General features: G+C 59.1%; 32 protein-coding genes and 2 tRNA genes. 6 read left to right on the forward strand and 28 right to left on the reverse strand.

Annotation, left to right across the window (positions count from 1 at the left end):
• Positions 1-322: 322 nt before the first annotated feature.
• The 3 genes from ABHT90_RS04085 to ABHT90_RS04095 form a co-directional block, all read right to left on the reverse strand.
• Positions 323-1,786 carry an amino acid permease gene (locus ABHT90_RS04085; protein ID WP_346981713.1) on the reverse strand — a complete coding sequence of 488 codons (1,464 nt, stop codon included), beginning with the start codon at positions 1,784-1,786 and terminating at the stop codon, positions 323-325.
• A 153-nt stretch (positions 1,787-1,939) separates the two neighbouring features.
• Entirely contained in the window at positions 1,940-2,395 is a 456-nt protein-coding gene (locus tag ABHT90_RS04090; protein ID WP_346981714.1) for a NanQ anomerase/TabA/YiaL family protein, read from the reverse strand.
• Between the two features lie 3 nt (positions 2,396-2,398).
• Positions 2,399-5,407: a glycoside hydrolase family 2 TIM barrel-domain containing protein gene (locus ABHT90_RS04095; RefSeq protein ID WP_346981715.1), complete on the reverse strand. Its 3,009-nt coding sequence runs from the start codon at positions 5,405-5,407 to the stop codon at positions 2,399-2,401.
• 376 nt (positions 5,408-5,783) lie between these two features.
• Between ABHT90_RS04095 and ABHT90_RS04100 the strand changes: the two genes are divergently transcribed.
• Positions 5,784-6,800, forward strand: a complete 1,017-nt coding sequence (locus ABHT90_RS04100) for a LacI family DNA-binding transcriptional regulator (protein WP_195234166.1) — start codon at positions 5,784-5,786, stop codon at positions 6,798-6,800.
• Positions 6,801-7,104: 304 nt separating this feature from the next.
• Here ABHT90_RS04100 and aspS read toward each other — a convergent pair whose 3' ends face one another.
• The gene (gene aspS, locus ABHT90_RS04105; protein WP_346981716.1) at positions 7,105-8,892 is read right to left on the reverse strand and encodes an aspartate--tRNA ligase; all 1,788 of its coding nucleotides are present in this window, start codon (positions 8,890-8,892) and stop codon (positions 7,105-7,107) included.
• Between the two features lie 256 nt (positions 8,893-9,148).
• Between aspS and serB the strand changes: the two genes are divergently transcribed.
• The 4 genes from serB (at position 9,149) to ABHT90_RS04125 (ending at position 12,139) form a co-directional block, all read left to right on the forward strand.
• Positions 9,149-9,784, forward strand: coding sequence for a phosphoserine phosphatase SerB (serB, locus tag ABHT90_RS04110; protein WP_346981717.1), 636 nt, complete (start codon positions 9,149-9,151; stop codon positions 9,782-9,784).
• Between the two features lie 114 nt (positions 9,785-9,898).
• On the forward strand, positions 9,899-10,681 hold the full coding sequence (larB, locus tag ABHT90_RS04115; RefSeq protein ID WP_161115466.1) for a nickel pincer cofactor biosynthesis protein LarB: 783 nt from the start codon (positions 9,899-9,901) through the stop codon (positions 10,679-10,681).
• A gap of 10 nt (positions 10,682-10,691) precedes the next feature.
• A complete protein-coding gene (gene larC / locus ABHT90_RS04120) occupies positions 10,692-11,597 on the forward strand; it encodes a nickel pincer cofactor biosynthesis protein LarC (protein WP_346981718.1) in 906 nt (301 codons plus the stop codon).
• 2 nt (positions 11,598-11,599) lie between these two features.
• The gene (locus tag ABHT90_RS04125) at positions 11,600-12,139 is read left to right on the forward strand and encodes a TetR/AcrR family transcriptional regulator (RefSeq protein ID WP_346981719.1); all 540 of its coding nucleotides are present in this window, start codon (positions 11,600-11,602) and stop codon (positions 12,137-12,139) included.
• Between the two features lie 301 nt (positions 12,140-12,440).
• Here ABHT90_RS04125 and larD read toward each other — a convergent pair whose 3' ends face one another.
• The 19 genes from larD to ABHT90_RS04220 all read right to left on the reverse strand — a co-directional run bounded on the left by larD (position 12,441) and on the right by ABHT90_RS04220 (position 39,059).
• Positions 12,441-13,172: a D/L-lactic acid transporter LarD gene (gene larD / locus ABHT90_RS04130; protein ID WP_006234784.1), complete on the reverse strand. Its 732-nt coding sequence runs from the start codon at positions 13,170-13,172 to the stop codon at positions 12,441-12,443.
• 49 nt (positions 13,173-13,221) lie between these two features.
• Entirely contained in the window at positions 13,222-14,499 is a 1,278-nt protein-coding gene (gene larA / locus ABHT90_RS04135; RefSeq protein WP_346981720.1) for a nickel-dependent lactate racemase, read from the reverse strand.
• A gap of 375 nt (positions 14,500-14,874) precedes the next feature.
• Positions 14,875-17,688, reverse strand: coding sequence for a phosphoenolpyruvate carboxylase (locus tag ABHT90_RS04140; RefSeq protein ID WP_430393363.1), 2,814 nt, complete (start codon positions 17,686-17,688; stop codon positions 14,875-14,877).
• Positions 17,689-17,945: 257 nt separating this feature from the next.
• The gene (hisS, locus tag ABHT90_RS04145; RefSeq protein WP_346981721.1) at positions 17,946-19,259 is read right to left on the reverse strand and encodes a histidine--tRNA ligase; all 1,314 of its coding nucleotides are present in this window, start codon (positions 19,257-19,259) and stop codon (positions 17,946-17,948) included.
• A gap of 303 nt (positions 19,260-19,562) precedes the next feature.
• Complete coding sequence (locus tag ABHT90_RS04150; protein WP_346981722.1) at positions 19,563-20,867, reverse strand: MFS transporter; 1,305 nt, start codon at positions 20,865-20,867, stop codon at positions 19,563-19,565.
• A 123-nt stretch (positions 20,868-20,990) separates the two neighbouring features.
• A complete protein-coding gene (locus ABHT90_RS04155) occupies positions 20,991-22,289 on the reverse strand; it encodes a M20 family metallopeptidase (RefSeq protein WP_346981723.1) in 1,299 nt (432 codons plus the stop codon).
• 115 nt (positions 22,290-22,404) lie between these two features.
• Positions 22,405-23,388, reverse strand: coding sequence for a DMT family transporter (locus ABHT90_RS04160; protein ID WP_346981724.1), 984 nt, complete (start codon positions 23,386-23,388; stop codon positions 22,405-22,407).
• Between the two features lie 200 nt (positions 23,389-23,588).
• On the reverse strand, positions 23,589-25,778 hold the full coding sequence (locus ABHT90_RS04165; protein WP_346981725.1) for a YhgE/Pip family protein: 2,190 nt from the start codon (positions 25,776-25,778) through the stop codon (positions 23,589-23,591).
• Positions 25,779-28,544 (reverse strand): YhgE/Pip family protein, encoded by a 2,766-nt coding sequence (locus tag ABHT90_RS04170; protein ID WP_346981726.1) that lies wholly within the window; start codon positions 28,542-28,544, stop codon positions 25,779-25,781.
• A gap of 327 nt (positions 28,545-28,871) precedes the next feature.
• Entirely contained in the window at positions 28,872-30,896 is a 2,025-nt protein-coding gene (htpG, locus tag ABHT90_RS04175; protein WP_346981727.1) for a molecular chaperone HtpG, read from the reverse strand.
• A 202-nt stretch (positions 30,897-31,098) separates the two neighbouring features.
• Positions 31,099-31,599, reverse strand: a complete 501-nt coding sequence (locus tag ABHT90_RS04180; protein WP_346981728.1) for a GNAT family N-acetyltransferase — start codon at positions 31,597-31,599, stop codon at positions 31,099-31,101.
• 39 nt (positions 31,600-31,638) lie between these two features.
• Entirely contained in the window at positions 31,639-32,289 is a 651-nt protein-coding gene (locus ABHT90_RS04185) for a tyrosine-protein phosphatase (protein ID WP_346981729.1), read from the reverse strand.
• A 17-nt stretch (positions 32,290-32,306) separates the two neighbouring features.
• Positions 32,307-33,044 carry a CpsD/CapB family tyrosine-protein kinase gene (locus ABHT90_RS04190; protein WP_346981730.1) on the reverse strand — a complete coding sequence of 246 codons (738 nt, stop codon included), beginning with the start codon at positions 33,042-33,044 and terminating at the stop codon, positions 32,307-32,309.
• A gap of 2 nt (positions 33,045-33,046) precedes the next feature.
• Positions 33,047-33,703, reverse strand: a complete 657-nt coding sequence (locus ABHT90_RS04195) for a YveK family protein (protein WP_055250503.1) — start codon at positions 33,701-33,703, stop codon at positions 33,047-33,049.
• 195 nt (positions 33,704-33,898) lie between these two features.
• Entirely contained in the window at positions 33,899-35,323 is a 1,425-nt protein-coding gene (locus ABHT90_RS04200) for a sensor histidine kinase (RefSeq protein WP_346981731.1), read from the reverse strand.
• 3 nt (positions 35,324-35,326) lie between these two features.
• Positions 35,327-36,055, reverse strand: coding sequence for a response regulator transcription factor (locus ABHT90_RS04205; RefSeq protein ID WP_346981732.1), 729 nt, complete (start codon positions 36,053-36,055; stop codon positions 35,327-35,329).
• A gap of 64 nt (positions 36,056-36,119) precedes the next feature.
• Positions 36,120-36,995: a phosphate ABC transporter ATP-binding protein PstB gene (pstB, locus tag ABHT90_RS04210; RefSeq protein ID WP_346981733.1), complete on the reverse strand. Its 876-nt coding sequence runs from the start codon at positions 36,993-36,995 to the stop codon at positions 36,120-36,122.
• A gap of 103 nt (positions 36,996-37,098) precedes the next feature.
• Entirely contained in the window at positions 37,099-38,337 is a 1,239-nt protein-coding gene (locus ABHT90_RS04215) for a sensor histidine kinase (protein ID WP_346981734.1), read from the reverse strand.
• 26 nt (positions 38,338-38,363) lie between these two features.
• Positions 38,364-39,059 (reverse strand): response regulator transcription factor, encoded by a 696-nt coding sequence (locus tag ABHT90_RS04220; protein WP_006234805.1) that lies wholly within the window; start codon positions 39,057-39,059, stop codon positions 38,364-38,366.
• Between the two features lie 197 nt (positions 39,060-39,256).
• Between ABHT90_RS04220 and ABHT90_RS04225 the strand changes: the two genes are divergently transcribed.
• On the forward strand, positions 39,257-40,597 hold the full coding sequence (locus ABHT90_RS04225) for a D-alanyl-D-alanine carboxypeptidase family protein (protein WP_346981735.1): 1,341 nt from the start codon (positions 39,257-39,259) through the stop codon (positions 40,595-40,597).
• A gap of 384 nt (positions 40,598-40,981) precedes the next feature.
• Here ABHT90_RS04225 and ABHT90_RS04230 read toward each other — a convergent pair whose 3' ends face one another.
• From ABHT90_RS04230 to ABHT90_RS04250, 5 genes are all read right to left on the reverse strand, one after another.
• On the reverse strand, positions 40,982-41,629 hold the full coding sequence (locus ABHT90_RS04230) for a TM2 domain-containing protein (protein WP_346981736.1): 648 nt from the start codon (positions 41,627-41,629) through the stop codon (positions 40,982-40,984).
• Between the two features lie 455 nt (positions 41,630-42,084).
• Positions 42,085-42,175, reverse strand: a tRNA-Ser gene (locus tag ABHT90_RS04235).
• Positions 42,176-42,384: 209 nt separating this feature from the next.
• Entirely contained in the window at positions 42,385-43,467 is a 1,083-nt protein-coding gene (locus ABHT90_RS04240; RefSeq protein ID WP_055285935.1) for an AAA family ATPase, read from the reverse strand.
• A 162-nt stretch (positions 43,468-43,629) separates the two neighbouring features.
• Positions 43,630-46,071 carry a tetratricopeptide repeat protein gene (locus ABHT90_RS04245; protein WP_346981737.1) on the reverse strand — a complete coding sequence of 814 codons (2,442 nt, stop codon included), beginning with the start codon at positions 46,069-46,071 and terminating at the stop codon, positions 43,630-43,632.
• A 353-nt stretch (positions 46,072-46,424) separates the two neighbouring features.
• Positions 46,425-46,501, reverse strand: a tRNA-Arg gene (locus ABHT90_RS04250).
• Positions 46,502-46,763 lie beyond the last annotated feature (262 nt).

A 46,763-nucleotide genomic window follows, 5' to 3' on the forward strand; every position in this document is an offset into this window, starting at 1 on the left:
GCCTCAAGAAGGAGTAACATCGGGACTTGCAGCGACGGACCTCAGGACACTCTTACACCACGTCTGCGCGCGCGACCGATTCGAAGAGGTTGAAAGCCGTCAAACGCCCTTTAAAGGGAGTTAGATAAATCGATTTTGAGCCCATTTTCGCTCAGAGCAGGCCGAAAAATATGGCACTTCTTTTGCAACAGTACTCATATTTGGCATTTTTTGACCACGGGGGCCAAGACCATGCCCCAAAACACAAAAGGAGGGGCCTCGTAAGGCCCCTCCTTAGGAAAGGGAATCGATTTATTCCACAGCCGTAGATTAATCCTAGCCGCTACTCCATCATATCGAGGACGGAAGGGCGAAGCTCGTTCTCGGCGGCCTCGGGATCGGTCTCGCGCAGGCGGTTGATGTAGCGGTTGTACCACATCACGGCAAGGCCCAAGAAGACAACCACGCCGCCAACGTTGTAGACCAGCGTCAGCCACAGCGGCTGATCGAGCGGAATGGTGCCGCAGATAAGCACGAAGCAGAAGACCACAAGCAGGAATGCGGCAACGACCAGGCCAAAGCTGCGCGAACCCATGCGGAAGCCACGGGGAGCGGCGTCAAAGTTCTTGCGCAGCATAAAGTAGGCAAGCAAAATCAGCAGCGGTGGGAGCAGAGCGGTGGGAGCCGTCATGTTGGTGACGATCATGAGCAGGTCGTCGAGGTTACCGGAGCCCAGGGCCGGAATGATCAGGATGGGGACGACGATGGCGAACTGCAGCCAAGCAGCGCGGGCAGGAATGCCATGCTCGTTGAGCTCGACGATCTTGCTACCAAAGACGCCCTTGGGGATCTCGGTGAAGAAGACCTTGATGGGAGCGGAGGTCCACATCATGAGGGAGCCAAGCGTGGCGGCGAGAAGGATCAAGCCGATGGCGCGCGTAGACACTTCCATGGGAATGCCAAAGTGGGCAAAGACAGCGCCGAATACGTCGAAGATACCGGTGGAGATGGCAACGCCGCCCTCGGGGATGAACAGGTTAACCAGCAGCGAAGCGCCTGCATACAGAAGGCCGATGGTCAGGCCGGCGATAACGACGGTGCGCACGAAGGCCTTGACGCCACCCTTAAGGTCGTTAAGGAACACGCCGACAGACTCAGCGCCGCCAACGCCCTGGATGATCCAGGCAAGCGTACCGAAGAAGCCCCACGCAGTTGCGAAGTTGCTCATGTCGGGAGCCATGTTAGCGGGAGTAGGAGCCGTAGCGAACTCAACGCCGCCAAAGGCAGCAGCCAGGGACAGCAGGATGAACACGGCGGTCAGGCCGAGAGCCGCGGTCGAACCGAAGGAGGAAATGGAGCCGATCCACTTAGCGCCCTTGGTCGAAACCCACGTGGCGATAGCAAAGACGACGATCTCGATAATGGTGATCCACAGCTGCGGAAGCTCGGCGTTGGCACCAAAGAACACGTAGCTCGCGTAGATGATGACGTTGGGCAGGACGGACGCAAAGAAGAACAGGTTAACAAACCAGTAGCTAAATGCCGTCAGGAACGCCCAGCGACCACCCATCGAGGTCTTAACCCATGCGTACACGCCAGACTCGGAGTCCTTGTTGAGGCCGACGAACTCGGCGGTAACCAGGGTATAGGGGACAAAGTACAAAAGCGTGGCGAAGAAGAACGACGGCGCAGCTGCCAAGCCGATGGCCGCGTTGTTGTTGATGATGTTCTTGATACCGAACACGGCGGCGACCGTCATGCCCAGCAGAGCGAACGAACCAATCGTTCCTCGTTTTTCAGAGCTCATAAGCCCTCCCAATCATCTGTTAAATGTCATCTAAAACCGTCCGAGCTGCAAGTGCAAACACGGACGGCGCACCTGCTAAGGGGAATGGGGAAAAGGGAGTCAACAAAGCCATCCCCCTTAACGGCGCGAAGCAAACGTCCAGGCGGACGAATACTACTTGTTGGGGAAGGAATAACCTTCGACTGTCACGTGCAGTACCACGACGCGGGGATCCGCGGCATCGGCCACGACACGGTAGGCCTCGTCAATTTCGACGACGGCAACGCCGCCGGCGGGAATCGTCACGGTCTCCCCCGTACCCTCAAAGCGCTCGCGATCATCGATATCGCTGTAGGCGCGGGTGCAGGTGAGGCCTGCCTTGGGGGCAACCTCGACAGTCAGGTCGCCGTCGAGCGGGGCGAGCACGGCATGATAGCGACGGTGACCGACCAGATCGGCGGTAGCCGCCTCGTGGGCGTTCACCCACCAATACACCAGCGAGTCGCCGATGGAGTACGCCACATCGTGCTGCAGTTCAGAAACGCCGTCGAGCGCCTGTCCGGTACGCATCCACTTCTTGACGGACTTCATCTGAGCGTCGAAATCGGCGCGCGAGTTAAAGACATGCATGACTTATGCCTCCTTAATGGGTGCCAGTGCCTGAGCCAGATCGGCAGACGTCAGCGGTCGCAGGGACACCTCAAAGCTGAAGCTCTCAAAACGGGTGCGATAGGAATCGAGCACCTCGGAACCCCAAGAGTTCGAACCAAGGCCGAGCAGCTGGTCGTTGATGTTGACCGTAACCGTGTCGCCCTTGACAAGGTCGTAGACGTGCTTGGCGTTATCGATGGCCTCGCAGCTATAGGGCCATGCCGAGAACGAGAACGGATTGGAGGCAGCGTCAGCCGGACGCGTCACCAGCACGCCGTCACCGTGGCTAGAGCGCAGGGCAACCCAGCGGGTACCCTCGCGGTTGGCACAATCCTGGGGCATGACATACGGCGTGAACATGTCGTCGACCGTAGTGCGGTAATGACCGACCGGGTTGGCGCGCAGCGAGTCCGGATAGTTCTCGCCCGGGCCGTGGCCATACCACTCGACGGCACGATCGCAACCGGGGACCTCAAAGGAGATGCCGATGCGCGGGATGATATCCGAGTAATCGCCGTAGGGCTCGCCGGAAACCTTGAGGTCGACGCGACCGCTCGGAAGCACGGTGTAGACAAGCTCGACGCGCATGCCGAACGCACGGACGGGAGGAGCAATGCGTTGGCTCACGGTAACGGCGACCGCATTGCCGTCCTGCTTCCAAGAAACCTTGCGGGTGGACGTCTGCATTACATCGATGAAGTTGTCCTTCCACAGGGAGTCGTACTCCTGGGCGTGGTTGTCGACGAGCGGATGCCAAAAACCAACCTGGGGGCCAGAGGCCATGACGTCGCGGCCGGATGCCTTCCACTCGCTCACGGTGCCGTTTACCTTGCTGAAGGTCAGCTCGCCGTTGAGGGAGTGAATGCGAATCTCCTGCTCGGTCTCCTCGACCGTAAGCTCAGGACGAGTGGGGGCCGCAATGGCCGGCGCCGGATGGTTTGCGATGGCAAACTGGTTTGCGCCCAGTTGGAACATCGGCTCGCACCAGACGTGAGCGGCCATGGTGTAGGCGCGCACAGTCAGCAGGGTCTCGCCTACCGCGGCCTCGCGAATCACCAGCGGAAGCTGGACGGACTCGCCGGGGGCAACCGCACCGGGCATGAGCGTCTTGCGGCAGACCACGTCGCCGTCCACCAGAGTCTCCGCCGACAGGCAGACATCCTCGAGGGTGGTAAACCAACGCTTGTTGGTGACGGCCAGCTCGCCCGCCTCGGCATCGTAGGCCATGCGAACCGGGCAGATGACCTGGCCGTACTCGGTAAGGCCCGGGCTCGGCTGCTGCCAGGGGAACACCATGCCGTCGATGCAGAAGTTGCTGTTGTTGGGGTAATCGCCGTTGTCGCCGCCATACATGTCGTAGGCAACGCCGTCCTCGGTCACAGCAGCCAAACCGTGGTCGCACCATTCCCAAATAAACTGGCCTTGGATGCAATCCCAGCGATCGAAGACCTCCTGGTACTCGGACAGGCCTCCGGGACCATTACCCATGGAGTGGCCGTACTCGCAGTTGATGCGCGGCTTGGGGAACGGATGCTCGCCAAAGTCGTTCATCTGCGACACGCGGGAGTACATGGTGGAAATGACGTCGACGGTATCGGCGTTGCGATCCTCCTCGTAGTGGACCGGACGACCGTCGAGCTCGTGAGCTTTGGCGTACATCGCGCGGATGTTGCAGCCATAGCCGCTCTCGTTGCCCATCGACCACATGATGATGCACGCGTGGTTGCGTTCCTGCATCACCAGGCGCTCAACACGGTCAACGTAAGCCGGCTCCCAGGCAGGGTCGTCGGTGACCAGGGCGATATTGCCGATATTCTCGAAGCCGTGGCTCTCCATATCGGTCTCGGCGACCAGCATGATGCCGTACTCGTCGCACAGCTCGTAGAAGCGCGGATCGTTGGCGTAGTGGGACGTGCGCACCGCGTTGATGTTGTGTTGCTTCATGAGCTCCAGGTCGCGGCGCATGCGCTCGAGGCCCACGGCGCGGCCCTTGTGATCGTCGTGGTCGTGGCGGTTGACGCCATGCATCTTAAAGTAGGTGCCGTTGAGGTAGATATGATTGCCCTCGACCGTCACCTCGGCAAGGCCTTGGCGATGCGGAACGTACTCGCTGACCTCGTCGCCGTCGTAGACCTCAAGCGTAAGGTCATAGAGGAAGGGGTCCTCGGGGTTCCAGAAGTGGGCATCGGCAACGCTGCACTCGGCATGGCCGTCGACGCACTCGCCCGTAGCGACCACATTCTGGCCATCGCTGAGCGTATACACGACGCGACTTGCGCCCTCGGCAACCGTATCGAGCGTGATCAGAGCGGCATCGCCCTCGCGGTGCGTGCGGAACCTAAAGTCGACCAGATGCGCGGCGGGACGCTGCATGAGGTACACATCGCGGAAGATGCCCGATGCCCACCACATGTCCTGGTCCTCGATGTAGCTACCATCGCTGTACTGCAGAACCTTGACCGCAAACAGGTTGTCGCCCTCGACGAGCGCGTCGGTCACGTCAAACTCGGCAGACAGGCGCGAACCCTTGGTCATGCCGATATACTGACCGTTGACGTACAGCTCGCCATAGCTCTCGATGCCGTCGAAGCGAATGATCTCGCGAGCGCCGGCAGGAACGGCGGGAAGGTTGACGATGCGCTGGTAGACGCCCGTGGGGTCGTCGGAGGGAACGAACGGCTGATCAACCGGGAACGGGAAACCCTCGTCGGTGTAGGCAAGGTTGCCATAGCCGTCCACCTGCCACAGGTGCGGAACCTCCACGTGATCCCACTCGGGCTTGTACGTGGAGAGTTCCTCGTTGGAGACGGCAGCGGGGCCCTCAAAGAGGCGGAACTGCCACGAGCCGGACAGCTGGACAAACCCGCGCGACAGCTCGCGGCTGTACGTTGCAGCGAGATCGGCGGTCTCGTAACCCATAAAGTACGCATGGGGTGCCAGGCGGTTCCTGTGGGTGAGCGCTTGGTTTTCCCAATCGTTAATGGCGTCCATGGTGATGCTCCTTCATCATCGTAGTGATTCTTGTGCAACCGGTTGTCCTTATCTTACGGGCGATGTAAAAAACTGTGCAACCGGTTGTCCGCTGAACGGTCGATTTGGCAGGGTTAACGGTGCAACCGGTTGTACAATCGCAACACTTATGTCACCCTGAATATCGAAACTCAGCACAAGACATCGTTCTTAAGCTCGTAGGCAACCTCCACGCCCGCTGATATCTCACCCACACGAGACGTATTCGATTTCGGCTTGGTTGCAAAACGACACCGGTCACCGGATATCATGAACGCTGTTCAGGCGCACTATAGTAAGCTGTATCCGCACTAGCCCGTATCAGTGACAACATCGACCGCATTTTCCAGGAGACGCCATGACACAACCAGTTCGCACCGCACCTACGCTTGCCGAGGTTGCCGCAGCTGCCGGCGTGTCGCGCTCCACGGCATCGCGCGCCCTCAACGATTCGCCCCGCATTAGCGAGGAAACCAAAAAGCGCGTCCGCGCGGCGGCCAAGGAAGTCAATTTTGTCCCCAACGCTCGTGGCCGAGCGCTCGCTGTCGGGCGCACGGAAATCATCGCCGTGCTCGTGACCGAGCCTCTGAGTGAACTCTTCAGCGACCCCACCTATAGCGAGTTTTTGAGCGGCATTACCGAGGAACTGTCGGAGTCGTCCTATCTGCCCGTTATCTTGCAGGCGTCTTCTACGCATGAGCGCAACCGCGCACGCGAGCACTTTGAGCGCCGCTCGTTCGACGCCGTGATCGACGTCTCTCCCTACAAAGGCAGCGAGCTGCTCGAGGTGCTGCGCGAGCTGGGCGTACCCACCGTGTTGTGCGGCCAGCTCGAGGGCCACCCCTATCGCGATGTGTTCTCGACGGTCTACTCTGACGACGAAGAGGGCGGACATTTTGCGGCACTCGCCATGAAGGATCGCGGGCGCAAAGATATCGTCGCCGTGTTGGGACCGCAAGACAACCCCGCTGTTGTCGACCGCCTGCGCGGCTACCGCGCCGTCTTGGGCGAAGACCTCCCAGACGCAAACGTTATCTATACCGGCTGGAACAGCGGAGACGGCTATCAGGCCATGCACCAGATCCTCGCGCGCGAGATTGCTTTCGATGGCGTGCTCTGCGGATCGGACCGTATCGCGGCTGGCGTCATCACCGCACTCAACGAGGCAGGCCTATCCGTTCCTGCGGACGTTTCTGTCGTCGGCTTCGACGATCACGAGATTGCGGCGCGCTGCGTCCCCGCGCTCACGACCGTCCGCCAGCCCCTGCGCGAAGAAGGACACATGGCCGCCAACATTGCGCTCGACATGATCAAGGGTGCCGAGCCCACCACCACCGTCATGCACATGCAGCTCGTTCAGAGAGACTCGCTATAAGAAACTGGGGCAGGCTTTCCGCCAAACAGTTGTTGCGGAAAGCCTGTCCCGTTTGAGCGCTCATTCTGGGGCACAGTTTCCGTTAGACAGCTCGACCGGAAAGCGCGTCCCGTTATTTGGCTGGATTCTGGGTCGCAGTTTCCAAAAGGACCCTGTTTGGGAAACTGCGACCCGTTTTGGACGCAAATTCTGGGACGCAGTTTCCGCGACGCCCAGTCAACCTATGCCCTCGCAACGCCCGCGCATAAAAAACGAGGGAAGGCACGCGTCCTTCCCTCGTTACAGGCAATATGTAGCCGTTTGCCTACATCAGGCGCAGGCTGACGTCCTTGAGCTGGGCGCCGGAAACGGCACTCGGAGCGCCCGACATAAGGTCGGAGCCGCTGGCCGTCTTAGGGAACGCCATGACGTCGCGGATGGAGTCGGAACCGGTGAGCAGCATGCACACGCGGTCCAGGCCCAGAGCGAAACCGCCCATCGGGGGCGCACCAAACTTGAGGGCCTCCATGAGGAAGCCAAACTGAGACTCGGCGCGCTCCTCGGTAAAGCCCAGGAGCTTGAGCATGGACATCTGCATCTCGGCGTTGTGGATACGCATACCGCCACCGCCGGCCTCAAAGCCGTCCATGACAAAGTCGTAGGTGCACGAACCGGCCGCCAGCGGATCGGCCTCGATCTTGGCGATGTCGGTCTCGGTCGGCAGGGTAAAGGGCTGATGCTCGGCAGCATAGGCCTTGCGGTCCTCGTCCCAATGGAACAGCGGGAAATTGACGACCCACAGGAAGTCGTGGCCCTCGCGCTTGATCTCGAGTGCGTTGGCCATGTGCGAACGCATGCCGCCCAGGATCTCGTCGGAGAGCAGGCGCGGGCCGGCGGCGAACATCACAAGGTCGCCGGGCTCGACGTCCATGCGCTCGCGCAGAGCGGCCATCTCCTCGTCCGAGAAGAACTTGACGATGGGGCTGTTGATGGAGCCGTCCTCGCGGAAGGCGATCCATGCCAGGCCCTTGGCGCCAAACGTGGAGGCCACGCCGGCGAGCTTATCGATCTTGGCACGTGCCCAGGCACCGGCGCCCTTGGCGTTGATGGCCTTGACGACGGAGCCCTCCTCGTTTGCGGCAGTCGCAAAGACCTTGAACTTGGAGTTGGCAAAGATGTCGGTCAGGTCGACCAGGTGCATGCCATAGCGGGTATCGGGCTTGTCGGAGCCATAGGTGTCCATGGCCTCCCAGTAGTCCATACGACGCAGCGGCGTGGGCATCTCGACACCCATGCGGCCGAAGGCATCGGCAAGAACCTCTTCGAGCGCGCTCATGACATCGTTCTGGTCCACGAAGGACATCTCGATATCGACCTGGGTGAACTCGGGCTGACGGTCGGCACGCAGGTCCTCGTCGCGGAAGCACTTGGCAACCTGGTAGTAGCGCTCAACGCCACCAACCATGAGCAGCTGCTTCAGAAGCTGCGGGGACTGCGGCAGGGCGTAGAAGTTGCCCGGCTGGATGCGGCTGGGAACGATGAAGTCGCGGGCGCCCTCGGGCGTGGACTTGAACAGGGAGGGCGTCTCGACCTCCATGAACTCACGGTTGTGCAGTGCCTCGCGAATGGCAAAGGTAAAGTCGGAGCGCAGCTTGAGGTTGGCCATCATCTCGGGACGGCGGAGGTCCAGATAGCGATAGCGCAGGCGGGTGTCCTCGCTGGTCTCGATGCCGTCCTCGATCTGGAACGGCGGGGTGACGGACGTGTTGAGAACCTCGGCGTGGTCGGTCAGGACCTCGATCTCGCCGGTCGCGAGCTTGGTGTTGGTGGTCTCCTCGCCACGGGAGCGCACGACGCCGTGGATCTTGATGGGCCACTCGGGACGCATGGTCTCGGCGATCTTAAAGGCGTCGCCGTCGGAGTGCTCGGGGTCGAAGGTGAGCTGCGTGATGCCCTCGCGGTCGCGAAGATCGCAGAAGATAAGGCCGCCGTGGTCGCGGCGACGGCTCACCCAACCGGTGAGGGTGACCTCTTCGCCCACGTTCTCGCGGCGAAGCTCGCCGCAGGTACGGGTGTGCATGGAATGCTCGTCGATGGGACGGGTCTGGCTCATACCAGTGATCCTCCTTTATGGATCTGTGCCGCCCCGTGTCGTTCCGGGCGGCGTCGTACAGATTTGCCCAGCCTGCGTAAACCGCGCAGCCAGACATGGCGTTCTATCTTATCGCACCTGTGTCGATGTGCCGCGGAAAAGTAGCTCCTGCCCAAAGACTTGACGGAGACGAAACAATTGACGCACCGCGGCACCCGCCCGCGCTCGTCACGTGCGACAATGTGCCCCAATACAACTGCACTCGGAAAGGCCCGCCATGACTGCACGCCTCATCGTTATGGATATCGACTCCACGCTCATCAACCAGGAGGTCATCGACCTGTTGGGCGAGGAGGCCGGCGTAGGCGAGCAAGTTGCGCAAATCACCGAGCGCGCTATGCGCGGCGAGCTGGACTTTAAGCAAGCGCTCGAGAAGCGCGTGGGGCTGCTCGCCGGCCTGGACGAGAGCGTGTTCGAGCGCACGTTTGAGCGCGTGACGTTTACCCCCGGCGCGCTGGAGCTTGTGCGCTCGGCGCACAGCAAGGGCTGGAGGGTCGGCGTGGTAAGCGGCGGCTTCCACGAGGTCGCTGACAAGATCGTGGCTGCCGCGGGTATCGACTTTTGCCTCGCTAACCGCCTGGAGGTCGTGGACGGCAAGCTCACCGGTAAGTTGGCTGCCGACATTGTGACCAAGGAGTCCAAGCTCATCCAGCTGCTGGACTGGGCAGTTGAGTGCGGTGTCGACATGACCCATACCGTGGCAATCGGCGACGGCGCCAACGACATCCCCATGATCCAGGCCGCGGGCACTGGCATCGCGTTTTGCGCCAAGCCCAAGACGCGCGAGGCAGCCCCGTTTGCCATCGACGAGCGCAACCTGATGCTCGCCATGGACATCATCCTGCGCGACTAGCCGATCTGTCTAACAATTGAATCAGTCTGTCCTATAGTTTCCGAACAATTTTGTCTTAGTGTTCGGAAAAACACCCTTTGAGTGCTAGACTTTGCGCCGTCGAAGGGAACATATATGGATAAGCGAGATCTAGAGCAGCTACTGAGCGATGTTGCCGGCGGATCAGTCACCCCTGCCGACGCCCTCACACGCATCCAGACGGCTCCGACCGCCGATTTAGGCTTTGCGCAGCTCGATCTTTCGCGCGGAGTGCGCCAGGGAGCCGGCGAGGTTGTCTACGGTGCCGGTAAAACCGCCGAGCAAATTGCCGCCATTATCGAAGCGCTGCGCGATGCCGGCCAGGAGCGCATCCTGGTCACGCGCCTGGATGCCGAAAAGGCAGCCCGCACCTCGGAGCTCCTCGGCAACGGCATCGACCTGGGATATGTCCCGGACGCGCAGCTCGCCCTCGTGGGCGGCAAGCCCTCCCCTACCGGCAACGGACGCATCGTCGTCGCCTGCGCCGGCACGAGCGACCTGCCCGTCGCCGAGGAAGCCGCGTTGACGGCCGAGTTCTATGGCAACGAGGTCGACCGCCTCTACGACGTAGGCGTCGCCGGCCTGCACCGCCTACTCGCGCATGCCGAGGAACTTGCCCAGGCACAGGTGGTCATCGCCATCGCCGGCATGGAGGGCGCGTTGGCGAGCGTTATCGGCGGCCTGGTGAGCTGTCCGGTCATCGCCGTTCCCACCAGCGTGGGCTACGGCGCAAGTTTTGGTGGCGTAGCCGCACTGCTCGCCATGCTCAACTCCTGTGCCAGCGGCGTATCGGTCGTCAATATCGACAACGGCTTTGGCGCCGCTTACCAGGCAAGTCTTATCAATCATCTGAGCGCCGGCACACCCCGCGCCCGCTAAGGAGCATTCCATGTCCAATCATCAGCACACGCTTATCATCGACGGCACCTCGGGCATCAGCGGCGATATGACCGTCGCGGCCCTGCTCGACCTGGGCGCCAGCGAGGAGCACCTGCGCGAACAGCTCGCCACACTGCCGGTCGACGGCTTTACAATCGCCGTCACGCGCGTAAACAAGCATGGCATCGACGCCTGCGACTTTGACGTTCAGCTGGCAGAGGAGCTCGAGAACCACGATCACGATATGGCCTGGCTCTACGGCAACGAAGCAGCTGCCGAGCACGAGCACGAGCACCACCATCATGACCATGGTGAGCACGAACACTGCCATGAGCATGATCATGAGACCCACGGCCATGGCCACGAGGGCCATCATCACGCCCACCACCATCACCATCGTTCTTTGGCGGACGTCACCGCCATCATCGACGGCTCGCAGCTAAGCGATGGCGCTAAGCGTCGTGCGCTCGCCATCTTTACCGCGCTCGCCGCCGCCGAGGCCAAGGCCCACGGCAAAACGCCCGAGACCGTCATGTTCCACGAGGTAGGCGCCATCGACTCCATCGTCGACATCTGCTCGGTCGCCATCTGTCTCGATGACCTGGGTATCGAGGACATTGTCGTCGAGTCGCTCTCCGAGGGTCACGGCACCATCCACTGTGCCCACGGCCTTATGCCCATCCCGGTGCCCGCCGTCGTCAACCTATGCCAAGCAGGCAATATCGCCCTCACGCCCGCACCGGTCGCCGGCGAGCTCGTGACGCCCACGGGCGCCGCCATCGTCGCCGCACTGCGCACGTCCGAGCACCTACCGGCCCGCTACCGCATCGAGGCCGTCGGCTACGGCGCCGGTAAGCGCCCCTACGAGGGTTGCTCCGGCACGCTCCGTTGTCTGCTCGTTCACGTGGATGCATAGCCATGGATGCCCGCAAAGAAAAAAGCCGCGCTGCCATCGTTGCGGCGTTCTCCGAGCTGCTACGCGAAGAGGACTACGGCAAGATTACCGTCGGCGACATCATCGCTCGTGCCCATGTTGGTCGGGCCACGTTCTACGGCCTCTTCAAGAGCAAAGACGACCTACTGTCCGAGCTCGTGAACGACATCTGCACCCACGCCCTCGACGACGATGGTACGCCGCTCGACGACCCACTCGTGCAAGTCGAGCATATCCTCAACAACCTCTGGGAACGCCGTCAGGGCGTTCGAGCCCTCGTAGCCGGAGCCGGCTCGCGCGTCTTCGCCGACTGTCTCCGCAAGACCATCATGTCACGAGCAGCCGAAACCGTCCCCGCCGACCCCACAGGCCCCGCCGGCACCATGGACCGCAGCTTCTTACTACACCACATAGCCTCAAGCTTCGTAGCCACCGTCCAATGGTGGGCCTGGCACAACTTCCAAGCAGACAAAGCCGACGTAGCCAAAGACTACCTCTCAGCCATAAAACCCCTCTTCGGCTAAGTAAGAAGCTCACCCCAAAGCATCGCCCCAACCCAGGGCGCCACGCATCCCAAAGTATCACTCGCGCTTCAATGCCCCCCAACAGCAACAAGCCCCTCCCATCCAAATTCAGATATATGTTGGGTTGCTTATACGAACGCAACAAAGACCCCGCAGCTGGCCGCATGGGGTAACTTCCCAGCGCATTCCGCAGGACGCAATAAGGCTCGCCGCACAAAGTGCGCAGCGAGCCTTTTTGCATGTCCGAGGACGCGCTGGGAAGTTACCCCATGCGGCCAGCGGACAACTATGTAGCCTCAGACTAGAACATGCCCAAGAAACCGTGCACAAACAGCGCGGCCAGAGCGGCACCGACAAACGGAGCGATGCCAGGAACAAGCAGGCCGTACTTCCAGTTGTTGTCAGCCTTGTTCTTAATCGGCAGCACCTGATAGGCCATGCGAGGACCAAGGTCACGGGCCTGGTTCATGGCGAAGCCAGTGATACCTCCCATGCCCATGCCAACAGCCCAAACGATCAGACCGACGCAGATAGCGAGCATCAGGACGTTCTCGCCAGCACGGTTAGCAGCAGCAAGGATGGCGCTGATGAACACAAAGGTGCAGATAGCCTCGCAGAAGAAATTACGGGCATAGTTCGTACCCTCGGTGGTGGGGTTGGTCGAGAAGATGTTGCGCTGAGCAATGGGATCGATGACACCATCGGAAGCCTTGAACTCATCGGCATACATCAACCATGCGATCACGGCACCCGCAAAGCCGCCGAGCATATCGGCAATCATGAAGGGGATGCAGCTGCTCCACGGCACCAGACCGACGATGCACTGGGCAAGCACCATAGCCGGGTTCATGCACACGGCGCCACCAAAGACAAACAGGCAGACCGAGATGCCAAAAGACCAAGTGGTGATGGCAAACATATGGCCGGAGCCCTGATACTTGGTACCCTTAAGCACGGTATCGCAGTGCACGCCCACGCCAAAGATGATCATGAGGGCCGTTGCGCCGAATTCGCAGAGGAGTTTGGTAAGCATAAAACCTTATCTTTCTTGTCGGTTATAAACGATTCGTTTAGGCCGCGTACTAGTGCTGTGCGACGACAACGCCCAGGCCATCGGGAATGACGGCCACCTTGGCATCGGCACCCTTCATCTCAAAGGCGAGCTTGAGCGCCTCATCGAGGGTGTTGACCGGCGTCATGTGCATATCCTTGATCATCTGGTGATCGCACAGGTCGGTGACCATGATCACAGGGTGATGCGCCAGGATGCGGGCAAAGATCTGGCTCGTCCACTGGTCGGGCAGGGTCTCGTCCTTAGGACGGTCGATGCAGGCACGCTCAAACTCCGCCGGATCGTTGTCGGCGATGTTGTGATAGAAGCCCTCGCCACCGTGACCGTCGGCACAGCCGGCGACGTCGATGATCACGCCGCCCTCGGGAAGCGTAGCCTCGGCAGAGCACATGCCCTTCACGGCCTGATAGATGTTCTGGTCGAGCGGGTAGCCGCCGTTGGTGGTAATGGCAATCTCGCACTCGACGGGCTCAACGGCGGCAAGGCTCTTCACGAACTCGCAGCCAGCCTCGTGCGCCTTGTGGATGTCGCCGGCAAAGGAGCCGATGACCTCGTGCTTGCCGTTGAGCACCACGTTGAGCACAAAGGCAAGGTGAGCCATCTCGGCAGCGGCAAACATGTCCTCGCTCACGTGGTTGTGGCACAGGTTGCCGGCACGCGAATGGGAATCGTTCACAAACTGACCGTTGTGGTTGTACATGATGGTCTTGTAGCTGGCGATACCAGGCAGGACGGACTTGCGGCTGCCAGAGAAACCGGCAAAGAAGTGCGGCTCAATAAAGCCCTCGGCAAGCAGCAGATCGCAATCGGCAGCAATCTTGTTGATGATGCACTCGCTGCCAGAAGGCAGGGTGCCGATCTTTTTCATCATGCTGTCATCGGTCGCGACGTGCATAACGATTTCCTCGTTGGCAACGATCTCCTCGCCGTACTTGTTGACGAGCTCCTCGTGCGTCGACGGACGATGCATACCCGTAGCAACCAGAATACGCACGCGAGCCTCGGGCGCAGCAGAATGGATGTGATGCAGCAGAATAGGCATCGTCACACGCGAGGGAACGGGACGCGTATGATCGGAGCTAATGATGACAATATCCTTCTTGCCAGCACAAAGCTCCTCGAGCGAAGGCGAGCCATAAGGGTTGGCAAGCGACTCCTCCACCAGCTCTTCCTGCGATTTTGTAGTCTTAAACTCGTTTTGATGACCTTCCATCACACCCGCAAAGTTCTTATCCTCGAGCTCCAGATGCAACGTCTTGTGGTCAAACGGCAGTTCACATTCAAACAATGACGAGCGCCCTCTTCCTTTTCAACTGACACACTAGATAAACCGTTGGAAGGATACGCCGCTCACCGAAAAACACCACCGTCCACCGACTCATTAACACAACGTTCATATTTGACCCACAACAAAACGGCCGCGATCCCAAACGGAACCGCAGCCGCTACAGTCGTAAGGCGAGAAGCGCGCCATTCTTCTCCTCAGCTTTAATCCCTGAAGACCGAGGACGAAGGGACCCGACGGGTTTCCCTCTGAATGCATTCCGCAGCACGAAGCCCCCTTATCCGCAGCTCCGAAGGAGCAGGATAAGGGGGCTTCAAGTGCGAGGACGCATTCAGAGGGAAACCCGTCGGGTCCCGGTGAGAGCCACAGGGCTATCGATTACCCCGTGTTCTGCAAACCTGCCGAGACGCCGGTCACAGTCGAAAGAATCAGGCTCATGTACTCGGCCTTCTTCTCCTCGGCCATCTCGTCCTGATTCATGCGCACCTCGCGAAGGGCGCGGACCTGGGCGATGGACAGAGCGTCGACGTAGGGGTTACGCACGCGAACGGCGCAGCCGAGCACGCGACGACGCTGCAGCGGCCACTCATCACCGACGATGGCAAGGACCCACTTACGCGTGAGCTGCATCTCGGTGGAGACCTTCTCGGACAAATCATCGCGGTCGCCCAGGTGCAGATACATCTTGGCGATGCGCTGGTCGGTCTTGGCGATCGACATCTCAATGTTGTCGATAAAGGTGCGGAAGAACGGCCACTCCTGGTAGGCAGCCTTGAGCTGGTCAAGATCGCCAAGCTGCTCGCAGGCGGTGCCCAGACCGTACCAAGCGGCCAGGTTAATGCGCGCCTGGCTCCAGCTGAAGATCCACGGGATGGTACGCAGGTCGTCGAGCGACTTGGCACCCAAGCCGCGCTTGGCGGGACGCGAGCCGATCGGCAGCAAGCCGACCTCGGTCAGCGGCGTCACGGTCGAGAACCACGGTGTAAAGTCCTCGGTGTTCAGCAGGTCCAGATAGCGTTCGTGGCTTGCAGTGTTGAGCTTCTCGGCCATATCCCAGAACTTCTGCGTGGTCTCGGTGTTGGTCTTCTCGACACTCGGGGCCGACTGCAAAAGCGTTGCGGCGGCAACGGACTCAACATGGCGCTGAGCCAGCGTGCGGTTGCCGTAACGGGCAAAGATGACTTCGCCCTGCTCGGTAAGCTTAAAGAAGCAGTTGACCGAACCCTTGGGCTGCGCCAGCACGGCCTTGTTGGCCGGGCCGCCGCCACGGCCCACGGCACCGCCGCGACCGTGCATGAGCACCAGGTCGATATCGTTCTTCTCTGCCCACTTGGCGATGCGCTCCTGCGCGGAGTGCAGCGCGAGCATGGCCGTGGTAGGACCGGCATCCTTGGAAGAGTCGGAATAGCCCAGCATGACCTCCATGCGGCGGTTGGTCTGGGCAAGGCGCTTTTGCACCACGGGCAGCGTAAGCATCTGATCGAGCACGTCGACGCAGCCCTCGAGGTCCTCGAGCTGCTCGAACAACGGGATCACGTCGAGCTCGGGGACATCCTCCTCGTGTGCAAAGGACAGGTGCGCCAGCTCAAAGACGTCGGCCACATGCTGAGCGCTCTTGGTAAACGAGATGATGTAGCGGTGCGCCATCTTCTTGCCGTAGCGCTTTTGGATGGAGCCGATAGCGCGGAAGGTATCGATGACCTCGCGCGTCATGGGCTGCAGGTCGCCATGGATACCGTTCTCGTGGATATCCTTAAGGGCGCGGGCATGCACCACGGAGTGCTGACGGAACTCCATCTCGACCATATGGAAGCCGAAGGACTCGACCTGCCAGATGATGGTTTGGACCGGGCCGTAGGCAGCACGGACGGCACCGCAGGCGGCCAGCGAACGCTGGACGACGCGCAGGTCATCCAGGAACTCGTCGGCGCTGTGGTACATGGTGTCGGTGATACGACGGACGGTGGCGTTCAGGCGGTCGGCCATGACGAGCATGACGGCGCGATGCGGCTCGTGCTCGGAGATCAGCTCGGCGCGGGCCGTGTAACGAGGGCTCATCTCGACCTGATGGTTCCACAGGTTAATGAGCTCGGCCGACGGCTTGCTGTAGGTAGCCTCGAGCGTGAGGTTGCGGCCGATGTGGCGGCACTTGTCCTCGAGCTTGAGCACCATGTGCGTAAAGTACTTGGCGGCGACCTCACGGCTCACCTTGGCGGTGACGTTGGGGTTACCGTCGCGGTCGGAACCGATCCAGCTGCCGGGATGGAAGAACGCCGGGCACAGCGGCGGCACAGTACCGGCCTTGTCGCCCAGCACCCAATCGTCAAAACGACGATAGATAACGGGGATAACGTCGAACAGCGTGTTATCGAAGATGTCGATGATGGTATCGGCTTCCTCGACCGGCGTGGGCTTCTTGAGCGCGATGGGACTCGTACGCACCAGGGCGTCGATCTCCTGCAGCATATGGCGCTCGTTCTCCACCAGGTCGGAGCCGCCCAAACGCGGACGCTCCTCCAGCAGGTTGGAGATACGGCGGATCTTGCCCTCGACGGCCTTGCGACGGGCCTCGGTGGGATGTGCGGTAAAGACAGGGTGGAACTCGAGCTTGTCGAGCAGCTCGTTGGCACCCTCGACACCCAGCTCATTCACCAGCTGGTGATAGGCAACGGTAAGCTCGTTGGCAGGATCGACCTCGGTATCGGTCGACGCACCGGCCTCGCGCTCGCGCAGCTGCGCCACACGGTAGTTCTCCTCCGACAGGTTTGCCAGATGGAAAAAGCTCGTAAAGGCGCGAACGATGACCTGCTGCTTATCGAGCGGCAGGCTGTCGATCAAATCGACGACCTCACGAAATGCCACGGCAGTGGGCTCGTCGGCGGTGGGCACGCCCTGCTCGTCGACGGCTTCGTCGGCAGCGCAGGTACCGGGGTTGCCGGCATTGACCACAATCTCGGCTGTCAAAATCTTGTCGAACAGGTCCGCGATCTCGGGATCATACTCGCTAAGCACACGGCGCTCCAGGCGCAAGAACAGCGCCAGATTGTCGCGCAGCTCCTCGGGGATCTCGATCTCGGCGAGACGCTCCCTGGACTCGGCATTCGAGCCGATTCGGTTAACGAGGCGGTTGACCACGGCAGCGACGCGCGCCGCGGCTTCGGGTACAGACTGGTTGCTTAGGTTCTCAGCCACGTTTCCTCCCATTCCTCCTTCTATGCACGTAACATGCGGTATTCATTATAGGCGCTTGAGAAATACTTTCGACACTGATTGCGCTTTACCACACAAAAGTATTTTCTGCATTGCAAAGGTTTTTGCCCTAAATGGTCGTATTTCTCGGTGGGCGGCATACGTAAACGGGGGCATTCCGCATAAAAGCGAAACACCCCCGTAACAATCGCTCTCCATGAGCAGGGCACGTTAGCAGGCCCGAAGCTCAAAAAGATGCGCTACAGGCGCTCGCGAACCGCCTCGACGACGTTGTCCAGATCGGCGAGCACCTCGTCATGGCTCTGCATGTCGCGCACTTTGACCTTGTCGGCGGCAAGCTCGTCGCCACCCAGGACCAAGATGAGCTTGGCGCCTACCTTATCGGCTTGCTTAAACTGGGCCTTGAGCGAACGACCCTGATAGTCGGCCTCGGTCACGATACCTGCGGCGCGAAGCTCCTGCGTAATGGCAAAGACGTTCTGACGCAGCTCCTTGCCGGCGTTGGCGACATAGACGCACGGGGCCTCATCGGCACCCAAATCGCTGCCAAAGGCCTGCAGGGCCAGCAGGGCGCGCTCAAAACCGACAGCAAAGCCGACGCCCGCCGTGGGCTTGCCACCCTCGAGCTCGACCAGGCCATCGTAGCGGCCGCCGCCGCCGATGGAGCCGACGCCGGCGCCAGGGGCCTCGACCTCAAAGACAGTACGGGTGTAGTAGTCCAGGCCGCGCACCAAGGTGGGATCCTCGACATACTCGATACCGGCGGCATCCAGATAGCGCTTGACCTGCTCGTAGTGCTCGCGGCACTCATCGCACAGGTTGTCACCCATCAGCGGAGCCTCGGCCATGATCTCGCGGCAGTGGTCGTTCTTGCAGTCGAAGGCACGCAGCGGGTTGAGCTCGGCGCGCTCGCGGCACTCATCGCACATCTCGTCGGCGTGATCGAGGATGAACTGCTTAACCTGCTCGCGATAAGCCGGACGGCACTGGGCGTCACCCATCGAGTTGATGAGCAGACGAAGCTTGGAAAGATCGAAGCCCAGGCGCTTGTAGAACTCCATGAGCATGATGATGCACTCGGCGTCTGCCGCCGGATCGGGAGCGCCGAGCCACTCGATGCCCACCTGGTGGAACTGGCGCAGGCGGCCCTTCTGGGGACGCTCGCCGCGGAACATGGCCTCGGCGTAGTAAGCCTTAAACGGCGTGGAGCCCTGGGGCACCAGATTGTTCTCGACGACGGCGCGCACCACGCCGGCCGTGCCCTCGGGGCGAAGTGCCAGGCGCTGCTTGGGCTTGAGTTTGGTGTCGGTGCCCTCGGTAAAGACGCGCTCCAGGTTGGCACCGCTGAACACGCGGAACATTTCCTTGCGCACGACGTCGGTCGACTGGCCGATACCGTGGACAAACACGTCAACCTGCTCGATCGCGGGCGTCTCGATGGGTTTAAAACCAAACGGCTCGAACACGCCGGCCGCAATCTGCTGCATCTTTTGCCAGGCGCGCATCTCGGCGCCGATAAGGTCGCGGGTTCCCTCCGCCTTCTGTGCCTGCATGGGCAAACACCTTTCTTTTGTATCGCGTCATAGGTAGTGGACATTATACGGCACAAAGCAGCAACGCGGCGGCGCGCCTGACCGAACGAGGGTATGGGGACTCGTTCGGCCAGACGCGCCGCCGCGGTTTGTGATCCCTTTTCCTCCGTCCCCTTCGGATCACGTGATCCCTTGGGGACGGAGGAAAAGGGATCATTTCGTAGGCCCGTGGCTGCCTTGGAAACCGAATGATGGTACGAGCATCGATTCGGTTTCCAAGGCAGCCACGGGCAGAACAGGCAAACAGGAATAGGCGGCGACCCGCTACTCCCCCGCCACGCTTGCGCGCAGCTTGGCGGCGATGGGCTCCGAGGCCAGCAGGAATACGAGCATGACCACAGAACACACCAGGCACACGATCCAGGTGCTCGCAAAGGAGCCCGTGGCATCGAACAGCACGCCCGAGACGATAGCGCCCACGGTGCCGCCGACCATCTCGAGCGAGGTAATGGTGCCCGTGACCTTGCCGAGGTCGGCCATGCCAAACTGCTTGGACGCGGCGATGGTAGGCGTGATGGTGCCCATGCACGTTCCGATACCAAAGCTCACCGCGGCCACGATGGGACCGAGGTCCGTCGTCGGGAAGCACAGCGCCACGCAGGCGATAATGCACGCAACGGAGCCAAGGATATTGCCAAAGCGCAGGCCAAAGCGGTCATAGATCGCACCGAGCGAAATCTTGGCGATAACGACGGTGACCATGTAGGCCGAAAGTACGGTACCCGCCCACATGGGATCGTGGCCGCCCGTGACAATCTTGGCACCGTTGACGGTAACACTCGTCATGTTGGTAACCTGGTTGGGCAGGATGGCGCCGTTGACCAAGCCCATAAAGAGGAAGGCAACGACGAGCAGCCAAAACGCCGGGCTCTTCTTGATGCGAGACCAGCCGACGCTAACCTCGGGGGCTGCCTTCTCGTTCTTATCACCCGTGGCAGAAGCAGACGGATCGCCCGGGTTCTCGCCGAGCGGTTTAAGGCCGATCTCGGAAGGCTTGGTGCGGAAGGAATAGGCCGTGATGGGCAACGCCGCCACCATGCAGATAGCCGCGAGCACCAGGAAGGCGGAACGCCAGCCAACGCTCACGATGAGCGAGCTTACGATGGGAGACAGAATAGCGCCGCCAAAGCCCGAGCCCGAAAGTGCGATGGAGATGGCAAGGCCTCGCTTGGCCGTAAACCAGTTGGCGGTCACCAGGCTGATGAGCAGGCGGGTCGAGGCGACGGCAAAGCAGCCCGAGACGGCAAAGAGCACGTAGACCTGCCACAGCTCACCGACAAAGCTCATGCCGACAAGAACGGCAGAGGTGGCGATAACGGTGAGGGAGCCCAAAACGCGGCCGCTCACCTTATCGGCGACATGGCCGATCACAAGCGAACCCACAACGCTCACCACGGTGGAGATAGCGTTGGAGATGTTGTACTGGGCAAGCGTAATCCCGAGGTCGCTGACGATGAGCGGCTGGAACAGGCTCATGCAGTTGACGAAAATCGTGTAGCACGTGGCCATGATCACGAAGCCGGAGGCCACCACGAGCCAGCCGGGGAAGAACTTACGCTGCTGGGACATACTGCTCCTTATTTAACAAACGAATAGCCGGCGCCGGGCGCCGGTAGTGCCCAAGATTGCCTTGAAAGACAAGGGCATAGGCCTTACGGCCATGCCCGCAGGCTTGAAAGGCAAGGTTGGGTGCTACCGGTGGTCGGCGATATAGCCCAAAGCGACGGCGGTATAGGCCGCGGCGCCGAGGGGAAGCTCGGCATCGTTAAAGCGCGCCCTGGGATGGTGCTGGGCAAAGTGCTCGTCCGTATCGGTCACGGCCGCGCCCACCGTAAAGTACGCACTTGGGATCTCGCTCGAGATAAGTGCGAAATCCTCGCTCGCCATGGCGTGGAATAGCGGCAGGAAGGCAGCCTTGGGCAGCACCGCGCCCACGTAACCAAGCGAGGCCTGGGTCATATCGCTGTCGAGCACGAGCGGCGGAACGTCCGAAAGCGTCTCGATGGTTGCCGGCGTACGATATGTTGCGGCAACGCCGTTGACGACCTCTGCGATACGCTCCTTGAGATGAGTCATGAGCTCGACATCGAAGCCGCGCAGCGTTCCCTCGAGCACGCAGGTGTCGGGGATGACGTTGGCCGCCAAGCCGCCAGCGAACTTACCCACGGTGAGCGCGACCTCCTTGGCCGCCGGCACCTCGCGGGAGATAAGCTCCTGAAGCGCCAGGTGCACATGCACGCCGGCCGTGATGGGGTCGATGCAAATCTCGGGGCTGGAACCGTGGCCACCCTTGCCCTGCAGCGTGATGCGGAAACCGTACACGCCCGAGAGCGCCGGACTCCCATAGAGCACTAGGCCGAGTGGCGACTGGCTGTTGACGTGCATGGCAAAAGCCGCCTGAGGACGCGGGTTCTCGAGCAAGCCGTCGGCGATGGCGGCGCGTGCCCCCTCAAAGGTCTCCTCACCCGGCTGGAACAGCAGTTTGACGGTGGCATTGGCGTCGACAAGCTCAGCCTCGCGGGCCTTGAGCAAACGGGCCGCGCCGAGCAGCGCCGTCGCATGCATATCGTGGCCACAAGCGTGCATGCAGCCGTTGGTGGAAGCGAAAGGCTCGCCCGATTCCTCGACAACGGGCAGGGCATCCATGTCGCCGCGAAGCATGATAACCGTACCGGCCTGCTCGTCCTTGCACGTGCCATTGCCCTGAGCGGCCGCGGCCGCACCGGCACCGATCAGGCCAACGACGCAGGAACCGTCGACGAGCGTGGTATGGGGGATGTCCATCTCGTCCAGACGTGCCTGGATATAGGCAGACGTCTGCGGAAGATTGTTACCCAGCTCGGGCATCTGGTGTAGATCGTGTCGCCACGCAGCGAGCTCGTCTGCAAAAGCCTGAGCTTCTGCGACAAGACCGTCACCGATAGCGGTCTGCGCCGTTGTGGTAGCCTGAGGCGCTGGTTGCGGTTGAAAATTGGACAGAGCTGGTGCCATAGATGCCCTCCAGTAACGTTTTTGCAGCACGCACTTTGATAGCGTAAAGTGCAAGGTACAACTGTAAGGGCATGACATAAAAATGCCGCCCTGGGAGGGCGGCGCAACAAGTTGTTTACAATTGCGGGTGTGATTTTCGGCGCAAGAAATCGAAATGCGTCTCGCTCAAGATAATCGACAGGAAGATGAGCGCAAAGCCGGCAAGCAGGCGCGAGGTGAGCGCTTCCCCCATCAACAACACCGAGAACAGCACACCCGAGGGCGACTCCATCGAAAGAAGCAGCGAGCCCGTCGAGGCCGGGACGTGCGCCAGACCGACGTTTTGGACGAGCAGTGCCACGCACGTGCAGCCCACCGAGAGGAAAACAGCCACACCGATAAACTCCGGCGTCCATGCAGAGAGGGGCGCCTGAGTCTCGAATAGCAGCGACGTGATTAAACTCAAAACGCCATTGCCCACAAACATCCAAAACGTGATGACGTTGATGTCCATCTTGCGACCGTACTTGGCAGTCACCGCCATCTGGATGGCGAAGAAGATCGCGCCGCCCAAGGTAATAACATCGCCGGCATTGAACTCGACGCTATCGAGCGCTACCAGGCCAATACCCGCCAGGCACAACAACGCTGCACCCAGGTTATACCGGGTAAGCTTTTCACCGCTCAGGACATAGCTTGCAAACGGCACAAGGATGCAATACGTGCCGGTCAAAAAAGCGCTCTTGCCCGCCGTGGTCTGTGCCAGGCCGATCGTCTGCAAACCGTAGGCACCCCACATGAGCGCACCCATGCCAAGCCCGACGATCAGGTTGCGGGCATTGAAATGAGCGATGATGCGCTTATGGAAAATTGCAAACATAACCAGTGATGCCGGGAGAAAGCGAACATAGACCAGCTCGAACACCGGAATGGTGTCGAGTGCGTCCTTCATAGTGGTAAAGGAGTAGCCCCAGATGACCGCCACCGAAAGCAGCAAGACCTTCCAGAAGAACGGAGAACGCGCGCCGGCGCCGCGGGAGGTGCCGCCGGCACCCAGGTCTTCGCGCGCTACAGGGCTATCGGGCATGTTTTCGATTTCGTCAACGGCATTCTGGGCCATAGGGCATCCTCGCGCTCAGTCTGGGCGTGGTGTCCGCACGTGCATGGCCGCGTGCCGCCTCATGGTCAAATAAAACGGGGCGCACCGGACCCCCGGTACGCCCCGCTACTGTAGCAACAACCGGTGTTGCATCGCAATCCAGCATAATAAAGTATCAAACTGGAAGATCTCGATGTTCCGACGGCGTTTACCTGGCTGAACTAGATCAACTTAGTCGACTCCAGCTTTTCGATGATCCAGTCGTTGGCTTTGATGACCGGGCGGCGGAAGACGACACCCAGTGCCAGCGACGGAATCAGATAGCTCGCCTGAATGCCTAGTTCAATCCAGTACTCCATATGGTAGGCGCCAGCCATGGCGGCGTGCATGGCGTTGATACCATGGGTGAACGGCAGGAACGGATAGATCGCCTGGAACACAGGGCCGGTCATCTCGATGGGGAACGTACCGCCCGAACCGCCGACCTGCATGACCAGCAACACGACGGCGAGCGCCTTGCCGATATCGCCAAACGACACCGTAAGCGTGTAGACGATATTGGAGAACACGAGACTCGCGACCCAGCCCGCCAGCACAAACTGCAATGGGTTATCGCACTGGATGCCAAAGAACAGGATGTCGCCCGCGCATACGAGCGTCGCCTGCAGCAGAGCCAAACCGCCAAAGAACAGGTAGCGACCCAGGTAGATCTCGTGCAGGCGCACGGGGATGAGCTCGTTGATGAGTTCATCGTCAACCGAGACCTTCATCATGGCCGCCAGCACGATCGAGCCCACCCACAGCGACAGAATCGTGTAGAACGGTGCCATGGCCGAACCGTAGTTACGAATCGGATAGACCGGCTTGCGATCGAGCGCGACGGGGCCGGAAAGCGACACGGCCAAACCCTCGGGATCGTTGCCAATCATCGTCTTGATCGTGGCAAGGTCGTCCGACATCAGGGCGCTGTCGAGCTCGTCCTTAAACGCACTGATCTTGTCCGACGCCTCGCCCAGCTGATCAGAAGCCTTGTTGACCAGCTTTGCAGCCTTGGAGAGGCCCTTTGCCAGCGAACCGGATGCGTCGGTCAGGCCGGCAACAGCACTATCCAGATCGTTCGAAATACCGTTCAGCGAATCCAAAACGCCCGAGATGGTCTTCTTGAGCTCCTTTGCCTTGGCCGAGAACGTGGAGTCGTAATCGATTTTGGCACCCGAGACACCCGCCTTGGCGTCGGCGATCGCCTGGTCGGTTTCGGCGCGGACATCGTTAACCTTTGCCATGCTGTCCGAGAGCGACGTCGCGATGCTCGTCAGCTCCTTGGCATTGTTGCGGTACTCTTCCGCAGTTCCGCCAAGAGACGTCGCAACAGACTCGAGACCTTCCTTGAGCTTGTCGTTACCCACCTGGCCGGCAAGGCTGCGGAGCTTATCGGCAGCAGCGTCAATCTCATCGGCACGCGCGTTGAGCGACGCTGCGCCGCCGTTGAGCTGAGACACCGTAAGATCGACATGCTGGTTCGCGGCGTCAAAGGCCTTTGCGAGCTCGGTAGAAACGTTATCGAACGACCCGGCACTTCCATCAATCGCCGCATCGATGGCATCGCTGGCAGCCTTGAGTGCTTGCTCCGAATCACCGATACCGCTCTCGGCATGCTCCATCAGCTGTTTCACCGACTGCTCGGTAGTTCCGGTCTGCTTGAGCAGGCCGCCCGCCGACGTCAGCGAATCGGATGTCGAGCTCAAAATGCCCGCAAGCGAAGTAGCGTTGGCCTTAATGTCCTGCAGGTCCTGAACCGAGTCGCCAAGCGTCGAGGACAGGTTGGCAATGAAGTTGCTGACCTGTTCGGTGCTCATGTAATCGAGCAAGCTGGACACCGTCTTAAGACCGATCGTCGTGATGGTCTCGGTAAAGGTCTCGTTGACCTGGTTCTGAACAGCACTCGAGCCCTTTTCGGTCACGATCTGGGCGATGGCGTTGGCCTTCTGGTTCTCGTAGAACTCGATATCGGCATGCTTCACGTCGGTCGAAAAGAGCGTCATCATGTCGGAGCTAAAGCTCTTGGGGATTAAGACGGCCGCATAGTAAGCGCCCGACTTAACACCGTCGATAGCCTTATCGCGATCGTTGAGCACAACCCAGTCAAAGTTCTCGTTACCACGCAGAGCGGCGGTAACGTTTTCGCCCACGTTGATCTCGACGGGGATCAGGTCGCTCTCGTAACCCTCGTCGGTATTGACCACGGCAATCTTAAGGTTTCCGGTATTGCCGTACGGGTCCCAGCTGCCGGCGATGTTAAACCATGCATACAAGCACGGCACGATAATGAGGCCCATCACGACAACCATGCCGATCACGGAGTGAGACACGTTTTGGACGTCGCGCTTAAACAGATGCAGGATGTTCTTCATTTATGCCTCACCTCCTTTTGAGTGCTTGCCAAGCGGGGCGCCATCCTCATTCATCACAAATGTGTCGTCCCCGTTCGCGGGCACATGGTGCATATCGTGGTGAATGGACTGGTCGGCAGCCTGATCCTTGGATTTAGAGCCTCGCTCGCTGGCATTCAGGCCAAACATGCGACGGGCGGCAGGGATCGCCGCTGTGTGCTCGCGCATCTCGCGGCGCAGGTCCTCGTCCGAAAGCGCCGAGATACGCATCTGGGTGTTGAGGCTTGCGCGGATGTACTCGATATTGATCAGCCAGCCGCAAATGACAATGACCGAGATAATCCAGATAACCAGCAGAATGATCTTGCCATTGTTGTCGATATCGAGAACCGTCGACAGAACGAAGAGCAGCACCTGCACGCCGACTACAGCAGCGAAACCGCCCTTGATGTAGTACGGGTAGCGATGCTCAAAGGCGACCGCATGATCGAGCACCTCGCGACGGTACGAATCCGAATCGAGCACGACGCGCATGGCCGTGCGCAGCGAATAGCGCTGACGCGGCAGGTCATTGGACTCGCAGATCATCAGACCCGTCGTGGAAAGCTGTTTATCAAAGAGCAGGTTGAGGTTGAGCAGCAGCGGACGCAGCTGCAGACCGATAAAGAGTGCGATGGCAAGGAACACGCCCAAGATGCACAGGTTGAACAGGTAGTTGAACGAGTACATGCCGCCGACGGTCTCGCGCAGCAGATTGATGCCGTAGGTAAAGGGCAGCAGCGGATGCAGCCATTGGAAGAAGCCGGGCATCATCTCGATGGGATACATGCCCGACGAACCCGGAATCTGCACGATGACGAGGATGACGCCGATTGCCTTGCCGATATGCTTAAACGTGGTGGACAGCGCATAGATGATGTTGACGTACGTAAACGAGATGGCGATACCGCCCAGCACGAACAGCAGCGGGTTGACGCATTGCACGCCAATCACCAAATCGCCCACCGTAACGATGATGGCCTGGAACGCGCCCAGGATCATCAGAAGCAACCAGCGGCCAAAGTAGCCCTGACGCGCGGTAAAGCTGCCGATGCCTTCGCGGTCGACCTCGAGCTTGTAGATAGCGATGAGCACGTAGCCGCCCACCCAAAGTGCCAGGTTGGTATAGAACGGGGCAATGCCCGAACCAAAGCTCTTAACCGGATAAATCGACTTGGACGTCAGCTCAACGGGGGACGCCATAAAGTCCGCCACGTCGTCCACGTCGACGCCCATCAGGTCGGCCAGCTCGCCCATAGACTCAGAGGTCTGCAGCGCCGCGATGTCGTTAGCGGCGGTTGCAAGCCTGTCCTGGACCTTGGCAAGCGAGGCATCGGTCTGGGACAGCGTGGTCTTGGCCTGCTTGAGCGTGGCATCGAGCTGCGATAGCGTACCGCGCGCATTGGCGATTGTAGGCGTGAGTCCCGACACGATACCGGTTAGGTCGCCCGATACAACCGAGAAAGAGTCAAGCGCGCTGGAAGCCTTCGGCAGCGCATTTTGACCAAGATCCGTCTGAGCCTGGCTAATGTTGGTCGTGCCGGTCTGAATTGCAGTATTGATAGCGTCGCTGGCGCTCGAAACGGCCGAAGCGTCATTCGCAATAGCACTCGACTGCGCCGAGAGATTGTCCTTGACGGCCTGGAGGCTTTCGTTTTGTCCTCGAAGCGTATCGATCATCGACGCGATGAGCGCGTTGATTTCCTCCGAACCCGTCGGCGCGCTGTCCGCCAAGTTCTGCAGGCGGTCGATCAGCGCGTTGTTGTGGTCAATTGTCGTTTGAAGCGATTCGAGCGAGTTGTCGATGCGAGTGGTCGTAGACGTCAAGGCGCCCGTCATCTTTCCGACCGCAGCGTTCGCCGAAGCCGACGTCTTGGACAGTGCAACACTTCCCTCCGAAAGCGCCTTAGAGAGCGAGGTGATCGATTTGCCCGCGGTGGTGCGTGCTTCGCCCAACAGGTCGTTGCCTTGGGAGATCGCTTGAGTCAGCGAAGGCGTCTGACCCTGCAAACCGGCCAGCGCCCCATCCGCCGAGGCGATAGCACCGCTCGTTTTGTCGATAGCGGTGTTCATGTCGTTGATCGAATCGCGGACCTCGCTCAAGGTACTGGATGCCTCGGACACCGAACTCGTCAGCGAATCCTGAACCTGGGCGGTCTTATCCTTAAAATCGATGCCGGCATCCTTGGCGATGCCCGCTACGGTCTCGCCCACCGTGGAGACAAACTCCGAGTTGATCTGCTCCTCGATGGTGTTGGCACCGGTATCGGTGACCTTGGGCGCAATGGCGCTCTTCTTCTCATTGACGTAATAGGTGAGCTTCGGCTGATGGTAATTGCCATCGAGCATCGAAACGAGGTTGTCGGAGAAATTCTTGGGGATTACGATGGCCGCATAGTACTCACCGCTCTCGACGCCCTCTTTGGCATCGGCCGCCGAGTCGACGAAGGTCCAGCCCAGCTGATCGTTTTCCTTGAGCTGATCGACAACCTTGTCACCCGCATTGAGCTCGCCCACCATGTCGTTTTGGGTTCCCTGGTCGTTGTTGGCGATAGCGATTTTAATGCCCTGGGTGTTTCCATACGGATCCCAGTTAGCCACGATGTTGTACCAAGCGTACAGTGAGGGGATAACGCACACGCCCAAAGTAACCACCAGGGCGACGGGGTTCACGAGCAATCGCTTGATGTCACGTTTAAAGATCGCAAAGGATACCTTTGCGTCGGATAGTTTGCTGCCGAGACTCACGCTTGGACCATCCATCCTGTCGTTGAATCAAATCGTACTATCAACAACCATTGTACGTAGGCGCTTTAGCGTCTCGAAGCACAATGGTATTGAGTTTTGCGGGTAGCAATATACTACGAAGATTAGTTAACGTACAGTTGTACAGTATCTCAAATTTCAGCAGGTCACAAAACCACAACCCGCACAAATAAATGATCCCTTGGGGACGAAGGGATCATTCAAAAGGAAACGAGAGTGGAAAATCTCCCACTTCAAGCCCGCATTCGAGCCAAAAGTGGGAGATTATCCACTCTCGTTCTAATCTAGTTACGGTGCCGTATCCCCGAACTACATCAAGTTGCAAACAGCCGCCGCGAAGGCAACGGGGTCCTCGGGGAGGATGCCCTCGACCAGCAGAGCCTGGTCATAGAGCAGGCCGGAGTACTGCTTGATCTTGTCGGCGTCGCCTGCCTTCTGGGCAGCGACAAGCTTGTCAAAGACCGGGTGCTTGGCGTTGAGCTCGAGCACGCGCTGGCTCTTGGGCATGCCGTCGGGCGCGCCCTCGGGTCCCTTCTGGAGCACCTTCTCCATCTCGAGCGAAAGCGGGCCCTCGGTGGTGATGCACGCGGGAGCATCGGTCAGGCGCGCAGAGACGGCGACCTTCTCGACCTTGTCACCGAGCGCCTCCTTCATAGCGCTAAAGAGGTCCTCGTTTTCCTTGGTGGCGTCCTCGGCCTCCTTCTTCTCGTCCTCGGTCGCCAGATCAAGATCGCCAGTCGCAACGTTCTTGAGCTCCAGATGACGATCCTCGACCTCGGGCTCGGCACCGTCGGCCACGGCCTTTTCGGCAGCCTCGCGGGCGGCGTCGTCCTCGTAGATCTTAGGCATATCGGCGGCAACGTACTCACGCATAGCCTGGAACGTGAACTCATCCACATCCTGCGTCAGAAGCAGCACGTCATAGCCGCGGTCGAGCACGCCCTTTACCACGGGCATCTTGGCCAAGCGCTCACGCGAATCGCCGGCGGCGTAGTAGATGGCCTTCTGGTCCTCGGGCATACCCTTGGCATACTCGGCCAGGGTAATCATCTTCTGCTCCTTGGCAGACCAGAACAGCAGCAGGTCGGCGAGTTCATCGGCCTTCATGCCATAGCTCGAGTAGATGCCATACTTAAGGCCGCGGCCAAAGTTCTCAAAGAACTTCTCGTAGGCCTCGCGGTCGTTGTCACGCATATCCTCAAGGTCGGCGGTAATCTTCTTTTCCACACGCTTGGCGATGGCCTTGAGCTGACGGTTCTGCTGCAGCGTCTCGCGCGAGATGTTGAGCGACACGTCGGCAGAATCCACGACGCCGCGGACAAAGTTGTAGTAGTCGGGCAGCAGGTCGTCGCACTTCTCCTTAATCAGAACGTTGGAGCTGTAGAGCGCCAGGCCCTTCTCGTAGTCCTTGCTGTACAGATCGAACGGGGCGCGACCCGGCACAAACAGCAGGGCGTCATACTCGAGCGTACCCTCGGCATGGAAGCTGATGGTGCGTGCAGGATCGTCAAAGTCGTGGAACGTGGACTTGTAGAACTCGTTGTAATCCTTCTGTTCAACGTCGGAGCTGCGCTTTTTCCAGATCGGCGTCATGGAGTTGATGGTCTCGAGCTCCTGGTAGTCCTCGTACTCGGGCTTGTAATCGTCGCCGGCGTCCTCGGGCTTGGGTTTCTGGCGGCTCTTGGACACCATCATCTGGATCGGGTAACGCACATAGTTGCTGTACTGCTGAATCAGGCTCTTGAGGCCCCACTCGGTCAGGAAACGATCGTAGGTCTCGGCCTCGCCGTCGGCGTCGAGCTTCTCGTTCTCGCGCAGCGTCAGGATGACATCGGTGCCGTGCTCGGCGCGCTCGCCGTCTTCGATGGTGTAACCCTCAAGACCATCAGACTCCCACACGTGAGCGGTGTCCTCGCCATAGGCGCGGCTGACAACCTTTACGTGGCTGGCAACCATAAAGGCAGAGTAGAAGCCCACGCCAAACTGGCCGATGATGTCGACATCGGAGCCCTGTTGCTCGGCGTTCTCGGTCTTAAACTCCTCGGAGCCGGAATGGGCGATGGTGCCCAGATTGCGCTCGAGCTCCTCGGCGGTCATGCCGATGCCGTTATCCGAAATCGTGATGGTGCGGGCATCCTTATCGAAGGAGACGCGAATGGCCAGGTCGCCCTGATCGATCTTGACGCTCGGGTCCTGCAGGCTCTTAAAGTTGAGCTTGTCGACGGCATCGCTCGCGTTGGAGATAAGCTCGCGCAGGAAGATTTCCTTATTGGTATAGATGGAGTTGATCATGAGGTCGAGCAATTTTTTGCTCTCGGTCTTAAATTGACGCATGTGCAGTCCTTTCGCGCTACCCCCGTCCGCAAAAACGGCCCGGTTGCCCGAGCCGCATCGCAGACCTGCTATGTTCATACTTAGATTTTATAACCCATTAGCGCGCATATATACACACGGTATCGAAAAACTGTATGTCCAAACGCTCTGATGCGCCGATTGCCAAGGAGTGTCCCCGACTGCCGGCAGAAAAGGAACGTCCCTATCTGCCATCTACGCGCTTGGCCATCCAAGCATGGGGCTGGCCCTCGTCTTCGTAGTCCACCGGGGCAATCTGCGTGTAGCCCGCCTTGACATAGAGCGGCAGCACGTATTCCTGAGCATGCAGCTTAATGAGCTTGGCGCCGGCATCACGCGCGCACGTATCACTGGCCTCGACAATCTTGCTCGCCAGACCGCGACGGCGCATGCTCGGCAACACGGCCACGCGCCCCATAATGTAGGTCTCCCCCGCCGCGACGCCTTCGTCTAAGTCGCACGCCGACAACACCGGAGCCTCTGCGTCAGTCGCGCACTCAAGCTCTTCGGGAAACACGCGCGAGCAACCGGCAAGCTCGCCGTCTACATAGAGCGTCACATGAATGCAGTTCGGGTCCTCGTCGATAGCGTCGAACTCATTCTCGTAGCCCTGCTCGTCCATAAAAACGACGCGGCGCACCAACGCCGCGTCATCAAAGCATCCCGTCTTAAGTTGGATATCCATGGCTGCCCTTTCATTCAATGCGAACGTTAGGGACAGATTTTAGCGAAAGTGAGCTCCGCGCACGCTAAACTTCGCGCGAGCCTTCGCCAGGCAGTCGTAATGACCCACGTTATGGGCATCGCTCGCGATGAAGCTGTACAGGTTCTGATCGAACAGGCGCAGTGCCGGCTTTTTCTCGCGACCAAAGCGACCGCCGGCAATAAAGTCCGCCGAAGCCTGCAGCTTGCAGCCCATATCGACCAGGCGCTCCGCCACGCTTACATCCTTTTGAACCGCACGATAGCGCTCAGGATGAGCGATGATCACCTGGTAGCCACGGCACTGCAAATCGTAAATCGTGTTCTCGTACTCTCTAAACGCATACGCATCGGCATGCGTCGAAAGCTCGAGCAGAAACTCGTTGGTCCCATCGAAATGCAAGTGATCCGCGGCATCGATACCAAGCTCAACGAGCTTTCGATGGTTGACCTCGAAGCCCATCTGGAGCGGAAAACCGTCAGCGTTATCGCGCAGCAGCTCAAAGGCATCCCACATCTTGTCGTAATCAAAATAGGGATCACGGCAGTGAGGAGTGCAAACGATTCTGGTTACACCGGCCCGCTTGGCAGCCTCGAGCATCGCCAAGCTCTCTTCGAGATCGGCTGCGCCGTCGTCTACACCCGGCAAGATATGGCAATGAATGTCACGCATAGGTCAGCCTTAATCAACTAAACGTTTGCTCGGTTGGTGAAGATGCCCTTTTTGGAAGTGCCCTGATCGTCGGAGCCCTTCTTAACCTTCTTACCGTCCTTGGTGTAGTAAGAATAGTAGTACTCGCTGGTCTCGGTCTCACAGTAATTCATGACGGTACCGATGAGCTTGACCTTCTCGGACTTCTTAAGCTGGGCGATAGCGTTGAGCGCCTCTTCGCGCTTGGTAAAGTCCTCGCGCACCACGAACAGCGCGCCGTCGGTCAAGCTGGCAATCTCGACAGCATCGATGAAGGTGCCGACCGGAGGAGCATCGAAGATGACGTACTGGAACTTGGCGGACAGTGCCTTTACCAGCTTGGCAAAGCGATGGGAGACGATGATGTCGGCAGGATTGGGAATGTGCGGCTCGGCATCGAGGAAGTAGAAGTTCTTCTGACCCGTCTCGACAATTGCCTGGTCAATGGAGATCTGCTCGGAAAGGACCGCATAGAGTCCGCCGCGCGAACGAACGCCGAGCATATCGGAAAGGGACCTGCGGCGCATATCGGCCTCGACCAGGAGCACGGACTTGCCGCTCGTGGCGATTGCCTGAGCAAGGTTAATGGAAACCGTAGACTTGCCCTCGTTGGGAATCGAGGAGGTAACGGTGATGGTGCGAATGGGGTCGTCCACGCTCGCAAAGCGGATGTTGGCCAGAAGGGTCTTGGCGGCATTCTGTACAACGAGCTTATCGGTGTTCTTTGCCTTAGCCATGCCTATTTACCACCTTTCATAGCCGGAATTCGGCCAACAACGGGAATACCCAGGAGCTCTTCTGCCTCTTCGGCACCGCGGATGCGGGTATTGAGCATGTCTGCCAAAACGACATAGGCAACTGCGATAAAGATACCGGCGAGGAACGCGACGGCAATATACAGCGTGCGCTTGGGGCCGCTGGGGGCTTCGGGGGTCTTAGCCTCGTCGATAACGTTGATGCTCTGGGCAGCGCCGACGTTCTGAGCGACCGTACTCACCGAGCTGGCAATGGCCTTTGCGACCTCAGCCGTCTCCTTGGCATCGGTGCCGGTAACCGAAAGCGTAATGACACGCGTGGTGGTCTCGGAGGAAACAGACACCTTGTAGTCATCCAAATCGGTGAGGCCCAGTTCTTTGGCGGCGCCGCTCTTAACGCTATCGCTATCCAGCAGCGTGGCGATATCGTTGGAAAGCATCTGGCTCGCCGAGAGATCGTTGTAGCTCATCTGACCGCTATCGTCGGTCTTGGCGAGAATGTACATGCTCGTCGTCGCGGTATAGGTGTTGTCCATCGCAACGAAGGACACGATGCCCATGGCGATCGCGCAGACCACCGGAAGGGTGATGACCAGCTTGAGGTGCTTCTTCAGCAGCTGGAACAGTTCGAGAAGGGTCATGCAGCTTGCCTTTCATTTCCCCAGTTCGGATTGACAAAACTGTCCGTATGTTATCGCATCTTTTTACCGAGACCAAACTCTATACATAAGAAACAGGCTCTCCTGTAAAAATGTCGGAAGCAATCGTAAAATTGCACAACAACGCCGCACCCGAAAGTCAAATGCGGCGTCTACATCAATATCTATGTTGTATCGCTATGCGAATGGCTCGTCCTGCTGTATGGGAAACGTCACCGTAATGGTGGTTCCCACGCCCAACTCGCTCGACAGATCGAGCGTGGCGTGATGATACAGGGCCGCATGCTTGACAATGGCAAGCCCCAGGCCGGTTCCGCCGCGTGCCTTGGACCTACTCTTGTCCACGCGATAGAACCGCTCAAATACCTTGCCCTGTTCTTCAGGCGCGATACCGATTCCCGTGTCGGCGACAGCGAGGAACGGATGGCCTTCGTCGTTGGTGCCGCACTGCAGCGTAACCGTACCGCCGGGCCGATTGTAGCGGATGGCGTTGCTTGCCAGATTATAGATGAGCTCGTCGACCAAGCGCGACACGCCTTCGATGACCACAGGCTTGGTCTCATGACTTATCGTCACATTCGCCTGACGGGCGACCTGTTCAAGACGCTGCTCAACCGCGTAGATCGCACGCGAGAGCTCAATAGGCTCCGTGGACCCAATGGGCACTGCCTCGCCTTCAGTTGCACGTTCGGCCTCGTCCAAGTTAGACAGCGTAAGGATGTCGTTGACAAGCGCTGCCAAGCGGCCCGCCTCACGGTAGATGCGGCCGCCAAAGGTGCGCAGGTCGTCCTCACCCTCGACCATGCCGTTCGCAATGAGCTCGGCATAGCCCGAGATTGCCGTAAGCGGGGTCTTGAGCTCATGGGTGATATTGGCCGTGAACTCGCGGCGCATGCGGTCGTTGTCCGCCAGCACCGCCATCTGGCGCTTGAGCTCCTGGCGTTGCGACTCAATGCGCTCGAGCATGGGAACCATCTCGGCATAAGCATGCTCGTAGCTGCGGCGAGGATGGTCCAGATCGACCTCCTGCAACGGCTCAATGATGGCGCGGGACTCACGACGCGCCAAGAAAAACGAGAGCACCGCACCTGCCGCCGCAATGAGCAGCATCGGCGCCACGAGAGACATCAGAATCGCCGCAACGCCAGGTTGGGCCTGCGCCAAGCGAACAACCTGGCCGTTGTTAAGTCGGACGGCTCGGTACAGCATAATCTCGTCGAGCGTGGAGCTTGCGCGCTCCGCAGAACCCGAGCCGCTCTCGAAAGCCTTGACGACCTCGGGACGATCGCCGTGATTGGGCAGCATAGAAGGCGACGCCTCGTTGTCGTAGGCAACCGACCCGTCTTTGTTGATCAGCGTGATGCGCAAGTCCTCGCGATCGAAACTGCGCAGAAAGGCAATGGGCTCCTGCTGCTCGTTGAGGGCAGCGGCAATAAGCTCGGTTTCCTGCGAAAGGTTGGCGCTCGTGGCATCTGCCAGGGTATTTTGCACAAAGAACGCGCCCAGCACCGTAAACGCCACGATAACCGCCATAGCGCACAGAAAAATCGTCGCGAACACGCGATGTGACAGGGTGCGTTTTCCCTGGGGGGCTAAGACCACGAGTTACTCCTCCGATGCGCTAGCCGCGCTGTCGGCTCCTTCGGCATCGTCATCGGCCGTAGGCTCGGCCAGACGATAGCCCACGCCGCGCACGGTCTCTATGGCGCTCGCACGCTCGCCGAGCTTTTGGCGAAGCGTCTGCACATGCACGTCGACGGTGCGTGAACCGCCGTCGAAGTCCCAGCCCCATACGCTCTGCAGCAGCGACTCGCGGGTAAAGACCACGCCAGGTTTGCGCATGAGGTACTCGAGCAGGTCGAATTCGCGCAGCGTGAGCTTGAGCGATTCACCGGCAACAGTCACTTCGCGGTGGCTGGGCGAAAGTACGATATCGCCCACGCTGAGCACATCGCTCGCCTGCTTGACCATGCCGCCGCGGCGCAGCAGCGCACGGCAACGGCTAGCGAGTTCCATAAGCGAGAACGGCTTGGTCAGGTAATCGTCGGCACCGCCATCGAGCGCCATGACCTTGTCGAGCTCGGTGTCCTTGGCGGTGAGCATCATAATGGGCACCGTCGCCGTCAGGCGATCGGCACGCAGGCGACGCATAATCGCCAAGCCGTCGGTATCGGGCAGCATGATGTCGAGCAGCACAGCATCGGGCACCCGTCGCGCCACGGCGGCCTTAAACTCGCCATCGCACGAAAAGCCCTCGGCCTCGATTCCCTGCTTGCGCAGTGCGTAGACCGTCAAATCCCTGATGTTGTCATCGTCCTCGACGTAATAGATCATGTTGAACCCCTCTGCGGCCGGCATGACCGCATCTTAACCCTAAAGGCGCCTGCACTAGATGGTATCAGCCAAAACGGCCCGTCAAATAATCCGCCGTGCGCGGATCGGTCGGGTTTTTGAAGAGCTGAGCGGTGGGCGCATGCTCCACCAGCTCGCCCAGCAAAAAGAACGCAACCGAGTCGGAAATGCGCGCAGCCTGCTGCATGTTGTGCGTAACGACCACCAACGTGCAGGTCTCCTTGAGCTCGCAGGCCAGCTGCTCCACCACCAGCGTCGATACGGGGTCGAGCGCCGAGGTCGGCTCGTCCATCAGCAGAATGTCGGGCTGCACGGCCAGCGCACGGGCGATGCACAGACGCTGCTGCTGGCCGCCCGAAAGACCCAGACCCGATTCCCTGAGCTTGTCCTTGACCTCGTCCCACAGCGCGGCGCGTCGCAGGGAGTCTTCGACCAGCTCGTCGAGCGCGACGCGGTCGCGCACTCCCATGCCGCGAGGACCGTAGGCGACGTTGTCGTAGATGCTCATGGGAAACGGATTGGGGCGTTGGAACACCATACCCACGCGCTGGCGCAAGCGGCAGATATCGTAATCGCCCAGGATATTCTGGCCGTCGAGTGCAATCTTGCCTTCAATGCGGCAATCCTTGATACCGTCGTTCATACGGTTAAAGCAGCGCAGCAGCGTCGACTTTCCGCAGCCCGAAGGCCCGATGAACGAGGTGATCTGCTTGTCACGGATCTTGATATTCACGTCCTTGAGCGCATGGTGGTCGCCATAGAACAGGTCGAGGCCCTCGACGTCGATGCGCGTCGGCGAGGCGGCAAGGTCCTGCGCCGTGGGGCGAGTCGCATCCCCAACTTCGCGCTCATGCGCGGCCTCGGCCTGCGCTTCCATGAGTTCTTCAAGCTCCGTGGGCTCCACAGCCGCAGCAGCCGTCATACCGCACACCTCCATATCGATATCAATTCAGCAGTATCGATAGTAGGAATCGCGGCTCATATGCACGTGAGCGCATTGTCAAGTGTTTGTAAGGGCACGCTGGTTATGCAGCGGGCAGCGCAATGGTAAACACCGTGTGCTCGGGCGTCGATTCGCACGCAATGGTGCCGCCGTGCGCCGCGACAATCTCCTTGGCGATGGCAAGACCCAGGCCGGCACCACCGCGATTGGTCGCACGTGCCGCGTCCAGGCGATAGAACTTCTCAAAGATCACCTTGAGCTTAGCCGCCGGAATCGGATCACCCTGATTGATAAAGCGAATTCGCACGCCACCGTCATCTTGGCGTCGGGCCTCGATCGCAATGGTCGATCCTTCGTAGCTATAGGCGATGGCGTTTTTCATGATGTTGTTGAACACGCGAGCCATCTTGTCGCCATCCACGAGCACCGTCAGGTCCTCACGCACATCAACTTGGACATCTTTGTGCTGCTCGTTGAGGATGGGATAGAACTCGTCAGCCACCTGAGCCAGCAGCAACCCCAGATCAACATAGCCACGCGTGAGCACGATATCGTGGAAGTCAAAGCGCGTGATATCGAAGAACTCTTCGATGAGCGCATCGAGCCGGTGCGCCTTGTCGAGAGCCACGCCCGTAAAGTGCGCACGTTGCTCAACCGGCAGCTCAGGAGCCTCTTGCAACAGCGAAAGATAGCCCACCACACTGGCAAGCGGGGTGCGTAGGTCATGTGCCAAGTACGTGACCAGATCGTCCTTGCGATGCGACTCGTCACGCAGAGCTTGCTGCACCTTGCGCTCACGGTCACGCACGCGGTTAAGGGCGCCCTCGACCTCCAAGAAGTCACCGTCAATGTTGTCCCAGGTGTCGGGGTGATCGATCAGACGATCTTGAATACGAGCGGCCAGCACACAATCGGCACGCTGCTCGCCCTGTTCGTAGCCCTGATAGTACAGGGCGCGGCCACACAAGAACAGCACGCACGCGGCAAGCGCCAGCACAAAGCCAAGCATGTTGAATACAAAGCCGGCATCGAACAGCACCGGCCCTTCGATGCCGCCGAGCGCCATGGCGCCAATCGCCAACGTCATGGCCCACGCGGCGCCGCCAATCACCATGCAGCGGCGCACGATCTCAAATCGATCGATCAGCAAGAAGCCGACAAGCAGCACCGCCAAGATTCCGACGATGTTGTCGATGCCAATCAGCAGCAGGCTCAGCAAAAAGAGCAGCACCGTTGCAAGCGCGCGGTTGTCGACGACCGACCTCACGTATTCAAAGAGCCGATCGGGCACCTCGAACGCTTGCCTATCGTCTTTTGTCATATCAAGATCCTCACAAGCGAAAAGCGTTATTCGATGATGTAGCCGACGCCCCAGACGTTTTTGATAAAGCGTGGCTTTTGTGCGTCGTCGCCGATCTTTTCGCGCAAGTGGCGAATATGCACCATCACCGTATTGTTGGAGCCGGGCATAAAGTCCTCGTTCCACACCGCGCGGAACAGGTCCTCCACGGCCACCACGCTGCCGCGATGCTCGACCAGATACAGCAAGATTGAATACTCGGTGGGCGTGAGGCGAACCGGTGAACCGTCCACTGTCACGGAACGAGCATCGCGGTTGATCTCCAAGCCGTCGAGCTGAATGGTCGGCGACTCGGCCGCCTGTGCACGGCTACCGTAGCTGGTGTAGCGGCGAAGCTGAGCGTGCACGCGCGCGATGAGCTCCAGCGGACGGAACGGCTTAACCACGTAATCGTCCGCGCCAAGCGAAAGGCCCCCGATCTTGTCTTGCTGGGCATCGCGCGCCGTCAGCATGATCACGGGATAGGTATGGCTGGAACGGATCGTACGCAGCAGCTCAAACCCATCGATATCGGGCAGCATGACATCAAGCAGCGCCAGATCGAACTCCTGCTCCAAAATCGCCTTGGCAGCATCGGCCCCGCTATAGGCAATCTGGACATCAAAGCCCTCTTTTGTAAGGTAGATGCCAACCAAGTCGGCGATGGCCTTCTCGTCATCAACTACCAAAATGCGCTCGTTCATGCGTGCTCCTCTCGCGCTCCATTATGCCTGAGGCGACGCACGCCACACACAACAAGCGTGGGTGATTAAGTCGGCCTTAAGCACCCTTGTGCCCGTTCGGGTGCGGATGTGGGCCACGCACGCACGCGATGATCGCCGACGCCGGCAAACGATATACTCTTGTTCCAGAAGAGACCATCCCGTCGAAAGCGAAATCCGTGAAGTCCCTCACCTCTTTTGCAAAGCGCTCAGCCCAGCTTGCCGCCGGCTTTGTCTGCGCTATCGCCCTTGCCGCTGGCGTGCCCACCGTCGCCGGCGCCCAAGTGCTTACGACCGACAATGTTTGCGGCAAAACCGCCGATGCGCGCGGCATCACGGCCGAAAACCTGCCCGATATCGATGCGACCAATGCCCTCGTCATGGGCAAAGACGGCACCGTCTACTATGCCCGCGACGCCGATGAGCAGGTCAAAATCGCCTCGATCACCAAGGTCATGACCGCAATCCTAACCGTCGAGAATTGCAAGATGGACGAGAAGGTCACGGTGAGCAACGCCGCAGCCACCGTGGGTAATTCGACCGCCGGCTTGCTCGAAGGCGACGAGCTTACCGTTGAGCAGGCACTGCGCGGCCTGATGATTCCCTCGGGCAACGACGCCGCCATCGTGCTCGCCGAATATGTGGGCAAGAAGATCGACCCTAAGACCAAAGACGCCGAGGCAACATTTGTGAAGGCCATGAACGAGCGCGCTAAGAAGCTCGGTTGCACCGGCACGCTTTTTGAAAACCCGCATGGTCTGGACTTTGATGAGTGGGCTGGCGATATGCACTCAACCGCACACGACGTAGCGCTGATGATGCAGGAGGCCATGAAAAACGACACGATCCGCGAAGTCGTAGCGAGCGAGGATTCCTGGATCGAGGTCACGGGCGCCGACGGCACCGACCATTCGCATTCCATGGACACGCATAACTATTTGCTGGGCCAAGATGGCAACATCGGTGGCAAGACCGGCACCACCGACGACGCGGGCTATTGCTTTACGAGCGCCTACAACCGCGATGGCGACGAGATCTACACCGTTATTTTGAACTCCACCACCACCGATCAGCGCTTTACCGATACCGCCACCCTTGCCAACTGGTACTACGGCCACAAGGTGACGGTCGCAATCGCCAACACGCAGGAAAAGACCGCCAACGGCAACCCGCTTATGGCGCGCATTAGCCAGACAGATTGGACGGACAAGACGATCGACGCCACGCTCGCCGACCCCGCCGCACAGGCAACGGTGTTCTCACTCGCCGGCGAAGTGACCGAAAAAGTTAGCTACGATGACCTTTCGGGCACGGTGCATGTTGGCGACAAGGTAGGCAGCGTTACGCTCAAGCAGGACGGCACCAAGGTCGCCGTCATGGACCTGGTTGCCGACGAGGAAGGCACAGGGCCGAATCCCATTGAATGGCTCCTCGTGAAGCTCGACCGCCTGGGCCGCCGCATCGACAACCGGCCACTCACGGCAGAGAGCGAGACCGTAGCCAAGGCTCCTGAGATGTAGGGCTGGGGGAACATTACATTTGAGATTGGAGAGGCGTCCAACGGGCGCCTCTTTTTGAATACCTCTTAAACGGGATGCGTCAGAATCACCAAAGCGACATTGCTAGCCGTTTACCTTCGCTGTGTCTTTTCGGACCTTGAAAACGGGTCCACCGGGCATGCTAGTAGATCCTTTCGACCTCCTTGGTCAAGGCCCTGAAAAGATCCCCAGCTGAGGGGTCTGCCCCAGGACACAGCGATTGCCAGGCACCCGTTTCTCCGATGGTGCCCGCACTCGTCATAACAAGATCGTCGCTCCGCCTGCGAATGGAGACACTAACGGAGCGGCCATTATGGAACCCATGGATATCGACTTTATTTATGCGCCCATCAGCTAGATAACTAATCATGACATTGATGCTGTCACCATACTCCGGCAATTCGAAGCCGTGGAATCCATCAATAGCTTCACGTCCTGATGGTAAATGCGGGCCTCGACGACATTCTTGGGCATCTTCCCCGTCTTTGTTGGAGAGCAAAAGCTGATGCTTGGCTCCTCTTCGCTCATGCCTCGGTCAAACCTAAGCATGCACGGGCATACCGACTCAATGGTTCGCAAGGCGTCCGCCGCGACCTTTTCCTCGGTAAACATCTCCACGTCGATGCCGTTTTCTTCCATATAGGCACGGTTTTTACGTTGAAGCTCTAGCCGAGCCGCAGCCTCCCCATCTCCACGCTGTTCCCAATTTCCGGAGTCGGCGACATTTCGATCGAATGTAGAATCAACGGAACATGGCGCTTGCTGTTGAGTCTGATCACTGTCGCCGAGACGCCTTAGCTCGGAGCGTCTCATCAGTAGTGTCACAATATCAAACAGCCAACCAAATCCAAAAAGGCCAAAGGTAAAGAGATATAGAAAGAAGCTACCCCACATCCGTGCATACGCCCTATGAGCGCCCGACCACCCAAGAAGGAAGCATAGCAAAAGCGCCTTGCTTGCCCTGTCAACCGACGTAATCTCTCGAGTGAGAGATTTCTGTTCAGGCTTCGCCAAAGGTGTAATTTCATGCGATTAAACAGTAATTGAGGACGTCCTTGACGCCGAGCTCCGAGCGCCTGATTTAGCAACGGCGCGAGCGACATCCCCAACTCCGACGGTCGTTCTGCTGTATACGGCATTGTAAGCAGCCTTCTTCGGATTTTTGATCCACCCCATGCCCTTCTTACCATAGCCGGGGATTATCGCCCGCTTTACCGCGCGCTTCGCTCTGCCGGTCGTTCTTGCCTTGAGTGATGTCTTTAGATTCGGCTTACGCAGCCCGACCTTTACCATATTTCTACTCCATCCCCTCGGAACCCCACACCGGGGTGCACGAGCACGCCTGGGTCTCCCCGTTTTCAAGCGCCCCGTGTTTGCCTAATGTTCACGCCCTTTCGGACTCTAATCCCCAGCTGCCATTCTTGATAATAAAAAAGGGCCCCAAATGGGACCCTTCTTCAAAGTCATACTGGCGGAGAGCTGGGGATTCGAACCCCAGATGCCCTTTTGGGGCATACTCGCTTAGCAGGCGAGCACCTTCGGCCTCTCGGTCAGCTCTCCGTAACAGCCGTTCTATAGTAACCAAACAGCCGAAGTTGGGCAAGGGGAATTTTGAGGCGTTTCCTCTTTTACCTCTCTTTTACCAGTAAACGTCTCAGTCAATCATCTCAACCTGTAACATCTGCAGGCCGTAATCCCCTCCAGATGTTACAGGTTGAGACAAAGATACAAGGACGGCCCCAGCGACAGCGCGGACAGCCCATTCTTTATTAGTCCTCTCGAACGGTCTCCAACAGATAATCGCGCATGTACGGAATTGCAAACGAAACACAGCCATAGCCCGCGGGCTCAATCAACCCCGCATCGATCAGACGCTTGCGATATGACCCAACTTTGTTCGCCGACAAACCCATCTTCTTGGCGATATCGCCGTTGGCGATATCGACGCCCTCGCATTGAGCCATCGCCGCGAGATACTGAAACTGCCGTTCCGACACCCTGCGCAGCGCTGGGGCAATCACCATAGCATTAAAGCTATCAAGAGCCGCCTGGATACCCTTACGAGCCGCCTCTTCGCTCACGCTCTCCGCCCCACTGCGCGCAGCAACCTGCCAAGCGTAATATCCGACCAGCTGGACCATAAAGGGATAGCCTGCCGAAGCTTTTGTTAATAGCTCAGCGGCACCTTTGTCGAGCTCCTTGCCCGCTCGTCTCATCGTATCCTCAAACGATCCGCCAACTTCAAAATCGGAAAGCCGAGTAAGTTCAACATGTTTGGCTCGCTGAAGGAACGTCAACGTATCATCCACCACCACGCCATCTACCGATGTCGGCAGCCCGGCGAAAGCGAAAGCGACATTCGCTCCTTGGCGGATCAAGAGCTGCATCTCATTGCCTAGCTCGCGCATTTCCTCAGTTGAGGCATCCTGGATCTCGTCGAGCGTAATGAGCAGACCACCGCGCTTCGCAGCATCGTACATCGCCTCGCCCAGATGAGAGGCCGACTTCGACATCTCCATGGAGCCAAGGCTGACCCCTAAAATCGATGGGGAAATCGAGATTGATTCAAGACGAACGTTTCGCTGCAGAGCCTCGAGGATTCTATTGCAAAAACCAGCATTGGAGGCAACGTCAACGACCTCGAATCCTTTTTTGCGTGCAAGGTCACCCAATGCATTAAGGAGCACCGTTTTACCTGTGCCTCGGACGCCCGAGATTCGCATGAGTCGATCGGGGGCACCAGGACCATTCTCAAGAGCCTCGGCAAAGTCATCCAAAACAGTGTCCCGTCCGATAAGCTCAGGCGGATTCATGCCCGCCGTTGGCTTAAAGGGGTTAACAGCTTTCGTCATTCTGCCCTCCTCTGCTAGTTTTAACAACTTTAACAAAGTTTAGCAACTTTAGCAGAGTTTAACAGTTTTAGCAGGCTCGGCGGCTTTATGCCTTACCAATCCTGCCGGGTCCTCCCGCCCGCGCCGATACAAATAGCGCGGTGCGGCCCCTCTATATCGCCCCTACCCCAGCGAGCGGTTGAGGGAGCCGAGCTCGTCGTTGCCCATGGTGCGCCACATTTGGAAGATGCAACCGCGTGCCAGGAAAAAGAAGCCGTTGTCGACCAGTTGAACAGCGGCATCTGCCAGCTGATTCGTCACGGCGGACACTGGCGGCAGCTCGAGTCCAGCCTTGCGGATGGTCTCGACCGCTTCCTCGAACGTCGGAGGCTCGCTGACGCCCATCTCGTTCATAAGGCCCTGCATTTCTTCCAGCGCGCTACTGCCCGACTCCTCGCCGCGCGGCACCAGACGGTAACAAGCCAGCGCCAGGTCGAGCTGATCGCAATTCCAATAGGCAAACGCCAAGCGATAGAACAGGTAGCCGATTGCAGAACGATCGCTGGCAATACGTAGGCCGTGGCGCGCCACCTCGATAATCTCGTCAAAGCGCTCCAGACGCGCAAGCACGTTGATGAGCGCAAAGTGCGATTGCATGGACGAGCGCGCCAGATCGTAAAGATGGCGCACCTCGGGCAGTGCTCGTTCAAAGTCCTCTTGCTCGGCGTAAAAGCTGCAGATCTCGTGCTGGGCAAAGTACAGCGCATCGGGCGCACGAAGGATTCGCACAGAGCGGTCTTCTTCCAACACCGGTAGCACCATGCGCACCAGCTGGTTATCGCAAAACTGCGTTTGAACCGGACCTGTCGCCAAAAGCTCGGCGACGGCGCACTTAGCCTCCAACTCCTCGACAAGACGGGAAAAGCCTTCAAAAGCACCTGTACGGTCGACTTTTGCCTGCTCGCGCAATTCAACAACACGGGCCACGTATGGGTCGTCGTCCTCTTCCATGACCTCCAACTCGTCAGCCGTATCGGCAAGCAGCAGATCGCGCAGCGTCGGCGGCAGCGTGCGATGGTCATCACGCGGACGAGCATGAACCTCCGCAGGCTCAATCGTCTCCGGAGCGGTTGACTCATACGCCTCAAGTACACGCTTGCACGACATATCGTCCATGTCCATGCTCTCAAGATCCTTGGCGACAGGCACGCAATCGGCCAGATAGGCCGCGCGCCAAAAGAAATACGTTGCGACAACGCGCTCGCCCTGCTCACTGTCGGGAGTAGCAATCTGCACATAGCAGCGCGTGATGCAGGTGCCTGCGGCAAAACACGCTGCCGCAAGCGTGAGTGCCACGCGCGCATCGTGCTCCGCGGCCCAGATCGCACGCGTATCCTCGTCCAGCTCGCGCCAGGCGTCATCTTGAGCGTCGTATTCACGTTGCGGCATGGCATCAACGACAGACCGCCCAAACCGAACGAGCATAATCCCCTCGGCAACGTTTGCCCGATAGGTATAGTCGAGCCGCGTGACCACGTTGAGCGCCTCAACGATTCGCGCAAAACGCGTGCGCACGTCCCACTCGCCGCCCGGCTGGCACGAAACCGTTCCCGGCTTGGCCCACGGGTTATCGCTCGAAGCCGTATCGAGCAGTCGGGGAACATCGTTGGTCGTCTTGGCGATATGCCACGCATCAAAGAGCGCGCAGCCCTCAAGGCTCGGCGAGGATGCCGCAGGGACCAATCCGGCCCCGATGCGCTCAAGGATGCCGGAGAGGCGGTTGAGACGGCACTCGATGGCAAGCAGCATGTCAATCTCGTCCTGGTCCAACAGGCTACGATCAAAATTGAGATAGAAAATCTTTGAGCGATCAATGCGAGCCAGGCTCATCTCGGACTTGGCAGCGATGGTGCGCAGGCGGGGCAAGTCAATTTCGCTCATAAGGGCGGCGGCATAGCGCTCGATACCGCTCGGATTCTCGGCATGGTCAACGCGGTAAAGCAGCGTCTCGATAGCATCGGGGAGCGGTGCCGTGTTAAAGCCCAAAAACACCTCGACCGGCTCGGACAACTTTACGAGCTTGATCTTGTCGACAACGTTTTGCATACCCTCGTCGAGTCCGCCGGCGTCCGCCGTGTTCACAATAGCGCTTTCGGAGTTGGCAAATATCACGTAACGCAAGAACATCGAGGCCATGAACTCGCCGTAAGGAAGGGCGCGGGTCGAATTCCATGTCTCGTGGTCGGACTGCTCGCGCATGGGGCCTTCGGGAGAGCCGGCAGTTTGCGCACACGCGCGCATTGCACCGTTGGCTTCCCTTACCATGATCTCACCAATACCGGAATCCGACTCGTCAAGGACCAGTTCCATGTCGGGATCGTTGGGCAGCGGAGCCTCGCTGACGGGGCGGTCCACCTTGTACACCTCACCCGAAACGCTTACGTAGCCCAAAAGCGACACATGACTTTTGCCAACGAATTCGACGACATAACAAGATTCATGCTGATCCTCGCCAAAGAGTTTCCAGACCACGCCATATGAGCGTCCCGCAGGCTGCTCGGGCATCGCCGGAAAGCGCTTCTTAGGATCGAGAAACCTGAGCTTGTATGTCGGACGCTCTGCCACGAAATATCACCCTGATCGGTCGTTTGAAGAAGGAGTGGTCGCGAATAAGTCGCGACATCTACTCGGAATCTTACACGAGTCGACAGGAAATCGTCCCTTTGGACGAAAGCACTCAATCTGGCGTAAAAGAAAAGCCCCCGTTGCCGGGAGCTTTAATCTCAAATGGTGCGGCGTATAGGATTCCGCGCATCCGCTGCGCGGATCCGCACCGGCTTCGCCCGCCTGCCGGCGCGCTCGCCCGCGGGCTAAAAACGCTCCGCGTTTTCTTTACGCCCGCGCCTCGACCGAGGTTCGAATCCATGCAGTGTTTACGTAAAAGAAAAGCCCCCGTTGCCGGGAGCTTTAATCTCAAATGGTGCGGCGTATAGGATTCGAACCTATGACGTTCTGATTCGTAGTCAGACCCTCTATCCAGCTGAGGTAACGCCGCGACTTGTTGATTATTATGCACATGGACTGAATATAGGTCAAGCATTTTTTCAAAAAAGTTTATTGAATTGGATTTTTACTCATTTGAAGGAATCGATCGAGTCCGTATCCCCTGGTATGCGACAGGGCGGTTAGTTCAGATGTATCGATATATAAGAAAAGCCCCCGTTGCCGGGAGCTTTAAACTCAATTGGTGCGGCGTATAGGATTCGAACCTATGACGTTCTGATTCGTAGTCAGACCCTCTATCCAGCTGAGGTAAC

The sequence above is a fragment of the Collinsella aerofaciens genome, assembly GCF_039758815.1.
In the GTDB taxonomy this organism is placed as follows: domain Bacteria; phylum Actinomycetota; class Coriobacteriia; order Coriobacteriales; family Coriobacteriaceae; genus Collinsella; species Collinsella aerofaciens_BP.

Coding starts and splice junctions, on each gene's coding strand:
- ABHT90_RS04085 (WP_346981713.1), bottom strand. CDS start 1,786: ATGAGCTCTGAAAAACGAGGAACGATTGGTTCGTTCGCTCTGCTGGGC.
- ABHT90_RS04090 (WP_346981714.1), bottom strand. CDS start 2,395: ATGCATGTCTTTAACTCGCGCGCCGATTTCGACGCTCAGATGAAGTCC.
- ABHT90_RS04095 (WP_346981715.1), bottom strand. CDS start 5,407: ATGGACGCCATTAACGATTGGGAAAACCAAGCGCTCACCCACAGGAAC.
- ABHT90_RS04100 (WP_195234166.1), top strand. CDS start 5,784: ATGACACAACCAGTTCGCACCGCACCTACGCTTGCCGAGGTTGCCGCA.
- aspS (WP_346981716.1), bottom strand. CDS start 8,892: ATGAGCCAGACCCGTCCCATCGACGAGCATTCCATGCACACCCGTACC.
- serB (WP_346981717.1), top strand. CDS start 9,149: ATGACTGCACGCCTCATCGTTATGGATATCGACTCCACGCTCATCAAC.
- larB (WP_161115466.1), top strand. CDS start 9,899: ATGGATAAGCGAGATCTAGAGCAGCTACTGAGCGATGTTGCCGGCGGA.
- larC (WP_346981718.1), top strand. CDS start 10,692: ATGTCCAATCATCAGCACACGCTTATCATCGACGGCACCTCGGGCATC.
- ABHT90_RS04125 (WP_346981719.1), top strand. CDS start 11,600: ATGGATGCCCGCAAAGAAAAAAGCCGCGCTGCCATCGTTGCGGCGTTC.
- larD (WP_006234784.1), bottom strand. CDS start 13,172: ATGCTTACCAAACTCCTCTGCGAATTCGGCGCAACGGCCCTCATGATC.
- hisS (WP_346981721.1), bottom strand. CDS start 19,259: ATGCAGGCACAGAAGGCGGAGGGAACCCGCGACCTTATCGGCGCCGAG.
- ABHT90_RS04150 (WP_346981722.1), bottom strand. CDS start 20,867: ATGTCCCAGCAGCGTAAGTTCTTCCCCGGCTGGCTCGTGGTGGCCTCC.
- ABHT90_RS04155 (WP_346981723.1), bottom strand. CDS start 22,289: ATGGCACCAGCTCTGTCCAATTTTCAACCGCAACCAGCGCCTCAGGCT.
- ABHT90_RS04160 (WP_346981724.1), bottom strand. CDS start 23,388: ATGGCCCAGAATGCCGTTGACGAAATCGAAAACATGCCCGATAGCCCT.
- ABHT90_RS04165 (WP_346981725.1), bottom strand. CDS start 25,778: ATGAAGAACATCCTGCATCTGTTTAAGCGCGACGTCCAAAACGTGTCT.
- htpG (WP_346981727.1), bottom strand. CDS start 30,896: ATGCGTCAATTTAAGACCGAGAGCAAAAAATTGCTCGACCTCATGATC.
- ABHT90_RS04180 (WP_346981728.1), bottom strand. CDS start 31,599: ATGGATATCCAACTTAAGACGGGATGCTTTGATGACGCGGCGTTGGTG.
- ABHT90_RS04185 (WP_346981729.1), bottom strand. CDS start 32,289: ATGCGTGACATTCATTGCCATATCTTGCCGGGTGTAGACGACGGCGCA.
- ABHT90_RS04190 (WP_346981730.1), bottom strand. CDS start 33,044: ATGGCTAAGGCAAAGAACACCGATAAGCTCGTTGTACAGAATGCCGCC.
- ABHT90_RS04195 (WP_055250503.1), bottom strand. CDS start 33,703: ATGACCCTTCTCGAACTGTTCCAGCTGCTGAAGAAGCACCTCAAGCTG.
- ABHT90_RS04205 (WP_346981732.1), bottom strand. CDS start 36,055: ATGATCTATTACGTCGAGGACGATGACAACATCAGGGATTTGACGGTC.
- pstB (WP_346981733.1), bottom strand. CDS start 36,995: ATGACGGCTGCTGCGGCTGTGGAGCCCACGGAGCTTGAAGAACTCATG.
- ABHT90_RS04215 (WP_346981734.1), bottom strand. CDS start 38,337: ATGACAAAAGACGATAGGCAAGCGTTCGAGGTGCCCGATCGGCTCTTT.
- ABHT90_RS04220 (WP_006234805.1), bottom strand. CDS start 39,059: ATGAACGAGCGCATTTTGGTAGTTGATGACGAGAAGGCCATCGCCGAC.
- ABHT90_RS04240 (WP_055285935.1), bottom strand. CDS start 43,467: ATGACGAAAGCTGTTAACCCCTTTAAGCCAACGGCGGGCATGAATCCG.